53 protein-coding genes (1 of these 53 running past the window's edge) are annotated in these 56,392 nt (G+C 73.9%); 16 read left to right on the forward strand and 37 right to left on the reverse strand.

The features are described from left to right. On the reverse strand, positions 1–997 hold the 5' portion of the coding sequence (locus tag M3673_RS06490; RefSeq protein WP_056864809.1) for a sulfate ABC transporter substrate-binding protein. 53 nt of this gene lie to the left of the window's left edge; 997 of the gene's 1,050 nt are visible here — the first part of the coding sequence; it begins with the start codon at positions 995–997; its stop codon lies beyond the left edge, outside the window. A gap of 266 nt (positions 998–1,263) precedes the next feature. Here M3673_RS06490 and M3673_RS06495 point away from each other — a divergent pair, with 266 nt between their 5' ends. Together M3673_RS06495 and M3673_RS06500 are read left to right on the forward strand one after the other, a co-directional pair. After that, positions 1,264–3,210, forward strand: a complete 1,947-nt coding sequence (locus tag M3673_RS06495; RefSeq protein ID WP_251532618.1) for a 2-oxoacid:acceptor oxidoreductase subunit alpha — start codon at positions 1,264–1,266, stop codon at positions 3,208–3,210. A gap of 3 nt (positions 3,211–3,213) precedes the next feature. Further along, positions 3,214–4,299: a 2-oxoacid:ferredoxin oxidoreductase subunit beta gene (locus tag M3673_RS06500; RefSeq protein ID WP_374108181.1), complete on the forward strand. Its 1,086-nt coding sequence runs from the start codon at positions 3,214–3,216 to the stop codon at positions 4,297–4,299. A 114-nt stretch (positions 4,300–4,413) separates the two neighbouring features. Here the strand turns inward: M3673_RS06500 and M3673_RS06505 are convergent, their stop codons facing one another. Further along, complete coding sequence (locus M3673_RS06505) at positions 4,414–4,827, reverse strand: hypothetical protein (RefSeq protein WP_251532619.1); 414 nt, start codon at positions 4,825–4,827, stop codon at positions 4,414–4,416. 93 nt (positions 4,828–4,920) lie between these two features. On the opposite strand from M3673_RS06505, the gene rarD reads away from it, so the two are divergent. After that, entirely contained in the window at positions 4,921–5,832 is a 912-nt protein-coding gene (gene rarD / locus M3673_RS06510) for an EamA family transporter RarD (protein WP_251532620.1), read from the forward strand. 34 nt (positions 5,833–5,866) lie between these two features. On the opposite strand, the gene M3673_RS06515 is transcribed toward rarD, so the two are convergent. The 16 genes from M3673_RS06515 to M3673_RS06590 form a co-directional block, all read right to left on the reverse strand. Continuing rightward, complete coding sequence (locus M3673_RS06515) at positions 5,867–6,877, reverse strand: polyprenyl synthetase family protein (protein WP_251532621.1); 1,011 nt, start codon at positions 6,875–6,877, stop codon at positions 5,867–5,869. Beyond that, positions 6,874–8,466 carry an NADH-quinone oxidoreductase subunit NuoN gene (gene nuoN / locus M3673_RS06520; protein ID WP_251532622.1) on the reverse strand — a complete coding sequence of 531 codons (1,593 nt, stop codon included), beginning with the start codon at positions 8,464–8,466 and terminating at the stop codon, positions 6,874–6,876. Before nuoN ends, M3673_RS06515 begins: the two co-directional genes overlap by 4 nt. Before the next feature lie 3 nt (positions 8,467–8,469). Beyond that, a complete protein-coding gene (locus M3673_RS06525; protein ID WP_251532623.1) occupies positions 8,470–10,089 on the reverse strand; it encodes an NADH-quinone oxidoreductase subunit M in 1,620 nt (539 codons plus the stop codon). Further along, positions 10,089–12,020 carry an NADH-quinone oxidoreductase subunit L gene (gene nuoL, locus M3673_RS06530; RefSeq protein ID WP_251532624.1) on the reverse strand — a complete coding sequence of 644 codons (1,932 nt, stop codon included), beginning with the start codon at positions 12,018–12,020 and terminating at the stop codon, positions 10,089–10,091. The genes M3673_RS06525 and nuoL overlap by 1 nt, the downstream gene beginning before the upstream one ends. Positions 12,021–12,042: 22 nt before the next feature. Next, the gene (gene nuoK, locus M3673_RS06535) at positions 12,043–12,342 is read right to left on the reverse strand and encodes an NADH-quinone oxidoreductase subunit NuoK (protein ID WP_056864818.1); all 300 of its coding nucleotides are present in this window, start codon (positions 12,340–12,342) and stop codon (positions 12,043–12,045) included. Next, positions 12,342–13,142, reverse strand: coding sequence for an NADH-quinone oxidoreductase subunit J (locus tag M3673_RS06540; protein ID WP_056865230.1), 801 nt, complete (start codon positions 13,140–13,142; stop codon positions 12,342–12,344). Before M3673_RS06540 ends, nuoK begins: the two co-directional genes overlap by 1 nt. A gap of 26 nt (positions 13,143–13,168) precedes the next feature. Next, on the reverse strand, positions 13,169–13,795 hold the full coding sequence (nuoI, locus tag M3673_RS06545) for an NADH-quinone oxidoreductase subunit NuoI (protein ID WP_193661988.1): 627 nt from the start codon (positions 13,793–13,795) through the stop codon (positions 13,169–13,171). Then, the gene (nuoH, locus tag M3673_RS06550) at positions 13,795–15,141 is read right to left on the reverse strand and encodes an NADH-quinone oxidoreductase subunit NuoH (RefSeq protein WP_228943166.1); all 1,347 of its coding nucleotides are present in this window, start codon (positions 15,139–15,141) and stop codon (positions 13,795–13,797) included. The genes nuoI and nuoH overlap by 1 nt, the downstream gene beginning before the upstream one ends. After that, positions 15,138–17,594, reverse strand: a complete 2,457-nt coding sequence (locus M3673_RS06555; RefSeq protein WP_251532625.1) for an NADH-quinone oxidoreductase subunit G — start codon at positions 17,592–17,594, stop codon at positions 15,138–15,140. The genes nuoH and M3673_RS06555 overlap by 4 nt, the downstream gene beginning before the upstream one ends. Continuing rightward, complete coding sequence (gene nuoF, locus M3673_RS06560; protein ID WP_251532626.1) at positions 17,591–18,907, reverse strand: NADH-quinone oxidoreductase subunit NuoF; 1,317 nt, start codon at positions 18,905–18,907, stop codon at positions 17,591–17,593. The genes M3673_RS06555 and nuoF overlap by 4 nt, the downstream gene beginning before the upstream one ends. Next, complete coding sequence (gene nuoE / locus M3673_RS06565) at positions 18,904–19,701, reverse strand: NADH-quinone oxidoreductase subunit NuoE (RefSeq protein ID WP_251532627.1); 798 nt, start codon at positions 19,699–19,701, stop codon at positions 18,904–18,906. Before nuoE ends, nuoF begins: the two co-directional genes overlap by 4 nt. Further along, positions 19,701–21,041, reverse strand: a complete 1,341-nt coding sequence (locus tag M3673_RS06570; RefSeq protein WP_251532628.1) for an NADH-quinone oxidoreductase subunit D — start codon at positions 21,039–21,041, stop codon at positions 19,701–19,703. Before M3673_RS06570 ends, nuoE begins: the two co-directional genes overlap by 1 nt. Before the next feature lie 67 nt (positions 21,042–21,108). After that, the gene (locus M3673_RS06575) at positions 21,109–21,879 is read right to left on the reverse strand and encodes an NADH-quinone oxidoreductase subunit C (protein WP_193661983.1); all 771 of its coding nucleotides are present in this window, start codon (positions 21,877–21,879) and stop codon (positions 21,109–21,111) included. Further along, entirely contained in the window at positions 21,876–22,430 is a 555-nt protein-coding gene (locus M3673_RS06580) for an NADH-quinone oxidoreductase subunit B family protein (RefSeq protein ID WP_056864825.1), read from the reverse strand. Before M3673_RS06580 ends, M3673_RS06575 begins: the two co-directional genes overlap by 4 nt. Positions 22,431–22,458: 28 nt before the next feature. Next, on the reverse strand, positions 22,459–22,818 hold the full coding sequence (locus M3673_RS06585; protein WP_193661982.1) for an NADH-quinone oxidoreductase subunit A: 360 nt from the start codon (positions 22,816–22,818) through the stop codon (positions 22,459–22,461). A 301-nt stretch (positions 22,819–23,119) separates the two neighbouring features. Next, positions 23,120–23,809: a demethylmenaquinone methyltransferase gene (locus M3673_RS06590; protein ID WP_251532629.1), complete on the reverse strand. Its 690-nt coding sequence runs from the start codon at positions 23,807–23,809 to the stop codon at positions 23,120–23,122. Between the two features lie 194 nt (positions 23,810–24,003). On the opposite strand from M3673_RS06590, the gene M3673_RS06595 reads away from it, so the two are divergent. From M3673_RS06595 to M3673_RS06610, 4 genes are all read left to right on the forward strand, one after another. Continuing rightward, positions 24,004–24,924 carry a L,D-transpeptidase family protein gene (locus M3673_RS06595; protein WP_251532630.1) on the forward strand — a complete coding sequence of 307 codons (921 nt, stop codon included), beginning with the start codon at positions 24,004–24,006 and terminating at the stop codon, positions 24,922–24,924. A gap of 191 nt (positions 24,925–25,115) precedes the next feature. Continuing rightward, a complete protein-coding gene (locus M3673_RS06600; RefSeq protein WP_156697935.1) occupies positions 25,116–25,259 on the forward strand; it encodes a hypothetical protein in 144 nt (47 codons plus the stop codon). A gap of 115 nt (positions 25,260–25,374) precedes the next feature. Further along, complete coding sequence (locus M3673_RS06605) at positions 25,375–27,183, forward strand: ABC transporter ATP-binding protein (RefSeq protein WP_251532631.1); 1,809 nt, start codon at positions 25,375–25,377, stop codon at positions 27,181–27,183. Next, a complete protein-coding gene (locus M3673_RS06610) occupies positions 27,180–28,034 on the forward strand; it encodes a serine/threonine-protein kinase (protein ID WP_251532632.1) in 855 nt (284 codons plus the stop codon). Before M3673_RS06605 ends, M3673_RS06610 begins: the two co-directional genes overlap by 4 nt. Positions 28,035–28,053: 19 nt before the next feature. Here M3673_RS06610 and M3673_RS06615 read toward each other — a convergent pair whose 3' ends face one another. Continuing rightward, a complete protein-coding gene (locus M3673_RS06615) occupies positions 28,054–28,701 on the reverse strand; it encodes a hypothetical protein (RefSeq protein WP_228942723.1) in 648 nt (215 codons plus the stop codon). Positions 28,702–28,760: 59 nt separating this feature from the next. Between M3673_RS06615 and M3673_RS06620 the strand changes: the two genes are divergently transcribed. Further along, positions 28,761–30,071: an isochorismate synthase gene (locus tag M3673_RS06620; protein WP_251532633.1), complete on the forward strand. Its 1,311-nt coding sequence runs from the start codon at positions 28,761–28,763 to the stop codon at positions 30,069–30,071. On the opposite strand, the gene M3673_RS06625 is transcribed toward M3673_RS06620, so the two are convergent. After that, positions 30,034–30,540, reverse strand: coding sequence for a GNAT family N-acetyltransferase (locus M3673_RS06625; RefSeq protein WP_251532634.1), 507 nt, complete (start codon positions 30,538–30,540; stop codon positions 30,034–30,036). The two genes, M3673_RS06620 and M3673_RS06625, sit on opposite strands and share 38 nt — an antisense overlap. Positions 30,541–30,551: 11 nt before the next feature. Continuing rightward, complete coding sequence (locus M3673_RS06630; protein WP_251532635.1) at positions 30,552–31,193, reverse strand: MBL fold metallo-hydrolase; 642 nt, start codon at positions 31,191–31,193, stop codon at positions 30,552–30,554. Positions 31,194–31,243: 50 nt separating this feature from the next. Between M3673_RS06630 and M3673_RS06635 the strand changes: the two genes are divergently transcribed. From M3673_RS06635 to M3673_RS06645, 3 genes are read left to right on the forward strand one after another with little or no spacing between them, the layout of a single operon-like run. Then, positions 31,244–31,774 carry a GNAT family N-acetyltransferase gene (locus M3673_RS06635; protein ID WP_251532636.1) on the forward strand — a complete coding sequence of 177 codons (531 nt, stop codon included), beginning with the start codon at positions 31,244–31,246 and terminating at the stop codon, positions 31,772–31,774. Then, the gene (locus tag M3673_RS06640) at positions 31,771–33,000 is read left to right on the forward strand and encodes a cytochrome P450 (protein ID WP_251532637.1); all 1,230 of its coding nucleotides are present in this window, start codon (positions 31,771–31,773) and stop codon (positions 32,998–33,000) included. The genes M3673_RS06635 and M3673_RS06640 overlap by 4 nt, the downstream gene beginning before the upstream one ends. After that, a complete protein-coding gene (locus M3673_RS06645) occupies positions 32,997–33,857 on the forward strand; it encodes an NmrA family NAD(P)-binding protein (RefSeq protein ID WP_251532638.1) in 861 nt (286 codons plus the stop codon). The genes M3673_RS06640 and M3673_RS06645 overlap by 4 nt, the downstream gene beginning before the upstream one ends. 85 nt (positions 33,858–33,942) lie before the next feature. On the opposite strand, the gene M3673_RS06650 is transcribed toward M3673_RS06645, so the two are convergent. The 4 genes from M3673_RS06650 to M3673_RS06665 are packed head-to-tail and all read right to left on the reverse strand — an operon-like array spanning position 33,943 to position 39,595. Beyond that, positions 33,943–35,808, reverse strand: coding sequence for a Na+/H+ antiporter (locus M3673_RS06650; protein ID WP_193661971.1), 1,866 nt, complete (start codon positions 35,806–35,808; stop codon positions 33,943–33,945). 33 nt (positions 35,809–35,841) lie between these two features. Beyond that, the gene (menD, locus tag M3673_RS06655; protein WP_308196106.1) at positions 35,842–37,545 is read right to left on the reverse strand and encodes a 2-succinyl-5-enolpyruvyl-6-hydroxy-3-cyclohexene-1-carboxylic-acid synthase; all 1,704 of its coding nucleotides are present in this window, start codon (positions 37,543–37,545) and stop codon (positions 35,842–35,844) included. Continuing rightward, positions 37,542–38,534, reverse strand: a complete 993-nt coding sequence (locus M3673_RS06660; protein ID WP_251532639.1) for an o-succinylbenzoate synthase — start codon at positions 38,532–38,534, stop codon at positions 37,542–37,544. The genes menD and M3673_RS06660 overlap by 4 nt, the downstream gene beginning before the upstream one ends. Next, on the reverse strand, positions 38,531–39,595 hold the full coding sequence (locus tag M3673_RS06665; protein ID WP_251532640.1) for an AMP-binding protein: 1,065 nt from the start codon (positions 39,593–39,595) through the stop codon (positions 38,531–38,533). Before M3673_RS06665 ends, M3673_RS06660 begins: the two co-directional genes overlap by 4 nt. Before the next feature lie 37 nt (positions 39,596–39,632). On the opposite strand from M3673_RS06665, the gene M3673_RS06670 reads away from it, so the two are divergent. The 3 genes from M3673_RS06670 to M3673_RS19135 are packed head-to-tail and all read left to right on the forward strand — an operon-like array spanning position 39,633 to position 42,081. Further along, positions 39,633–40,970, forward strand: a complete 1,338-nt coding sequence (locus M3673_RS06670) for an MFS transporter (RefSeq protein WP_251532641.1) — start codon at positions 39,633–39,635, stop codon at positions 40,968–40,970. A 35-nt stretch (positions 40,971–41,005) separates the two neighbouring features. Then, positions 41,006–41,893 (forward strand): 1,4-dihydroxy-2-naphthoate polyprenyltransferase, encoded by an 888-nt coding sequence (locus tag M3673_RS06675; protein ID WP_251532642.1) that lies wholly within the window; start codon positions 41,006–41,008, stop codon positions 41,891–41,893. A gap of 53 nt (positions 41,894–41,946) precedes the next feature. Next, positions 41,947–42,081, forward strand: a complete 135-nt coding sequence (locus M3673_RS19135; RefSeq protein ID WP_264674774.1) for a hypothetical protein — start codon at positions 41,947–41,949, stop codon at positions 42,079–42,081. 61 nt (positions 42,082–42,142) lie between these two features. Here M3673_RS19135 and M3673_RS06680 read toward each other — a convergent pair whose 3' ends face one another. Next, positions 42,143–42,454, reverse strand: a complete 312-nt coding sequence (locus M3673_RS06680) for a DUF4229 domain-containing protein (protein WP_251532643.1) — start codon at positions 42,452–42,454, stop codon at positions 42,143–42,145. 90 nt (positions 42,455–42,544) lie between these two features. Between M3673_RS06680 and M3673_RS06685 the strand changes: the two genes are divergently transcribed. After that, on the forward strand, positions 42,545–42,796 hold the full coding sequence (locus M3673_RS06685) for a hypothetical protein (protein ID WP_193661967.1): 252 nt from the start codon (positions 42,545–42,547) through the stop codon (positions 42,794–42,796). A 69-nt stretch (positions 42,797–42,865) separates the two neighbouring features. Here the strand turns inward: M3673_RS06685 and ccsB are convergent, their stop codons facing one another. The 6 genes from ccsB to hemL are packed head-to-tail and all read right to left on the reverse strand — an operon-like array spanning position 42,866 to position 48,903. Further along, entirely contained in the window at positions 42,866–43,909 is a 1,044-nt protein-coding gene (ccsB, locus tag M3673_RS06690; protein WP_056864842.1) for a c-type cytochrome biogenesis protein CcsB, read from the reverse strand. Continuing rightward, positions 43,906–45,549 carry a cytochrome c biogenesis protein ResB gene (locus tag M3673_RS06695; RefSeq protein ID WP_228942714.1) on the reverse strand — a complete coding sequence of 548 codons (1,644 nt, stop codon included), beginning with the start codon at positions 45,547–45,549 and terminating at the stop codon, positions 43,906–43,908. The genes ccsB and M3673_RS06695 overlap by 4 nt, the downstream gene beginning before the upstream one ends. After that, entirely contained in the window at positions 45,546–46,301 is a 756-nt protein-coding gene (locus tag M3673_RS06700) for a cytochrome c biogenesis CcdA family protein (protein ID WP_056864843.1), read from the reverse strand. The genes M3673_RS06695 and M3673_RS06700 overlap by 4 nt, the downstream gene beginning before the upstream one ends. Before the next feature lie 3 nt (positions 46,302–46,304). Further along, positions 46,305–46,886, reverse strand: coding sequence for a TlpA disulfide reductase family protein (locus tag M3673_RS06705; protein WP_193661965.1), 582 nt, complete (start codon positions 46,884–46,886; stop codon positions 46,305–46,307). Further along, complete coding sequence (locus M3673_RS06710; protein ID WP_056864845.1) at positions 46,883–47,563, reverse strand: histidine phosphatase family protein; 681 nt, start codon at positions 47,561–47,563, stop codon at positions 46,883–46,885. The genes M3673_RS06705 and M3673_RS06710 overlap by 4 nt, the downstream gene beginning before the upstream one ends. Further along, positions 47,560–48,903 carry a glutamate-1-semialdehyde 2,1-aminomutase gene (gene hemL / locus M3673_RS06715; protein WP_193661964.1) on the reverse strand — a complete coding sequence of 448 codons (1,344 nt, stop codon included), beginning with the start codon at positions 48,901–48,903 and terminating at the stop codon, positions 47,560–47,562. The genes M3673_RS06710 and hemL overlap by 4 nt, the downstream gene beginning before the upstream one ends. 293 nt (positions 48,904–49,196) lie before the next feature. Here hemL and M3673_RS06720 point away from each other — a divergent pair, with 293 nt between their 5' ends. Further along, the gene (locus tag M3673_RS06720) at positions 49,197–50,417 is read left to right on the forward strand and encodes a lytic murein transglycosylase (RefSeq protein WP_251532644.1); all 1,221 of its coding nucleotides are present in this window, start codon (positions 49,197–49,199) and stop codon (positions 50,415–50,417) included. A gap of 70 nt (positions 50,418–50,487) precedes the next feature. On the opposite strand, the gene hemB is transcribed toward M3673_RS06720, so the two are convergent. The 5 genes from hemB to M3673_RS06745 are packed head-to-tail and all read right to left on the reverse strand — an operon-like array spanning position 50,488 to position 56,189. Next, positions 50,488–51,465 (reverse strand): porphobilinogen synthase, encoded by a 978-nt coding sequence (gene hemB, locus M3673_RS06725; RefSeq protein ID WP_193661962.1) that lies wholly within the window; start codon positions 51,463–51,465, stop codon positions 50,488–50,490. A gap of 47 nt (positions 51,466–51,512) precedes the next feature. Beyond that, on the reverse strand, positions 51,513–53,192 hold the full coding sequence (locus tag M3673_RS06730; RefSeq protein ID WP_251532794.1) for a uroporphyrinogen-III synthase: 1,680 nt from the start codon (positions 53,190–53,192) through the stop codon (positions 51,513–51,515). Positions 53,193–53,194: 2 nt separating this feature from the next. Continuing rightward, positions 53,195–54,157 (reverse strand): hydroxymethylbilane synthase, encoded by a 963-nt coding sequence (gene hemC / locus M3673_RS06735; RefSeq protein WP_056864849.1) that lies wholly within the window; start codon positions 54,155–54,157, stop codon positions 53,195–53,197. After that, positions 54,154–55,467: a glutamyl-tRNA reductase gene (locus M3673_RS06740; RefSeq protein ID WP_193661961.1), complete on the reverse strand. Its 1,314-nt coding sequence runs from the start codon at positions 55,465–55,467 to the stop codon at positions 54,154–54,156. Before M3673_RS06740 ends, hemC begins: the two co-directional genes overlap by 4 nt. Beyond that, on the reverse strand, positions 55,464–56,189 hold the full coding sequence (locus M3673_RS06745; protein WP_193661960.1) for a redox-sensing transcriptional repressor Rex: 726 nt from the start codon (positions 56,187–56,189) through the stop codon (positions 55,464–55,466). The genes M3673_RS06740 and M3673_RS06745 overlap by 4 nt, the downstream gene beginning before the upstream one ends. Positions 56,190–56,392: the final 203 nt, after the last annotated feature.

The following is a 56,392-nucleotide window of genomic DNA, read 5'->3' on the forward strand; positions in this document are numbered from 1 at the left end:
GCGGGTTGCCGTCCTCGCCGTCGCCGAAGTAGAGGTCGGCCGCCTCGCCCCAGCCACCGAAGTCGTCGTCGATGGTGAAGAGCTCCTCGGGGGTCGGGAACGGGTCGGCCGGGTCGTTGGCGCCCTCCACCTCGCCCACGTCGACGCCGTCGACGACGGGGCGGAAGCCCGACTGCGCGTAGTCGGCCTGCGCCTCGGGGCTGGTCATGAAGTCGAGGAAGGCCTGGGCGGTCTCGTCGGCGTCGACGGTGACGGCGGCGGGGTTCTCGATCAGCAGGGTGTCCGGCGGCACGACGTAGTCGATGTCGGCGCCGCTCTGCTTGGCCAGGATGGCCTCGTTCTCGTAGGACAGCAGCACGTCGCCGCTGCCGTCGGTGAAGGCCGTGGTGGCCTCGCGGCCGCTGCCGGGCAGGGCGATGGTGTTGTCGAGCAGCGAGGTCACGAAGTCGCGCGCCTCGTCCTCGGTGCCGCCGTTGCCGGCGATGTGCGCCCAGGCCGCCAGGATGTTCCACCGGGCCGAGCCCGAGGAGCCGGGGTTGGGGGTGATGACCTCGACGCCGGGCTCGACGATGTCGTCCCAGGTCTCGATGCCCTCGGGGTTGCCCGAGCGCACGACGAAGACGACGACCGAGGAGGTCGCGATGCCGTTGGTGGCGTTGTCCTTCCAGTCCTCGGCCACGAGGCCGTCGCCGACCAGGCGGGTCACGTCGGTCTCGAGGGAGTAGTGCACGACGTCGGCGTCGGCACCGGCCTCGACCGCACGGCTCTGGTCGCCGGAGGCGCCGTAGGAGGTGGTGAAGTCGCCGACCGACATCCCCTCGCCGGCGTCGGTGCCGACGAAGTCCTCGAAGACCGGTTCGTTGGCCGCCTCCATGACCGAGAAGGCGTTGACGCTGATGGTCTCGCCCGACTCGCTGCCGCTGGAGGTGGAGCACCCGGTCAGGGCCAGCACCCCCGTCGCACCGAGCGCCAGCGCCGCCTTGAGCTGCTTGTTCATCGTGTGTCCCTTGTCCGCCCCTGCACCCAGAGGCTGCTCACCACTCCCGACGGAACAGGAGTGAACAACCAATCTCGCGTAGATTACTGCACAAATGAGGTTTAAGTGACCACTGGTCTGGACAGAGTCGTCCGGCGCGTCGCGCGGTCTCGCGCCGGGGACGCCCAGAGGGTCGTCCAGAGGGTCGTCCAGCACCTGGAAACCCAGGGCGCCTCACGTGACGCGGGCTACAGTCCGAACACGTCCGAGGCGAGGAGTGTCGCGAGGTGTCGAAGCAGGTCAAGCAGCTCGACCGGGTCATCATCAGGTTCGCCGGGGACTCCGGTGACGGCATGCAGCTGACCGGCGACCGGTTCACCCAGGAGTCGGCGGCCTTCGGCAACGACCTGGTCACCCTGCCCAACTTCCCGGCCGAGATCCGCGCCCCCCAGGGCACGCTGCCGGGCGTGTCGTCCTTCCAGGTGCACTTCGCCGACCACGACATCCTCACCGCCGGCGACGCCCCCGACGTCCTGGTCGCCATGAACCCCGCCGCCCTGCGGGCCAACCTGCCCGACCTGCCCCGCGGGGCCACGATCATCGTCGACACCCACGACTTCGGCGGCCGCAACCTCACCAAGGCCGGTTACGACTCCGACCCGCTGGCCGACCTCGAGTCCCCCGGCTCGCCGCTGGCCGACTTCGCGGTCCACCCCGTGGACCTCACCGGCATGACGGTCGGGGCGGTCAAGGAGTTCGGGCTCTCGCGCAAGGACGCGGCGCGCGCCAAGAACATGTTCGCCCTGGGGCTGCTGTCGTGGATGTACGGCCGGCCGACCGACTCGACCGAGGCGTTCCTGGCCAAGCGCTTCGCCAAGGTGCCGGCCATCCGCGACGCCAACCTCGCCGCCTTCTCCGCGGGCTGGAGCTTCGGGGAGACCACCGAGACCTTCGCGGTGCGCTACGAGGTCAAGCCGGCGCCGATGGCCCCCGGCACCTACCGCAACATCACCGGCAACCTCGCGCTGTCCTACGGCCTCGTCGCCGCGGGCGTGCAGTCGGAGCTGCCGGTCTTCCTGGGGTCCTACCCCATCACCCCGGCCTCCGACATCCTCCACGAGCTGAGCAAGCACAAGGCGTTCGGCGTCACGACCTTCCAGGCCGAGGACGAGATCTCGGGAGTCGGCTCGGCCATCGGCGCCTCCTTCGCGGGCCACCTCGGGGTGACCACGACCTCCGGGCCCGGCGTGGCGCTGAAGTCGGAGGCGATCGGCCTGGCGGTCATGACCGAGCTGCCCCTCGTCGTCATCGACGTGCAGCGCGGCGGACCCTCCACCGGGCTGCCCACCAAGACCGAGCAGGCCGACCTGCTCCAGGCGATGTTCGGGCGCAACGGCGAGGCCCCGGTGCCGGTCGTCGCGCCGCGGTCGCCCGGCGACTGCTTCGACGCCGCGCTCGAGGCCACCCGGATCGCGGTCACCTACCGCACGCCGGTCATCCTGCTCTCCGACGGCTACCTCGCCAACGGCTCGGAGCCGTGGCGCATCCCCGACGTCGAGGACCTCCCGCGCATCGACCCGGGCTTCGCCACCGAGCCCAACCACGTGGTCTCCCCCGACGACCCCGACACCCGCGACTTCTGGCCCTACCTGCGCGACGAGGACACCCTCGCCCGCCCCTGGGCCGTGCCGGGCACCCCCGGACTCGAGCACCGCATCGGTGGGCTCGAGAAGGGCGAGGGCCACGGCAACATCTCCTACGACCCTGCCAACCACGACCGCATGGTCCGCACCCGGCAGGCCAAGGTCGACCGCATCGCCGCCTCGCTGCCGCCGCTGGAGGTCGACGACCCCTCGGGCGCGGCCTCGGTCCTGGTCATCGGCTGGGGCTCCACCTACGGCCCCATCGGCGCGGGCGTGCGTCGCGTGCGCCGTGCCGGCCACCGCGTGGCCCAGGTGCACCTGCGCCACCTCAACCCCTTCCCCGACGACCTCGGGGAGATCCTGCGCGGCTACGACAAGGTCCTCGTGCCGGAGATGAACCTCGGCCAGCTCTCGCTGCTGCTGCGTGCGCGCTACCTCGTCGACGCCGTGGGCTACAACCACGTGCGCGGGCTCCCGCTCAAGGCCGCCGAGCTCGCCGAGGCCATCGGCGCCCTCGTGGCCGAGGCGGAGGGCGTCGAGGTCGACCTGTCCGCACCCGCCGGCGACCCCGCCGACCACCCGGAGGACTGAGCGATGACCACCACCGACCTGCCCGTGCCCACGATGCGCGGCACCGAGGGCGTGCCCACCCTGGCCGAGGGCGAGAGCCAGACCGGCAAGGACTTCACCTCCGACCAGGAGGTGCGCTGGTGCCCCGGCTGCGGCGACTACGCCGTGCTCAAGGCCGTGCAGTCCTTCCTGCCCGACCTCGGCCTGCGCCGCGAGAACATCGTCTTCGTCTCCGGCATCGGCTGCTCCAGCCGCTTCCCCTACTACCTCGACACCTACGGGATGCACTCCATCCACGGCCGGGCCCCGACGATCGCCACCGGGATCGCCACCGCCCGCGAGGACCTCTCCGTGTGGGTCGTCACCGGCGACGGCGACGCGCTGTCGATCGGTGGCAACCACCTGGTCCACGCGCTGCGGCGCAACGTGAACATGACGATCCTGCTCTTCAACAACCGGATCTACGGCCTCACCAAGGGCCAGTACTCCCCCACCTCCGAGGTCGGCAAGATCACCAAGTCGACCCCGATGGGCTCGGTCGACCAGCCCTTCAACCCCGTGTCGCTGGCGCTGGGCGCGGAGGCCACCTTCGTGGCCCGCACCATCGACTCCGACCGCAAGCACCTCACCGGGGTCCTCGCCGCCGCGGCGGCCCACCGCGGCACCTCGCTGGTCGAGATCTACCAGAACTGCCCGATCTTCAACGACCACGCCTTCGACGGCCTCAAGGACCGCGACTCGGCCGAGCGGGCGGTCATCCCCCTCGTGCACGGCGAGCGGATCACCTTCGGTGGCGGGACACTGGGGCTGGCGCGCGACGCCGCCTCCGGCGGGGTCGCGGTGGTCGAGGTGGGCGACGTCGACGAGGCCGACCTGCTCGTGCACGACGCCCACGCCGAGGACCCCTCCACCGCCTTCGCGATCAGCCGGCTCACCGACGCGGGCTACCTCAACCGCTCACCCATCGGCGTCTTCCGCCAGGTGGAGCGCCCCACCTACGACGACCAGACCCGCGCACAGGTGTCGGCGGCCCGCGACGCCGCCCCGGGCGAGCCGGCCGAGCGGCTGGCCGGCCTCATCGGCGGCGGCGACACCTGGACGGTCGTCTGAGGCCGGGCGGGTGGGCGCCGCGGCTGAGCACCGGCGCCCTCGCGACGCAGCAGGGCCCCCGACCGCTGGTGCGGCGGGGGCCCTGCGTGGTCGCGCGCCTCAGGGGCGCCCGGCTCAGAGCTTGTAGATGTAGATCGCGTTCGGCGAGACCGCGGCCTTGTAGCGCTCGGTGGCGCGGACCTTGACGCGGTAGTAGACGCGCTGGGCGCCGCCCTGGGGGCCGTAGACCCGCTTGGTGTAGCGGCCCGCGTCGTTGGTCTTGGCCTTGGCCCAGGTCTTGTAGGAGTTCTTGCAGTTGGTGTCGCGCTGGCAGACCTTGCGCTCGACGATGTACTTGATCGGGCCCGAGCCGGGGGTGATGCGGCCCTTGATGAAGAACTTCTGACCCTTCTGGTCGCCCTTCAGCTCGACGGTGCGAGCCTCCTTGGCCGGGGCCGGCGCAGCGGTCGAGGGGGAGGTGAAGACGAGGGAGATCGAGAGGGCGAGCAGCAGCGACGCGAGGCCGGCGACGAGGCGGGTGATCCGCATGGGGTCTCCTGGGTTCAGGTGTGGGGGACGCCTCGAACCTGCCCCGCGCGGACCGCGGTAAACACCGGTCTCGACCGGACTTATGCTCCCCCGGTGTCCGACTCTCGCCGCGGCGTGGCCCTCGGGGCCGCGGCCTACCTCATGTGGGGCGCCTTCCCCCTGTACTTCCCCCTCCTCGAGCCCGCCGGTGCGCTCGAGATCCTGGCCCACCGCATCGTCTGGTCGGTGCTCACCATGGGCGTGCTCGTGCTGGCGCTGCGGCGAGCCGCCGGTGTCAGGGCCCTGCTCGCCTCCCGACGCACCACCGCCCTGCTGGCCCTGGCCGCGGTGACCATCACCTGCAACTGGGCCACCTACATCTACGGCGTCACCAACGGCCGTGTGGTCGAGACCTCGCTGGGCTACTTCATGAACCCCCTCGTGACGGTGCTCATGGGCGTCCTGCTGCTCGGCGAGCGGCTGCGTCCGCTGCAGTGGGTGGCCGTGGGCATCGCCGCCTCCGCGGTCGCCGTGCTCACGCTCGACTACGGCCGACCGCCGTGGGTGGCCCTCGTGCTCGCCTTCTCCTTCGGGACCTACGGCCTGGCCAAGAAGACCGCCGGTGCACCCGCGGTGGAGAGCCTCGCGGTCGAGACGGCCTTCATCGCGCCCTTCGCCGGGGCCTACCTGGCGTGGCTGGCCACCACCGGGACCGCGCAGTTCGGGCAGCACGGCGTCGGCCACGCGCTGCTCTTCACCACCCTCGGCGTCGTCACGGCGGTGCCGCTGCTGTGCTTCGGCGCGGCCGCCACACGGGTGCCGATGGTGACGCTGGGGCTGCTGCAGTACCTCGCGCCGATCCTGCAGTTCGCGCTCGGCGTGCTCTGGTACGGCGAGGACATGCCGGCCGGCCGCTGGGCCGGCTTCGTCCTGGTCTGGGTCGCGCTGGTGCTCTTCACCGTGGAGGCGGTCGGGCACCACCGACGTCAGCTGCGGCTCACCGTCGCGGCCTCGAGCGCCGCCTGAGCGGCACCGCCCGCCCGGTGCGGGCCCCGGAGCCTCAGGCCGTGCGGAGGGCCACGAGGTCGGCGAAGGCCTCCAGGGCCTCCTTCACGGGGCTGTCGGGCAGCACGTCGAGCAGCGCCTTGGCCTCGTCGGCGCGGGCCACGACGTAGGAACGGGCCTGCTCCATGGCGGGGTGGGCGCGCAGCAGGCCCAGGGCCTCGGCGTGGCGGGCGTCGTCGGTGAGGTCACCCGCGAGGAGCTCGAGCAGGCGCGCGTCGGCGGGGTCCTCGGAGGCCCGGGCCATGAGGACGGGCAGCGTCGGCACGCCCTCGCGCAGGTCGGTGCCGGGCGTCTTGCCCGACTCCTGCGACTCCGAGGCCACGTCGAGGATGTCGTCGGAGAGCTGGAAGGCGCTGCCCACGATCTCCCCGTAGGCCGCGAGCGCCTCCTCGACCTCGCGCGGCGCGCCGGAGAAGCGGGCGCCGTAGCGCGCGGAGGTGGCGATCAGCGAGCCGGTCTTGCCGGCCACCACGTCGAGGTAGTGCTGCAGGGCGTCCTCGCCGGGGCCCGGCTCGACGGTCTCCATGATCTGGCCCTCGACGAGCCGGGTGAAGGTCTCGGCCTGGATGCGCACGGCGTCGGCGCCGAGGGTGGCGGTGAGCTCGGAGGAGCGGGCGAAGAGGAAGTCGCCGGTGAGGATGGCGACCAGGTTGTCCCAGCGGGCGTTGGCGGAGTCGGCGCCTCGACGCAGGTCGGCCTCGTCCATCACGTCGTCGTGGTAGAGCGAGCCGAGGTGGGTGATCTCCACGACGCAGGCCGCCGTCAGCACCTCCGCGGCCTCCGGGTGGGGCCCGGCCTCGGCCGCGAGCAGCACCAGCAGCGGGCGGAACCGCTTCCCGCCGGCCTGCAGCAGGTGCCGCGCGGCCTCGGAGACGTAGCGGGTGCGGCCCTCGACGTGGCCGGCCAGGAGCGCCTCGACCTCCGCCATCCGACCGTGGAGACGGGCGGCCAGGGCCTCGTCGGTGACCGGGAGGGCCAGGGCGGCCGGCGCGGGAGAGGACGTCACCTGATGAATTCTCCCGCATGGCCCGCGAGGTCGAGCACCGGGCCGGGCACGATGCCGAGCACGACCGTGGCGAGCACGCCCACCGCGATGGTCGCCGACGTCAGCAGCGAGGGCGCGACCACCGCGGCCGAGTCGGCGGTGGGTGCGGTGAAGAACATCAGGCGGATGTGGCGGACGTAGAAGTAGATGGCCACGACGCTGGAGAAGATCGCCACCAGCACCACCGGCCAGGCCCCGGCGGAGAAGGCGACGGTGAAGACCGCCCACTTGCCCACGAACCCGCCGGTGAGCGGGATGCCCGCCATCGACAGCAGCAGGAACGCGAAGGCCCCGGCGACCCACGGCGAGCGCCGGCCCAGGCCGGCCCAGCGGTCGAAGGCGGTCGCCTCGCCGCCGGAGTCGCGCACCAGCGTGACGATGGCGAAGGCCGCGACCATCGAGAAGCCGTAGGTGGTGAGGTAGAAGAGGATCGCCTGGAGCGAGGTGACCTGGCCGTCGGCCAGCTCGGCGCTCGTCTGGACGCCGAGGACCCCGGTGAGCAGGAAGCCGGTGTGGGCGATGGAGGAGTAGGCCAGCATCCGCTTCACGTCGGACTGCGAGATCGCCAGCACGGCGCCGACGACCATGGTGAGGATCGCGACCACCCACAGCATCGGCTGCCAGGTCCAGCGGTCGGAGCCGAAGCCGACGTAGAACAGCCGCAGGATCGCGCCGAAGGCGGCGATCTTGGTGCCGGCGGCCATGAACGCCGTCACCGCCGTCGGGGCGCCCTGGTAGACGTCGGGGGTCCAGGACTGGAAGGGCACGGCCCCGACCTTGAACAGCAGCCCGACCGCGAGCAGCCCCATGCCGATGGCCAGCAGGGTGTGGTTGCCGGTGTCGGCGCGCACGGCCTGGTCGATCGCGGCGAGGTCCATCGAGCCCGCGAAGCCGTAGACCAGGGCGACGCCGTAGAGGAAGAAGCCGGAGGAGAAGGCACCGAGCAGGAAGTACTTCATCGCGGCCTCCTGGCTCAGCAGGCGGCGGCGGCGGGCCAGACCGCAGAGCAGGTAGAGCGGCAGCGAGAGGACCTCGAGGGCCACGAACATCGTGAGCAGGTCGCCCGCGGTCGGGAAGATCATCATGCCGGCCACCGCGAACATCATCAGCGGGTAGACCTCGGTGTGGTCCAGGCCCTGGGCCTGGCGCTCGGCCTCGGTGCCCGGCAGCGCGGCCGCCTGGCCGGCGAAGGCCGAGACCCCGCCCTCCAGGCGGCGCTCGGCGAAGAGCAGCACCCCGCCGACCGCGAAGATCAGGACCAGGCCCCACAGGAAGACCGCGGGGCCGTCGATCACCAGGGTGCCGCCCGCGGTGAGCAGGCCGCGCGCGGCGCCGTCGCCGACCTCGGTGAGGTCGAGGCCGACCAGCACGGTGCCGACCAGGGCCGCGACCAGGCCGGCGAGGGCGAGCACGGTCTGGGTCGCGAAGCGGCGCGCGCGGGGCACGAAGGCCTCGACGACGACGCCCAGGGCCGCGACGCCCAGCACGACCAGGATCGGCCAGAGGTGGAAGTAGTCGAGGGTGGGCTTGACGAAGGTCGTGGAGTCCATGGTCTAGCTGCCTTCCTCGGCGGACGCCGGAGTCTCGGACTCCGGGGAGGTGACGGTGGGCGCGTCGTCGGTGACCCCGACCCGCTCCAGCAGCGTCCCGACGTAGGGGTTGCTGGCCTCCAGCAGCGGCCCGGGGTAGAAGCCGAAGAGGACCAGCCCGACCACCAGCGGCACCAGGACGACGCCCTCGCGCACGGTGAGGTCGGTGCGGGTGGACCCGGTCGCGTCGGGGTCGGCGCCGGTCCCGCTGCCGGGCAGGGCGGGCACGGTCGGGCCGGTCATCGTGCGCTGGTACATCCACAGGACGTAGATGGCGGCCAGGACGATGCCGGTGACCGCGATCGCGCCGACCCACCACTGGTACTGGAAGGCGGCGATGATGACGAGGAACTCCGAGACGAAGGTGCTCAGCCCGGGCAGGCCCAGGGTGGCCAGGCCCGCGACCAGGAACAGCCCGGCGAGCACCGGGGTGACCTTCTCGACCCCGCCCATCTGGCTGATCAGCGTGGTGCCGCGGCGGCGGATGACGAAGCCGGCGGCCAGGAAGAGCGCCGCGGTGCCGAGACCGTGGTTGACCATGTAGAGCACGGCGCCGGACCCGCCCTGGGTGTTGAGCACGAAGATGCCCAGCGTGATGAAGCCGAAGTGGCTCAGCGAGGTCAGCCCGATCAGGCGCAGGATGTCGTCCTGGCCGATGGCGATGAGCGCGCCGTAGACGATCGAGACCAGGGCGAGGGCGACCACGACCGGCGTGGCCCACTGCGAGGCCTCGGGGAAGAGCCCGAGGCAGAAGCGCAGCATGCCGAAGGTACCGATCTTGTCGAGCACGCAGACCAGCAGCACGCTCGTGGCCGGGGTCGCCCGCTCCGTGGTGTCGGCCAGCCAGGTGTGCACCGGGAAGAGCGGGGCCTTGACCGCGAAGGCGATGAAGAAGCCCAGGAACAGCCACCGACCGGCCTCGGTGCCGATGTCGAGCTGCTCGAGGTCGGAGAGGAGGTACGACGGGCTGCCCTGCTGGGCGGAGACGACGTAGAGCCCGATCACCGAGGCCAGCAGCACGAGGCCGCCGGCGAGCTGGAACATGAGGAACTTCAGCGCCGCGGCGCTGCGACCCTCGCGGCCGAAGCCCCCGACCAGGAAGTAGGCCGGGATCAGCGTCGCCTCGAAGACGACGTAGAAGAGGAAGACGTCGGTCGCGGCGAAGACCGCCAGCGAGAGCGCCTCCAGGGCGAGGGTCCAGGCGACGAAGGCCCGGCCGGAGCCCTGGCGGGTGGTCTCGTCCTCACCGTCGGGGCCGAGCGGCTGGTCGGTGTCGGACCAGGCGGCGATCAGCACCAGCGGCACCAGCACGGCGGTGAGCAGGATCAGCAGCAGGCCGAGGCCGTCGACGCCGAGGGCGTAGTGGACCCCGAAGGCCGAGATCCAGTCGTGCGTCTCGGTGAGCTGCATGCCGCCGTCGACGTCGAACTGCGCGGCGACGGCCGCGGCCAGGGCGAGGGTGACCACGCTGACGGCCAGACCGGCCTGCTTGGCCTGCGCCGCGGGCAGCGGGAGCAGGGCCACGGCGACGGAGCCGACCAGCGGCACCAGCACGAGCACCGTGAGCCAAGGGAAGTCGGACATCAGGAGTTCACCACCATCAGGGCGATCACGACGATCAGGACGCCGGCGAGCACCGACAGCGCGTAGGAGCGCACGAAGCCGTTCTGCACGCGGCGCAGCAGCCCGCCGACCCCGGCCACGGCCGAGCCGCCGCCGGTGAAGAGCCCGTCGGCGCCGCGGTGGTCGACGCCGAGGAGCAGCGTGACCAGCCGGCGGCCGGGCCGCACCACGACGGCGTCGTTGATCGCGTCGCCGTACAGGTCGGCGCGAGCCGCGCGGACCGCGAACGAGACGTCCTGCGGGGCCGTGCGGGCCACCTCGCGGCGACCGACGAGGAACCACGCGGCGGCGACGCCGACCGCGACGACCGCGACCGTGAGGACCGTGAGCACGATGACCGGCACCGGGGGCTCGTGGTGCGGGGCCTCGCCGACGACCGGGGCCAGCCAGCCGACGATCCAGTCGCCGAGCAGCAGGATGCCGCCGAGCACCGAGAGGGCGGCCAGCACGATGAGCGGCACGGTCATCACCGAGGGCGACTCGTGGGGGTGCACGCCCTCCTTCCACCGCTTGTCGGTGAAGAAGGTCATCAGCATGAGGCGGGTCATGTAGAAGCCGGTCACGCCGGCGCCGACGAGGGCGCACACGCCCGCGACCGGGCTCTCGACCAGCGCGGTCTCGATGATCTTGTCCTTCGACCAGAAGCCGGAGAAGAGCGGGAACCCGATGATCGCGAGGTAGCCCATCGCGAAGGTCAGGAAGGTCACCGGCATCGCCTTGCGCAGCGCGCCGTAGCGGCGCATGTCGACGTCGTCGGCCATGCCGTGCATCACGGAGCCGGCGCCGAGGAACATGTTGGCCTTGAAGAAGCCGTGGGTGATGAGGTGGAAGATCGCGAAGGCGTAGCCGTACACGCCCAGGCCGGCGGCCAGCATCATGTAGCCGATCTGGCTCATCGTCGAGCCGGCCAGGACCTTCTTGATGTCGTCGCGGGCGCACCCGATCGCCGCACCCCACAGCAGCGTGACCGTGGCGACCACGACCACGACGGTCTGGGCGTGCGGAGCGAGCTCGTAGACGAAGTTGGAGCGCACCACGAGGTAGACCCCCGCGGTGACCATGGTGGCGGCGTGGATGAGGGCCGAGACCGGGGTGGGACCCTCCATGGCGTCGAGCAGCCAGGCCTGCAGCGGCACCTGCGCCGACTTGCCGCAGGCCCCCAGCAGGAGCAGCAGGCCGAGCGCGGTCAGCGTGCCCTCGCCCGCGCCGGAGGTCAGCTCGCTGACCTGCGTGAAGCTGGTGGTGCCGAAGGTGACGAACATCAGGGCGATGGCCAGGCTCAGGCCGATGTCGCCGACGCGGTTGATGACGAAGGCCTTCTTCGCCGCGGCGGCCGCCGACGGCTTGTGCTGCCAGAAGCCGATGAGGAGGTAGGAGGCCAGGCCCACTCCCTCCCAGCCGAGGAAGAGCACGACGTAGTTCTCCGCCAGGACCAGCGTGAGCATCGCGGCGACGAAGAGGTTGAGGTAGGCGAAGAAGCGCCGGCGGCGCGGGTCGTGCTCCATGTAGCCGATCGAGTAGACGTGGATCAGCGTGCCGACACCGGTGATGAGCAGCAGGAAGAGCGCCGAGAGCGGGTCGTAGAGGAGGTCCATGCCGACGGAGAAGCCGCCGACCTCCATCCACTCCCAGAGCCGCTGGGCGACCTGGCGCTCGGACTCCTCGCGCCCCAGCAGGTCGACGAAGAGCACGACGCTGAGCACGAACGACGCGAGCGCCGTGGCCGTGCCGAGCAGGTGCCCCCAGCGGTCGGTGCGGCGACCGCCGACGAGCAGCACCGCGGCGCCCAGCAGCGGCAGGGCCACCACCAGCCACAGCAGCGTGAAGGCGCCCTCGGCCTCGAGGGGGGCGACCACGGGGATCGTGTGGCCGCCCTCTGACATGAGGTACATCTGCGGTGTCACCGGTCCTGTCTCAGTACTTCAGCAGGCTCGCGTCGTCGACCGAGGCCGAGCGACGGGTGCGGAAGATGGTCATGATGATGGCCAGGCCCACGACGACCTCGGCGGCGGCGACGACCATCACGAAGAAGGCGGCGATCTGGCCGTCGAGGTTGCCGTGCTGGCGCGCGAAGGCGACCAGCGCGAGGTTGCAGGCGTTGAGCATCAGCTCCACGCACATGAACACGACGATGGCGTTGCGGCGGGTGAGCACGCCGACGGTGCCGATCGTGAACAGGATCGCGGACAGGACGACGTAGGGCGTGGTGTCCATCAGCGGCCCTCCTCCTCGAGCGAGTGCTGCTCGGTGTTGTGGCCGGTGGCGGTCGCCTGCTCGCCGCTGGCACCGCCGGGCACGCCGTCGATGGAGCGACGCACCTGCTCGATGTCGTCGGCCAGGGCCGGCGCGGAGCGCACGGTGCCGCGCGAGGAGAGCACCCGCGAGACCGAGTCGGGGGCGGGCGTGCCGTCGGGCAGCAGCGCCGGGGTGTCCACGGCGTTGTGGCGCGCGTAGACGCCCGGCGAGGGCAGCGGACCGAGGTGGGTGCCCTTCTCGCTGAAGTCGCGGACCCGCTGGGCCGCCCGCTCGGCCTGGCCGGCCTTCGGGGTCAGCCGCTCGCGGTGGGCCAGCACCATCGCGCCGACCGCCGCGGTGATGAGCAGCGCGCTGGTGGTCTCGAAGGCGAAGACGTAGCGGCTGAAGAGGATGTTGGCCAGCGCCTCGATGTTGCCGCCGGCGTTGGCCTCGTCGAGGCCCACGACGGTGCCGAGGGTCAGCTGGCTGAGCCCGAGGACGAGCAGCACCCCGAGCACCAGGCCGCCGGCCACCGCGAGCACGCGCTGGCCGCGGATGGTCTCGACGACCGAGTCGGAGGCGTCGACGCCGACCAGCATGAGCACGAAGAGGAACAGCATGAGGATGGCGCCGGTGTAGACGATGATCTGCACGGCGAAGAGGAACGGCGCGTCGAGCGCGGCGTAGAGCACGGCGAGGCTGATCATCACCACCGCCAGCAGCAGCGCTGCGTGCACGGCCTTGCGGACGAACAGGATGCCGAGCGCCGCCAGCACCATCACCGGGGCGAGGATCCAGAAGGCGGTCACGCGGGGGTCTCCTCGGTGGTGGAGGACGGCGCCGGCGCGGCGTAGGCACCGCGGTAGTAGTCGCCCTCGTCGTCGCCGAGCAGCATCGCGTGGGGCGGCTGCTCCATGCCGGGCAGCAGCGGCGCGAGGAGGTCGGACTTCTCGTAGATGAGGTCGGCGCGGTTGTCGTCGGCCAGCTCGTACTCGTTGGTCATGGTCAGCGCGCGGGTCGGGCAGGCCTCGATGCACAGCCCGCACAGGATGCAGCGCAGGTAGTTGATCTGGTAGACGCGGCCGTAGCGCTCGCCGGGGCTGAAGCGACCGGAGGTCTCGCCGTCGGGGCCGGGACCGTCCACGTTGGAGGCGCCCTCGACGTAGATCGCGTCGGCCGGGCACGCCCAGGCGCAGAGCTCGCAGCCGATGCACTTCTCCAGGCCGTCGGGCCAGCGGTTGAGCTGGTGGCGACCGTGGAAGCGCGGGGCGGTGGGCTGCTTGTCCTCGGGGTACTGCTCCGTGACGACCTTGCGGAACATCGTGCGGAACGTGACGCCGAAGCCGGCCACGGGGTCCCAGAACTGCTCCTTGAGCGTGGGGCCCTTCTCCGGGTCCCGCTTCGCGGGCTGGGCGGGTGTCGAGGCGGACATCAGTGCTCCTCCCCCGCACCGGCGGGGACGGTCGCGGGCGCCGGGTCGGACGACGCGGCTCCCGGTGACGGGCTGGTGGACGCGAAGCGCAGCGGCGCGGCCGCACCGCGGCGGGCGCCGCCGGCGGGCATGGGCGGCACCGGGAAGCCGCCGGGGCGGGCCGCGGCGGTGTCGGGCGCCTCCTCGGGCTCGCCCTCGCGGGCGGAGAAGGCGAACAGGGCACCGAGCAGGACCACCGCGACGCCGACGGCGATCGCGAGGCTGACCGGGTCGCGCAGCTCGGCGAACCAGCCCTCGTTGCGCGCCAGGCGCATGGTGGCCACGGCCACGGTCCACACCAGCGCGACCGGGATGAGCACCTTCCACCCGAAGGCCATGAACTGGTCGTAGCGCAGCCGCGGCAGCGAGCCGCGCAGCCAGATGAAGAAGAAGATGAAGACGAGCATCTTGGCGAAGAACCAGACCACCGGGACGTAGCCCTCGTTGGCGCCCTCCCAGACCCGCTCGATGCCGAAGGGCGCGCGCCAGCCGCCGAGGAACAGCGTCGTCGCCACGGCCGAGACCGTGGCCATGTTGATGTACTCGGCGAGGAAGAACAGCGCGAACTTCAGCGAGGAGTACTCGGTGTGGAAGCCGCCGACCAGCTCGCCCTCGGCCTCGGGGAGGTCGAAGGGCGCGCGGTTGGTCTCGCCGACCATCGCGATGACGTAGATGACGAAGGAGGGCAGCAGGATCAGCCCGAACCACACGTCGCTCTGCGCCTCCACGATCTGCGAGGTCGACATCGACCCGGCGTAGAGGAACACCGCCACCAGCGCGAGGCCCATCGCGACCTCGTAGGAGATCATCTGGGCGCTCGAGCGCAGCCCGCCGAGCAGGGAGTACGTCGAGCCGCTCGACCAGCCGCCCAGCACGATGCCGTAGATGCCGATCGAGGCGATCGCCATCACGAACAGCACCGCGACCGGCATGTCGGTGAGCTGCAGCGGGGTGGTGCGGTCGCTGAACGGCACCCCCACCTCGGGGCCGAAGGGGATCACCGCGAAGGTCACGAAGGCCGGGATGACGGCCAGGACCGGCGCGATCACGAAGACCACCTTGTCGGCGGCCTTGGGGATGATGTCCTCCTTCAGCGCCAGCTTCACGCCGTCGGCCAGCGACTGCAGCAGGCCGAAGGGACCGTTGCGGTTGGGGCCGATGCGGTGCTGCATGCGCGCGACGACGCGCCGCTCCCACCAGATGTTGAACAGCGTCAGCAGGACCAGGACCACGAAGATGGCCACGGCCTTGACCAGCACCAGCCACCACGGGTCCTGCCCGAAGGCGGAGAGGTCGTCGGGGGTCACAGCTCGGCTCCCTTCACGGTGACGCGGGCACCCGGCGAGGCCAGGTCGGCCAGCACGCCCCGCCCGCTGGAGCGGGTGGGCACCCACACCACGCCGTCGGGCAGGTCGGCGGCCTCGGCGGGCAGGGTGACGGACCCGCGGTCGCCGGTGAGGGTGACCACCGGCCCGAGGGCGTCGAGCACGGTGCGCGGCACGCGGGCCACGGCGGGCCGCGCGGTGGCGGCGAGGTGCTTGTCGCCGGCCTGCATCGCGCCGTCGTCGAGCAGCTGCTTCCAGGTCGCGAGCACCGAGCCGGGGGCGCCCCCGGCGGTGGTCAGCGGGTCGTCGGTGCTCGGGGTGTCCAGGGCGCTCACCGGCGCGAAGGCCGCCCGCTCGCCGTCCCAGGGCCCGATCTCGGCCATCTCCGCGCGCACCTCGGCGACCGTGCGGAAGCCGAGGGGGGCGCCGCGGCCGAGCCGGGCGAGCTCCTCGGCGATGCCGGAGAGCACCCGCAGGTCGGGCAGCGCGCCGGCCTCGGCCAGCACGGCCTCGAAGGGGCGGGGCCGCCCCTCCCAGGTGACGAAGGTGCCGGCCTTGCCGACCACCGGCGCGACCGGGAACACGACGTCGGCCGCGCGGGTCACCTCGGTCTCGCGCAGCTCCAGGGCCACGACGAAGCGGGCGGCCTCCACGGCACGGCGGGTCGCGTCGGGGTCGGCGGTGTCGTCGGGGTCGACGCCACCGACGACCAGACCGCCGACCTCGCCGGTCAGCAGCGCCGCGACGATGGCGTCGGCGTCGCGACCGGGCGTCTCGGGCACGCTCTCGACGCCCCAGGACGTGGCGGCGTCGACGCGGGCCGCCGCGTCGGCGACCGGACGGCCGCCGGGCAGCAGGCTCGGCAGGCAGCCGGCCTCGAGCGCGCCGCGGTCGCCGGCGCGGCGCGGCACCCAGGCCAGGCGGGCAGCGGTGCGGGCGGCCAGCTCGGCCGCGGCGGTGTAGGCGCCGGGCACCGTGGCCAGCCGCTCGCCCAGCAGCACGACGGCGCGGGAGTCGATGCCGTGGTCGGCGTGCCCCAGCAGGTCGCGCAGCGCGCCGGGCTCGCGACCCGGCACCGTCTGCACCAGGGTGCCGGACAGCTTGCGCAGGCCGCGGGTGGCGAAGGGGGCGATCGACACCACGCGCAGCCCGCGGCGCGAGGCCTTGCGCAGGCGCAGGAAGAGCGTGCCGGCCTCCTCCTCGGGCTCGAGACCGACGAGCACCACGCTGGAGGCCCGCTCCAGGTCGGCGTACGTGACGCCGCCGTCGCCGGGGCCGGTGAGCACGACGTGGCCGGCCAGGAAGGACTCCTCCTCGGCCGAGAGCGGGCGGGCGCGGAAGTCGACGTCGTTGGTGCCGAGCGAGACGCGGGCCAGCTTGGCGTAGGCGTAGGCGTCCTCGGCGGTGACCCGGCCGCCGGGCAGGACGGCGCAGGCACCGGCCGCGGCGAGCCCGCGGGCGGCGACCGCGAAGGCCTCCGGCCAGGACGCGGGGCGCAGCGAGCCGTCGCCGCCGTCCTCGACGCGGTCGCGCACCCGGGGGTAGGTGATCCGGTCGGGCTGCGTGGCGTAGGTGAAGGCGAAGCGGTCCTTGTCGGTGATCCACTCCTCGTTGACCTCGGGGTCGTTGCCGGCGAGACGGCGCATCACCTTGCCGCGGCGGTGGTCGACGCGGATCGCGGCACCGCAGGCGTCGTGCTCGGCCACCGACGGGCTCGAGACGAGGTCGAAGGGCCGCGAGCGGAAACGGTAGGACTCCGAGGTCAGCGCGCCGACCGGGCAGATCTGGATGGTGTTGCCGGAGAAGTAGGACAGGAACGGCGCGTCCTCGGCGATGCCGATCTGCTGCTGCGCGCCGCGCTCGACCAGCGCGATGAAGGGGTCGCCGGGGATCTCCTCGGCGAAGCGGGTGCAGCGCTGGCACACGATGCAGCGCTCGCGGTCGAGCAGCACCTGCGGGGAGAGGTTGATCGGCTTGGGGAAGGTGCGCTTCACCCCGCCGCTGCCGGAGCCGGCGAAGCGCGACTCGCCGCGCCCGTTGCTCATCGCCTGGTTCTGCAGGGGGCACTCGCCGCCCTTGTCGCACACCGGGCAGTCGAGCGGGTGGTTGACCAGCAGGAACTCCATGACCCCCTGCTGGGCCTTGTCGGCGACCTCGCTGGTGGCCTGGGTCTGCACGACCATGCCCTCGGCCACCGGCAGGGTGCAGGAGGCCTGCGGCTTGGGGAAGCCGCGGCCGTTGCCGGCGTCGGGCACGTCGACCAGGCACTGGCGGCAGGCGCCGACGGGCGCGAGCAGCGGGTGGTCGCAGAAGCGCGGGATCTGCACGCCGACCTGCTCGGCGGCCCGGATGACCAGGGTGTCGCGCGGCACGCTGACCTGGATCCCGTCGATGGTCACCGAGACCAGGTCGGTGCGCTGCTCGACGTCGCTCATGCGAGCGCCTCCTGTCCGGCCCAGGCGGTGGAGCGGGCCGCGTCGAAGGGGCAGCCGCCGTGGGTGAGGTGGGCGAGGTACTCCTCGCGGAAGAACCTGATGGAGCTGGTGATGGGGCTGGTGGCGCCGTCGCCCAGGGCGCAGAAGGAGCGGCCCAGGATGTTGTCGCACTGGTCGAGCAGCAGGTCGAGGTCGGCCTCGCTGCCCTGCCCGCGCTCGAGCGCGGCGAGGGTCTGCACGAGCCACCACGTGCCCTCGCGGCACGGGGTGCACTTGCCGCAGGACTCGTGCTTGTAGAACTCCGTCCAGCGCAGCACCGCGCGCACCACGCAGGTGGTCTCGTCGAAGAGCTGGATGGCGCGGGTGCCGAGCATCGTGCCGGCCGCGGCCATGCCCTCGAAGTCGAGCGGCAGGTCGAGGTGCTCGGCGGTGAGCAGCGGCGTCGAGGACCCGCCGGGGGTCCAGAACTTCAGCTCGTGGCCCTCGCGGATGCCGCCGGCCAGCCCGATCAGCTCGCGCAGCGTGATGCCGAGCGGTGCCTCGTACTGCCCGGGGCGGGTGACGTGGCCCGAGAGGGAGAAGATGCCGAAGCCCTTGGACTTCTCGGTGCCCATCGAGGCGAACCACCCCGCGCCGTGGCGCACGATGCTGGGCACCGAGGCGATCGACTCCACGTTGTTGATGACCGTGGGGCTGGCGTAGAGGCCGGCGACCGCCGGGAAGGGCGGGCGCAGGCGCGGTTGGCCGCGGCGGCCCTCGAGCCCCTCGAGCAGCGCGGTCTCCTCACCGCAGATGTAGGCACCGGCGCCGGCGTGGACCACGACGTCGAGGTCGAAGCCGGAGCCGTGGATGTCGCGACCGAGGTGGCCGGCGGCGTAGGCCTCGGCCACCGCGGCCTGCACCCGGCGGACCACGTGCAGCACCTCGCCGCGGATGTAGATGAAGGCGGTGTGGGCCCGGATGGCGAAGCAGCTGATGATCACGCCCTCGACCAGGGTGTGCGGCGAGGCCATCATCAGCGGGACGTCCTTGCAGGTGCCCGGCTCGGACTCGTCGGCGTTGACGACGAGGTACTTCGGCTTCGGGTTGTCCTGGGGGATGAAGCCCCACTTCATGCCCGTGGGGAAGCCCGCTCCTCCCCGCCCGCGCAGGCCCGAGTCCTTGACCTCGGCGATGACGTCGTCGGGGCTCATGGTGAGCGCGCGGCGCAGGCCCTCGTAGCCGCCGCTGGCGGTGTACGAGTCCAGGGTCCAGCTGCGCTCGTCGGCCCACGTGGCGGTGAGCACGGGGGTCAGGGTGTCCGGTGCGGTCATGACGCCTCTCCCTTCTCGGCGGCGGTCTCGGACGAGCCGCTCTCCGCCTCCACGACGGCCTGCTCGGCCTGGTTGTCGTCGGACTCGCGCGCGGCCGCGAGCTCCTCGCCCGGCTCCTCCGGGACGGCGTCGGCGTCACGGTCGGCCGGGGGCGCCGACCAGCCGCGCTCGCGGGCGATGCCGAGCCCGACCAGCGAGGCCGGTCCGGCCGACGGGCCCTCGTCGGCGCGGCCGTCGGGGAAGCCGGCCAGCACCCGCTCGGCCTCGCGCCAGGTGCAGATGCGCGGGCCGCGGGTCGAGGTGACCTCCCGCCCGGCGCGCAGGTCGTCGACCAGGTCGACCGCCGAGGTGGGCGTCATGGTGTCCATGAACTCCCAGTTGACCATCATCACCGGGGCGTAGTCGCAGGCCGCGTTGCACTCCAGGTGCTCCAGCGTCACGGTGGCCCGGTCGCCGTCGCGCAGCCGCGTGGTCTCGTCGTTGCCGACGTCGAGGTGCTCCTTGAGCCGGGCGAAGATCTCGTCGCCGCCCATCACCGCGCACAGCGTGTTGGTGCAGACCCCGACGTGGTAGTCGCCGACCGGCTTGCGCTTGTACATCGTGTAGAACGTCGCGACCCCGCTGACCTCGGCCGCGGAGATCCCGAGGATGTCGGCGCAGGTCTCGATGCCCTCGGGGGTCACCCGTCCCTCGACCGACTGCACGAGGTGGAGCATGGGCAGCAGGCCCGAGCGGGCCTCGGGGTAGCGCGCGGCGATCGCCGTGAGCTCGTCGTAGGTCTCCTGGCTGATCATCAGCGGTCCACGCCTCCCATGACGGGGTCGATGCTCGCGATCGCGACGATGACGTCGGCGACCATGCCGCCCTCGCTCATCACGCTCGTGGCCTGCAGGTTGGTGAAGGACGGGTCGCGGAAGTGGGCGCGGAAGGGGCGGGTGCCGCCGTCGGAGACGACGTGGGCTCCGAGCTCCCCGCGAGGCGACTCCACCGGCACGTAGGCCTGGCCCTCCGGCACCCGGAAGCCCTCGGTGACCAGCTTGAAGTGGTGGATGAGGGCCTCCATCGACTCGCCCATGATGTGGCGGATGTGGTCGAGGCTGTTGCCCATGCCGTCGGAGCCGATGGCCAGCTGGCTGGGCCAGGCGATCTTGCGGTCGGCGACCATGACGGGCGCGCCCTCGAGGCCGGCGAGCCGGGCCGCGGCCTGCTCGACGATCCTCAGCGACTCCCACATCTCCGCCAGGCGCACCCGGAAGCGGCCGTAGGCGTCGGCGGTGTCCCAGGTCTGGACGTCGAAGTCGTAGTCCTCGTAGCCGGAGTAGGGCTGGGTCTTGCGCAGGTCCCACGGGTAGCCGCTGGCGCGCAGCGGGGGCCCGGTGAGACCCAGGGCCAGGCAGCCCTCCAGGTCGAGGTGGCCGACGCCCTCCAGGCGGGCCTTGAAGATCGGGTTGGCGTTGCACAGCGCGGCGTACTCCGGCAGGCGCTTCTTCATCAGCGCCACGAAGGAGGCGATCTCGTCCAGGGCTCCGGCGGGGAGGTCCTGCGCCACGCCGCCGGGACGGATGAAGGCGTGGTTCATGCGCAGCCCGGTGATGAGCTCGAAGAGGTCGAGCACCAGCTCGCGCTCGCGGAAGCCGATCGTCATCACGGTCAGCGCGCCGATCTCCATGCCGCCCGTGGCGATGGCCACGAGGTGGGAGGAGATGCGGTTGAGCTCCATGAGCAGCACCCGCATGACCTGGGCCTTCTCGGGCACGTCGGCCTCGATGTCGAGCAGCCGCTCGACGCCGAGGACGTAGGTGGCCTCGTTGAAGAACGGGCTGAGGTAGTCCATGCGGGTGCAGAAGGTCACGCCCTGCACCCAGGAGCGGTACTCCATGTTCTTCTCGATGCCGGTGTGGAGGTAGCCGATGCCGCAGCGGGCCTCGGTGACCGTCTCGCCCTCGAGCTCGAGGATCAGCCGCAGCACGCCGTGGGTCGAGGGGTGCTGGGGGCCCATGTTGACGACGACGCGCTCCTCGGCGTCCTCGGCCAGACCCTCGGCGATCTGGTCCCAGTCCTGCCCGGTGACCGTGAAGACACGGCCCTCGGCGGTCTCGCTGGTGCCGGCGTACAGGTCTTCCTGGGTCGTCATGCTGACCTCCGGGGACGGTGGGCGAGGGGGTGGCTGGGGGGCCGGACGGCCCGGTGCGGCGCGAGCATCAGCTGTAGGAGCGGCGCTGGTCGGGCGGGGGGACGGTGCCGCCCTTGTACTCGACCGGGATGCCGCCGAGGGGGTAGTCCTTGCGCTGCGGGTGGCCGGGCCAGTCGTCGGGCATGAGGATCCGGGTCAGCGAGGGGTGGCCCTCGAAGAGCACGCCGAACATGTCCCACGTCTCCCGCTCGTGCCAGTCGGCCGTGGGGTAGACCGGCACCAGCGACGGCAGCCGCGGGTCGGTGTCGGGCACCGCGACCTCGAGGCGGATGCGGCGGTTGTGGGTCATCGACAGCAGGTGGTGCACGACGTGGAGCTCGTGGCCGGTGTCGGCGGGGTAGTGCACGCCGCTCACGCTCGAGAGCAGCTCGAAGCGCAGCCGGGGCTCGTCGCGCAGCAGCCGCGCCAGCACCAGGAGGTCGTCGGCGCGCACGTGGAAGGTGATCTCGCCGCGGTGCACCACGACGCTCTCGACGGCCCGCTCGACGCCGGCGTCGCGCGCCGCGACCTCGAGGGCGTCGGCGACCTCGTCGAACCAGCCGCCGTAGGGCCGCGCGGTGGCGGCGGGGTGGCGGACGGCGGCGCGCAGGCCGCCGTAGCCGCTGGTGTCGCCGGAGCCCTTGACGCCGAACATGCCGCGCCGCTCGCCGACCTGGCGCACCGTCTGCGAGCCCGGCTGGCCCTCGGGCGGTGCTGGGAGGTTCTCCGGGGACTGGTCGGTGGCGGCCTGGTCGACCGTGCCGCGGGCGCCGCCCTGCGTGGGCTCGTCGGGGCTCATCGCAGCAGGCCCGTGCGGTCGGAGGTCGGCAGCGCGGTCAGCGCCTCGGCCTCGAGCTCGGCGATCTGCGCGGCGCGGTTGGCGCCGAGCTTGGTGGCCTGGACCTGGTCGTGGAGCTTGAGGATGGCGTCGATGAGCATCTCGGGGCGCGGCGGGCAGCCCGGGAGGTACATGTCGACGGGCACGACGTGGTCGACGCCCTGCACGATCGCGTAGTTGTTGAACATGCCGCCGGAGCTGGCGCACACGCCCATGGCGAGCACCCACTTGGGCTCGGCCATCTGGTCGTAGATCTGGCGCAGGACGGGCGCCATCTTCTGGCTGACCCGGCCGGCCACGATCATGAGGTCGGCCTGGCGGGGGCTGGCCCGGAAGACCTCCATGCCGAAGCGGGCCAGGTCGTACTTCGGGCCGCCGCTGGTCATCATCTCGATGGCGCAGCAGGCCAGGCCGAAGGTGGCGGGCCAGAAGGAGGCCTTGCGCATGTAGCCCGCGACGCCCTCGACGGTCGTCAGCAGGACGCCGCTGGGGAGCTTCTCCTCGATACCCATCAGTGCTGTCCTCTCGGTCCCACGCGGATCAGTCCCACTCGAGGCCGCCGCGACGCCAGACGTAGGCGTAGGCGACGAAGACGGTGGCGATGAAGATGACCATCTCGACCAGACCGAAGAGGCCCATCGCGTCGAAGCGCACGGCCCACGGGTAGAGGAAGATGATCTCGATGTCGAAGACGATGAAGAGCATCGCGGTGATGTAGTACTTCACCGGGAAGCGGCCACCGCCGACGGGCTGCGGAGTGGGCTCGATGCCGCACTCGTAGGAGTCGAGCTTGGCGCGGTTGTAGCGCTTGGGCCCGGTCAGCGTGCTGACGGCCACCGAGAAGACGGCGAAGCCGGCGGCCAGGGCCGCCAGCACCAGCACCGGTGTGTAGAGCTCCATCGTCCGACCTCCCGTGGCACACGTCCGTGTCGACGCGCCCCGAGCGATGCCCGACGAAAGCCCCTTGTGGCCTTGTGAAGAGAATCACTAAGTGGCGCAGGACACATACTGCCACTCGCTCGCGGGTGTGGCGACCCGGGGGTGGTCCCGGTCACATTCCGCGTCGGCGAGGAGTCGTGCGCGGCGCTGACCTGCGGATTTAACGCACCCCGGACTTGCGTTAATGGCCGTCGACGACGGCATGGCCGGCCCGGTCGGTCGCTGCCGGTCCCGGGTCGGGCCCGGCTGGGCCCGGGTGGGCTCAGGCGGTGGCGCGGTGGAGGGCGACGACGCCCCCGGTGAGGTTGCGCCACTCGACGCCGGTCCAGCCCGCCTCGGCGACGAGGTCGGAGAGGCCCTGCTGGTCGGGCCAGGCCCGGATCGACTCGGCGAGGTAGACGTAGGCGTCGGGGGCCGAGGAGACGGCCCGGGCGATCGGCGGCAGGGCCTTCATCAGGTACTCGAGGTAGACGGTGCGGAAGGGCGCCCAGGTCGGGTGGCTGAACTCGCAGACCACCAGCCGGCCACCGGGCCGGGTCACGCGGCGCATCTCGCGCAGGCCCGCCAGCGGGTCGACGATGTTGCGCAGCCCGAAGGAGATGGTCACGGCGTCGAAGGTGGCGTCGGCGAAGGGCAGCCGCGTGCCGTCGCCCGCGGTGAAGGGCAGGTGGGGCCGGGCCTGCTTGCCCACCCGGAGCATCCCGAGGGAGAAGTCGCACGGCACGACGGTGGCACCACGGTCGTGGAAGGGCTCGCTCGAGGTGCCGGTGCCGGCGGCGAGGTCGAGGACGCGCTCGCCCGCGACCGGCGCGACGGCCTCGGTGACGTCGTGGCGCCAGCGGCGGTCCTGGCCCAGCGAGAGCACGTCGTTGGTGACGTCGTAGCGACGCGCCACGGTGTCGAACATGCGACGGACGTCGATGGGTTGCTTGTCGAGCTGCGCGCGGGCCACGCCCCCGAGGTTAGCCCGCGTCCAGGCGCCGCACCCCACCGCACACCACCACCCGCACCGCACCACCGCACCGCACCATCGGGAGGGCGCCGGGCGATCACCGCCGGGACCCGGGCAACCGGAGGCCCTCCTCGTGCGTCTCCCTGGTGACCGGCTCGACCCGGTCGGCCACCCACACACCACGAGGACCTCCCATGCCCCTGCTGCGCCGCCTCTCTCTCGCCCTCGGCCTGGCCGTGGCCCTCGTCCTGGTCGCCGTGCTCGGCGCGACCGCCCTCGGCGGATCCGGTGGGCACGAGCGCTCCGACCGCGCGGGGGCCGCCGACCCGCGACCCGGCGCTGCGGCCGAGCGCCGGCCCGCCCGTCCCGCGGCCGAGCCCGCCCCCCGGTCGACGCCGACGGCCACGACCGCGCCCACGCCGCCGCCGCCGCCGACAGCCACAGCCACAGCCACGCCGTCCCCCACACCCGAGCTGGTGCCCGGTCCGGCACTCCTCTCTCCCGGCGACGACGGCGCGGAGGTGCGCGAGCTCCAGGCCCGGCTGGCCCAGATCGACTGGTTCGACGCCGGGCTCACGGACCACTACGGCGAGATCACGGAGGCGGCGGTGCGCGGCTTCCAGGACAAGCGCGCGATCCCGGTCACCGGCGAGGTCGACCAGCGCACCATGGACCGGCTGCTGGCCATGACCACCGAGCCCACCGACGCCGAGCTCGAGGGCCGCACGCAGCAGGCCGGTGCGCTCGACCCGCGCTGCCTCCAGGGCCGGGTGATCTGCGTCGACAAGAGCACCAGCACGCTGCGCTGGGTCGTCGACGGCGAGGTGCTGCGCACCCTCGACGCCCGCTTCGGCGCCGCCGGGACCCCCACCCGCGAGGGGGTCTTCGAGGTCTACCGGATGAGCCGCGACCACGTCTCGAGCCTCTACGACACCGCGATGCCCTACGCGATGTTCTTCTCCGGCGGCCAGGCCGTGCACTACTCCCCCGACTTCGCCGCCACCGGCTACGCCGGCGCCTCGCACGGCTGCGTCAACACACGCGACCTCGCCGGGGTCGCCGCACTCTTCGACGAGGTCCGGCTGGGCGACGACGTGGTCGTGTACTGGTCCTGAGACCGTGCCGGCGGCGGTCGGGGCCGGCCGCGTGACCGACCGTGAGGCGTCGATGAGACGGGTGAGAGCCCTCTCATCGGCGCCTCACGCGTGCCTCACCGCACCGCCGCAGAGTTCTTCTCGTCACCCCCACCGGGGTGGCCGACCCGGCCTCAGGGCCGGGCGGACCGCACGAGAGAGAAGAGACCGTCATGGCACGCTCCAGCATCTTCACCGCCGTCAAGCCGGCCACCATGGCCCGCCGCGCCGACACCGACAGCCGCGACGGCGGCCGTCGCCGGCGCCGCCGTCGCAACCGTCGCAACCGCAGCCGCTCGCGCTCGCGCACCAACTGAGGCCTCGGCTCACCCGTCCGCCGACCCCCCTTCGGCGGACCCGGACGACGGGGGTGGCTCCCACGCAGCGAGCCACCCCCGTCGCGGCCGTTCCCACCACCGGAGGAGACCCCCGATGCGCCGAGCCTGGCGGAGGCTGATCGCCTCGTTGCGCCCCGCGGCCGACGCCGCGCCCGTCGTCGACGCGGCCCGGCAGCTGACCGTGCTCGCCGTCGTACGCCGCTTCTGGCCACGACTGCGTCCGCTGCGCGGCTGGCTGGCCCTCGGGCTGGTGCTCCTGGCGGCCGCCCCGGCCATCGAGGTCGTCGAGATCGTGCTCTTCCAGCGCCTCGTCGACGACGTGCTGGTGCCGGCCGACTTCTCCCCGCTCCTCACCCTCGCCGTGGCCTACCTCGCGCTCAACCTCGCCAGCGGCCTGGTCTCCAGCGCCGACGACTACCTGTCCACCTGGGTCTCCCAGCGCTTCCTCGTCGACCTGCGGCGCGACGCCTTCGAGCACGTCCTGCACCAGCCCGCCACGGTGCAGGACCGGCGCCGCCTCGGCGACACCATGGCCCGCCTGACCTCCGACGTGAGCGCGGTGGAGAGCTTCATGGTCGGCCAGCTCGCCACCGGCCTGGGCGCCCTGCTGCGGCTGGTGCTCTTCGTGGGCGCGCTGCTGTGGCTGCAGTGGGAGCTCGCGCTCGCCTCGCTCGTGGTCGTGCCCGTCTTCTGGTGGGTCTCCAGCCACTTCGCCCGCTTCACCCGCGACGTCTCGCGCGAGCGCCGCCGCCGCGGCGGCTCGCTGTCGAGCATCACCGAGGAGAGCCTGGCCAACGCCACGCTCGTGCAGACCTACGGCCGCGAGCGCGAGGCCGTCGCCGACTACGACCGGCAGAACCGCGCGATCGCCGCGGCCGAGCTGGCCGGCAGCCGCGTGCGGGGCCTCTTCCTGCCGCTCGTCGACCTGGCCGAGCTGGTCGGGGTGCTGCTCGTGGTGACCCTCGGGGTCTGGGCGCTCTCCACCGACCGCCTCACCCTCGGCGGGCTGCTGGCCTTCCTCACCCTGCTCATGCAGTGCTACCGCCCGGTGCGCGACCTCAGCGACCTGGTGCCGTCGCTCTTCTCGGCCACCGCCGGCGTCGAGCGCCTCGTGGAGCTGCTCGACGAGCCCCGCGCGGGAGACCGGGCGGGGGCCACCGCGCTGCCCGGCGGCCGGGGCGCCGTGGACCTGAGCGCCGTGACCGTGCGCTACCCCGGCGCAGCACGCGACGCCGTCAGCGGGCTCGACCTGCACGTCGCGCCGGGCGAGCGGGTCGCGGTCGTGGGGGCCAGCGGCTCGGGCAAGTCGACCCTCGCGCGGCTGCTGACCCGTCAGGTCACCGCCGACGCCGGTGTGGTCGCCGTCGACGGCCACGACGTCGCCGACCACACCGCCACCTCCGTGCGCGCCGCGGTCACCCTGCTGCTGCAGGAGCAGCTGCTGCTCGACGCCAGCGTCCACGACAACATCGCCTACGCCCGGCCCGGTGCCACCCGCGCCGAGGTGCGCGCCGCCGCCCGGGCCGCCGACGCCCACGCCTTCGTGGAGCGGCTCCCCCAGGGCTACGACACCCGGATCGGACAGCGCGGACGCACGCTCTCGGGCGGCCAGCGCCAGCGCCTCTCGCTGGCCCGCGCGCTGCTGCGCGAGAGCCGGGTGCTGGTGCTCGACGAACCCACCACCGGGCTCGACCCCGACGCCACCCGCCGGCTGCTGGAGGCCGTCACCGACCCTGCGCTGGGGCGCACGGTGCTGCTGCTCACCCACGACCCGCTCGCCCTGGAGTACGTCGACCGCGTCGTGCGGCTCGAGGACCTCGCCGACCACCCACCGGCCGACGCCGGCCACCCATCGGCCGACCCGGCCGACCCCGTGCCCGTCGCCGCGGCGGCGTCCCGGTGAGCGGGCCGCGCCCGGCCAGGCTCCTCGCGGGCGGTCGCGACGCCGTGCCGGGACCCGTGCCGGAGGTCGCCCCCGGCGAGCCGCTGCTGCCCGGCTACCGCGCGGTGCAGCGCCTGGCCCACGGACGCCGCCTCGACACCTGGGACGCCTACGACGAGGAGCGCGGCTGCCGCTGCGTGGTCAAGGTCGTGCGCACCGACCGCCGCCACGAGCGCGAGGTCGTCGACGGGGTCCTGCGCGAGGGCCGCATCGTGACGACGCTGACCCACCCGCACCTGGTGCGCGGCTACGCCGTGCTCACCGACCCGCGTGCGGCGGTCGTGCTCGAGACCCTGCGCGGCGCCACCCTGGCCGCGGTCGTCGAGGAGGGCGCCCTGGGGGTCGAGGACACCGCCCTGCTCGGTCTGCAGCTGGTCTCGGTGCTGGGCTACCTGCACCGCCACGACTGGCTGCACCTGGACCTCAAGCCGGGCAACGTCGTGGTCGAGCACGGCAAGGCGGTGCTGCTCGACCTGAGCCTGGCCGCGCGACCCGGTGCGGGCCGCCCGGGCGCCGGCACCCCCGGCTACCTCGCCCCGGAGCAGGTCACCGGCGAGGGCCTCGCGCCCGCGACCGACGTGTGGGGGCTCGGCGTGCTGCTGCGCGAGGCGCTCAGCGGCGAGGAGCCGACACCCCCCGCGCGGTGGCGGGCGCGGCGCCCGGCCCCGGTGCGGGTGGCGTCCCACGCGCCGGCGGAGCTGGCGAGGCTGCTGGCGGCCTGCGGCGACCCCGACCCCGCGGGCCGCCCGCGGCTCGTCGACGTGCGCGCCGTGCTGGCGGCGTACGCCGACGACGGCACGCGCCTGCCCTGAGCGGGCCGGTCGGGCCGGGTCAGTCCTCGGAGCCGGCGAGGTCGTCGAGCACGGCCACGGCCTCCTCGGCGGTGATCCCGCCGCCCTGGATCCAGTACGTCGTGCCCTCGGCCCCCAGCTGGCAGGTCACGCCGGCGGGGTCGTCCTCGGGCACGGGCTGGCCGGCCGGCACGTTCTGCCCGTAGGTGAGCTGGCACACCGCGTCGCCGACCCGCTCGAGCTCGGTGGAGCTGCGGGCGAGGTCGAGCAGCGCCGGGTCGACCGGCAGGGCGCCGGGGATGAACAGCCCGGCGGGCACGCCGACCACGGCCACGGCCGCCTGGCGCTGCAGCGCCTCGTCGGCGTAGATGCGGACCTCGGCGGGGGCGTCGAAGACCTCGCCCAGCCGCTCGCCGGCCGACTCCTGGAGCTCGGTCTGGCGCTGCGTCAACTCCTCGGCCTGGGCCGGGTCCTGGCCCTCGGGGGCCTCGACGCCGAGGTCGAGGGCCCGCAGGCCGCCCGGCAGCTCGTCGGGCAGGGCCGCGACGCCGTCGGCGCCGGAGAGCTCCTCGGCGCCGCTGTCGATCCTCGGCAGGACGACGGCGAAGACGACCATGAGGGCCAGCAGGACGGCGCCGAGGACGACGCCGGCGACGCGGGTACGAGCGATGGTGGGAGTGGTGGTCACGGCGGTGACGTTACCCACGCCTCGGTCGGGATCGCCCATCGGCTGAGTACCCTCGAGACGTGAGCACCAGCGAGACCTCCGGCGCGACCGCGGGCCGTCTGGCCGCCGGTCCCCTGGTCGCTCGCACCGTCGTGGTCGAGCCGGGCCACGTCGACTCGCTGCTGTCCCTGCTGCCCGCGGACCGTCCGGTGACGTGGCTGCGTCGAGGCGAGGGCCTGGTCGGCTGGGGTGTCGCCGCCGAGCTGCGCACCGACGGGCCGACCCGCTTCGCCGACGCCGCGAAGTGGTGGTCGGAGCTGGTCGCGCGGTCGGTGGAGCACGACGCGGTCGACGAGCCGGGCACGGGCCTGGTGTGCTTCGGGTCCTTCGCCTTCGCCCACGAGCCGGGCGACTCCGTGCTGGTCGTGCCGTCGGTGGTCGTGGGTCGCCGCGGCGACCTGACCTGGGTGACGACCATCGGCCCGGCCGAGCAGGAGGGCGGGTCGCCCGACCTGGCCCCCGCCGACGACCCGGCGGTGCCGGTCGGGATCAGCTTCGTCGACGGCGCCCTCGACGGCGAGCGTTGGATGAGCGTGGTGGCCGACGCGGTGGCCCGCATCGAGGCCGGCGACCTGGAGAAGGTCGTGCTGGCCCGCGACCTGCTCGCCACCGCCCACGCGCCGGTCGACGTGCGCTGGCCGCTGCGCCGCCTGGCCGAGAGCTACCCCATGTGCTGGACCTTCCACGTCGACGGCATGTTCGGCGCGACCCCCGAGATGCTGGTGCGCCGCGAGCGCGGGCTGGTGACCTCGCGGGTGCTGGCCGGCACCATCCGTCGCAGCGGCGACGACCAGCGCGACCTGGCGCTGGCCGCCGCGCTGGCCCGCTCCTCCAAGGACCTCGAGGAGCACGAGTACGCCGTGCGCTCGGTCGCCGACGCCCTCGAGCCGCACTGCTCGTCGATGAACGTGCCCGAGGCGCCCTTCGTGCTGCACCTGCCCAACGTCATGCACCTGGCCAGCGACGTCGCCGGCGTGGTGCACGACGCGGCGACGGTCTCGTCGCTGCAGCTGGCCGAGGCGCTGCACCCCTCGGCGGCGGTCGGCGGCACGCCCACGGCGGCGGCCACCGCGCTGATCCACGAGATCGAGGGCATGGACCGCGGTCGCTACGCCGCGCCCGTCGGCTGGATGGACGCCTCCGGCGACGGCGAGTGGGGCATCGCGCTGCGCTCGGCGTCGGTGGACGGCTCGACCGTGCGCCTCTTCGCCGGCTGCGGGATCGTCGGCGACTCCGACCCCGAGTCGGAGCTGGCCGAGGCCCAGGCGAAGTTCGTGCCCGTGCGCGACGCCATCACGGCGACGGAGCCGTCGCCCCCAGCCGCAGGTTGAGCCCGATCGCCGCGGCGTTGTCGGGGTGGTGGAAGGTGCGCAGCCGGGTGTGGCCGCGCGAGCGCGCCCAGCGCACCGCCTCCAGCTTCATCGCCACCGCGAGCCCGCGGCCCCGACGCTCGGGCACCACGCCGGTCATCTCGCCGAAGGCGTAGCCCTCGAGCGGGCGCAGCGAGGTGAGGCTGAGCCCCACCCAGTGCTCGCCCTCGACCGCGACGACCGCGCCGTGGGGGTCGTAGGAGGCCGCCGCGCACCGCTCGGGCACCCCCGCGGACAGGTCGGCGCCGGGGTCGTCGGCGGCGCAGCGGGCCCAGAGCGCCTCCAGGCGGCGACGCTGCCGTGCGCCGTCGCCGAGGCGGGCCATCGTGGTGAGGGCGACGCCGGCGGCGGTCGCGGCGTCGAGGCAGGGCAGGAACGGCGTCTCGTCGAAGGCCGCGAGGTCGAGCTCGAGTCGCACCCAGGCCGTCACGGCCGCCCCGCTCAGAGGTCGGCGCCGTCGGGCAGCCGGGTGTAGGCGCTCCCGGCCGGCTCGAGGAAGCGGCGCAGGTGGCCGTCGACGATGTCGAGGCCGGCCTCGGAGTAGACGCGGTCGTGGATCGCCAGCACCCGGGGGGCGCCGACCGCGCGGGCGAAGTCGATGGCCTCGGCGGCCTTGAGCCACGGCGCGCTGACCGGGCAGAGCAGCACGTCGACGGGCTCGCCGGGCGGCGTGAGGGCGTCGCCGGGGTGGTAGACGCGCTGGTCGCCGCAGGTCACGACGTAGCCGCTGTTGTCGATGCGGGGCAGCTCGGGGTGGATGACCGCGTGGCGCTCGCCGACGGCGCGCACCGGGAGGCCCGCGGCGGTGAAGCGCTCGCCCGGGGCGACCACGACGAGCCGCTCGGCGACGTCGGGGGCGTCCTCGCGGATGCGGGCCGCCACCGCCTCGATCGTGACGACGGGCGCGTCGCTGAGACGCAGGTGCTCGGCGAGGTAGTGGTCGGGGTGCTCGTGGGTCAGCAGCACCGCGCCGGCCCCGTCGAGGGCCGCGGCCGCGTCGGTGAAGACCCCGGGGTCGACCACCAGCACCCCGCCCTCGTGCTCGACCCTCACGCAGGCGTGGCCCAGCTTGGTGATGCGCATGGCCCCCACCGTAGCCATCCCGCGACCCGGGTGGTCCCTACGATGCAGGGGTGAGCACGAGCAGCCCCCGACCCGCTCCCGCCGTGCGGCTGCGCGAGGCGACGCCCGAGGACGCCGAGGCCCTGACCCACCTGCACCTCGACGTCTGGGACGACGCCTACACCGGCCTGGTGGAGCAGCACGTGCTCGACGAGCGCCGTGCCGACGTGCCGGCCCGCGTGGAGCGCTGGCGCGGCATCCTCGCCGGCCCGCGCGAGGAGCCGCTGTGGCTGGCGGTCGAGGCCGGTCCCGGCGGCGGGGAGGAGCTGGTGGGCTTCGCCAGCGCGGGCCCGGCCCGCGACGGCGACGTCGACACCGCGACCGAGCTGTGGTCGCTCTACGTGCGGGCCCGGCTGTGGGGCACCGGGGTCGGCTACGCGCTGCTGCACGCGGCGATCGGCGACCGCGCGGCGTACCTGTGGGTGCTGGCGGGCAACGACCGGGCCATCGGCTTCTACGAGCGGCAGGGCTTCCGCCTCGACGGCACCGTCGACGAGCTCGACGACGGGCGCCACCTGCGCATGCTGCGGGCCGGCACGTGAGCGTGCTCGACCTGGGCGACCCGTCCTTCGACGTCACCTCCGCCGCGGTGCTCGAGGCCCGCGAGCGCGACTGGTACGTCGAGACCACGTGGGGCTGGGCCGTGCTGCGCCACGCCGAGGGCACCGCGGTGCTGCGCGACCGCCGCTTCGCGCAGGGCAACGCCCGCTGGCCGGCGCAGAACGGCATCCACTCCGGGCTCTTCTCCGACTGGTGGGCCGAGACGCTGCTGAGCCTCGAGGGCGACGACCACGCCCGCGTGCGCCGGCTGCTCGCCCCGGCCTTCCGCGGCCGCATGATCGCGGCGATGCGCCCGCGCTTCGAGGCGCTGGCCCACGAGCTCGTCGACGCCTTCGCCGCCACCGGCCGCGTCGAGCTCGTCCACGACTTCGCCGAGCCCTACGCCGCCCGCATCATCTGCGTGCTGCTCGGCCTCGACGAGGCGCACTGGCCGCAGGTGGCCCGCTGGGCCGACGACCTGGGGGCGTCGTTCTCGGTCGACGTGGCCGCCCGGCTGCCGCGCATCGAGGCCGCGCTGGAGGGGCTGACCGGCTACGTCGACGAGGTCGTCGCCGACCGGCGGGCCCGGATCGCCTCCGGCCCGGCCCCCGGTCCGGACGACCCACCGGAGGACCTCGTGACCACGCTCGTGCGCGCCGCCGACGACGGCGAGCGGCTCACCGGGCGCGAGCTCAGCGTGGCGCTGGTCTTCCTGGCCTTCGCGGGCATGGAGACCACCCGCAACCAGATCGGCCTGGCCGTGCAGACGCTGCTGGCCCACCCCGACCAGTGGCGGCTGCTGGGCGAGCGCCCCGACCTCGGCGCCGCCGCCGTCGAGGAGGTGATGCGGGTCAACCCCACCGTCACCTGGGTGACCCGCGAGGCCCTCGAGGACGTCGACCTCGGCGGCCTGCGCGTGCCGGCCGGCGGCATCGTGCAGGTGCTCTCCCACGCCGCCGGCACCGACCCGGCCGCGATGGCCGACCCGTCCTTCGACATCGAGGCCCAGGCGCGGCGCGAGCGGCCGCCGCACGCCGGCTTCGGGGCCGGGGTGCACCACTGCCTGGGCCACCTCGTCGCGCGCACCGACATGGCCGTCGCCCTGCCCCTGCTCGCCCGCCGGCTGCCCGGGGCCCGCCCCGACGGCCCCGGCACCTGGCTGCCCGTGTCGGGCAACACCGGCGCGCTCCGCTTCCCGATCCGCTTCGACGTCCAGGAGGACGCATGACCGACCTGACCCGCACCGTGGGCGTCACCGGCTCGACGGGGGCGCTCGGCGGCCTCGTCACCGCGCAGCTCGCCGGCGCCGACTTCCGCCTCGACCTGCGCCTGCTCGTGCGCGACGCCTCGCGCGCCCCCGACGTCGACTGCGACGTGCGCGAGTGCACCTACGCCGACCACGCCGCGTCGCTGGAGGCCCTGCGCGGGGTCGAGACCCTCCTCATGGTCTCCGCGGCCGAGGCCGTCGACCGGCGCGAGCAGCACCGCACCTTCGTGCGCGCCGCCGCCGACGCCGGCGTGCGCCACCTCGTCTACACCTCCTTCGCCGGCGCCGACCCCGAGGCCACCTTCACCCTCGGGCGCGACCACCACGACGCCGAGACCGCGATCCGCGAGGCGGCCGCGGAGACCGGCATGGGCTTCACGTTCCTGCGCGACAACTTCTACGTCGACGTGCTGCCGCTCTTCGCCGACGAGGCCGGCGTCATCCGCGGCCCCGCGGGCGAGGGCCGGGTCGCCGCCGTGGCCCGCGCCGACGTGGCCGACGTCGCCGCCACGGTGCTGCGCGACCCGGCCGCCCACGCGGGGGCGACGTACGTGCTGACCGGGCCGGAGGCGCTCACCATGACCGAGGTGGCCGCCCGCGCCGGCGCCGTGCTGGGCCGCGAGCTGCGCTTCGAGGACGAGGGCGTGGAGCAGGCCTACGCCTCGCGGCGCGCTGCCTACGACGCCGAGGACTGGCAGCTCGACGCCTGGGTCAGCACCTACACCGCCATCGCCGACGGCTCGTGCGCCCGGGTCACCGACGACGTGCGGCGCGTCACCGGCCACGACGCCCGCACCCTGGAGCAGGCGCTGGCCTGAGCCGCCGCCGGCCCGGCTGTCACGGCCCGGCTGTCGCGGCCCGGCCGTCCCGGGTCCGGCTCTCGCAGGCCCGGGCACCGCACGCTCAGCCGGTGAGGTGGTGCACGTAGCACCAGCGCCAGCTCTCGTCCTCCTCCGCCGACTGCATCACCGCGTGGGTGGTCTCGTGGAAGTGCACGGTGGCGTGCTGCTGCGGTGAGGAGTCGCAGCAGCCGACGTGGCCGCACTCCAGGCACTGGCGCAGCGCCACCCAGGTCGTGCCGTCCTCCAGGCAGCGCGCGCACACCGGGTCCTGGGCCGTGAGGACCGCCGGGAAGCGCTCCAGGTCGGCGCACACCTCGCCCAGGCGGCGGCCGACGGCGGTGGCGCGCAGCTCCTCGCGCTCCTCGCTGGCCACGTCGAGCATCGACTCCTCGACGTCGAGCATGGCCAGCACGTCGGCCACGACCTCCGCGGGCACCGTGCCGCCGCTGCGGATCTCCAGCACCCGGCGGCGCTCCGCACCGATCATGGCCCGGCGCGCGCGGGAGTAGAGGTCGCTGGGCGACTCCTGGTCGCCGACGGTGGCCAGGCGCTCCCAGGCGGCGAAGTTGCGCTGGTCGAGGCGCTGGCGGATGAGGTCGACGGCGCCGTGCCGGTCGTCGTACTCCAGCCGGTCGAGCTCCTCCAGCGCCGCCTTGGAGGCCTGCTGGAGCAGGGTCGCGCGGGCGAGCGCGTCCTCGGCGGGGTCGGGCGAGGGCACCCGCAGCCGGCGGGCCACCATCGGCAGCGTCAGCCCCTGCACGAAGAGGGTGCCGGCCACCACGGTGAAGGCGATGAGCAGGAGCACCTCGCGGTAGGGCGTGCCCTCCGGGACGACGAAGGCGGCCGCGAGCGTCACGACCCCGCGCATGCCGGCCCAGCCGAGCACGAAGGTGTAGGTCCACGGCGCGTCCTGGCCGAGGTCGGGGTCGGGCCCGGGGCGCACCAGCAGGTAGCGCGCCGGGAAGACCCACAGCAGCCGCAGCACGATCACCGCGGCCAGCGTCGCCCCGCAGACCGCCGCGATGCGCCCCAGCCCGATGTCGGAGTCGACCGCACCCTCGACGATCCACCACGCCTGGAGCCCGATGAGCAGGAAGACGGCGTTCTCCAGGACGAAGGCGATGGTGCGCCAGTTGAGCCGCTCCGCGATGCGCGACTGCGCGGTCTGCAGCACCGGCGCCTTGTGGCCCAGCAGCAGGCCGGCCACCACGACGGAGATCACGCCCGAGGCGTGGATCTCCTCGGCCAGCACGTACGCCGCGAAGGGCACGACCAGCGACATCGCCGAGTCGATGACCGGGTCGGTGATGCGCCGGCGCACCTTGCCGACCACGACGAAGAAGGCCAGGCCGACCAGGGCCCCGCCGCCCGCGGCGAGCACGAAGTCGAGCGCGACCCCGCCGGCGTCGAGGCCGCTGCCCGCCGCGACGGCCAGGGCCGTGCGCAGGAAGACCAGCGCGGTGGCGTCGTTGAAGAGCGACTCGCCCTCGAGGATCGTGACCACCCGCCGGGGCAGACCGATCCGGCGCCCGATGGCGGTGGCGGCGACCGCGTCGGGCGGGGCCACGACCGCTCCGATGGCCAGGGCCAGGGCCCACGGCAGGTCGGGCAGGAAGAGCCGTACGACGCAGGCCACGCCGGCGGCGGTGAAGACGACGAGCCCGACCGAGAGCAGCAGGATCGGTCGGCGGTTGGCGTTGAAGTCGACCAGCGAGGTCTGCTGGGCCGCGGCGTAGAGCAGCGGCGGGAGCAGGCCGAGGAGCACGACGTCGTGGTCGAGGTAGACCTGGGGCACCTGCGGCACGTAGGAGGCCGCCACCCCCACCGCGATCAGCAGGAAGGGCGCCGGCACCTCGAGCCGGTCGGCCAGCGCCGTGCACACCAGCACGCCGACGGCGAGTCCACACAGCAGCAGGGCGATCTCCACCGCCCCATCATCCCCCGGTGGCGGCCGGTGGCGTCAGTCCGCGGCCAGGCCGCGGATCCGGGCGTCGACCTCGCGGCGGTCCTGGCGGGGCACGCGCACCTCGACGACCTCGATCCCGCCGGCGGGCGAGGCGAGCGCCTGCTCGAGCTCGGGCAGGCTCTCCACCCGCCAGTGGGGGGTGCGGGTCGCCGCGCAGAGGGCGGCGAGGTCGACGCCGTGCGGGGTGCCGAAGAGCCGCTCGAAGCGGTCGGCGTGCTCGGGGGCGCCCTGCTCGAGCGTGGCGAAGATCGACCCGCCGTCGTCGTTGACCACCACCAGGGTCAGGTCGGGCCGGGGCTCGTCGGGTCCCAGCACCAGGCCGTTGCTGTCGTGGAGGAAGGTGACGTCGCCCAGCAGGGCGATCGCCCGGGTGCTGTGCGGACGGCCCAGCGCGGCGCCGATCGCGGTCGAGACCATGCCGTCGATGCCGGCCAGGCCGCGGTTGGCGGCCACCAAGCGGCGGGCGCCGACCCCGAAGCCGGTCTGCATGAGGTCGAGGTCGCGCACCGGGTTGGAGGGCCCGACGACGAGCAGCCCGCCGGGCGGCGTGGCCCGCACGACGGCCCCCGCCACGGCGTACGCCGTGAGCCCCGGCTCCGCGGCCACGAGCGCGTCGAGGCGCCGGGCGACCGCGCGGTCGGCCTCGAGCCACGCCTCGAGCCACGCCGTGCGCACCGGCCCCGCCGCGGCCTCGGCGGCCGGGTCAGCGGCGCCGGGCCCCACCGGGGCGGCGGGGTCGACCAGCTCGAAGCGGCCGCCGCCCAGCGGGCGGTCGACGCGGTAGGGCCGCGCGGGCCAGGCGCCGCGGCCCGGGGTGGCCCACACCTCGACGTCGTCGCGGCCGAGCAGGCGCATCACCGGACGCGACAGCGTGGGGTGACCGACCACGACGACGCGCTCGACGCTGCGGGCGAGGTCGGTGTCGAGCAGCAGCCGGTAGCAGCGCAGCGCGTGGGTGCCGGTGCGCGAGCCGCTGGAGGGCTCGGCCAGCAGCGGCCAGCCGGCGCGCTCGGCGAGCTGGCGGGCGGGCGGGCCGGCGTCGTCGCCGGCGACGACCACGGTGCGCGGGCCGAGCGGGATGCGGTCGACCCCGGCGGGGCGCACCCGCGCGGGGCGCTCCCCCGGCACGACGCCCGGCCGCCACGGCGCGGCCGGAAGCAGCGGGTCGTCGAGCTGGACGTCGAGGTGCACCGGGCCCCACGGGTCGTCGAGCACGGGGACGTCGTCGGGACCGGCCAGGTCGTGGGTCGCGACCAGGGCGCCGAAGATGCCCACCTGGTCGGTGGTCTGGTTGGCGTCGGTGCCGCGCAGCCGGGCCGGGCGGTCGGCGGTGACGACGACGAGGGGCTGGCCGGAGTGGGCGGCCTCCAGCACCGCAGGGTGCAGGTTGGCCACGGCCGTGCCCGACGTGCACACCACCGCCGCCCGGGCCCCGGCCCGGGTCAGCCCCAGTGCGAGGAAGGCCGCCGACCGCTCGTCGACGCGGGTGTGGAGACGCAGCAGCCCCGCGGTCGCCGCGTCGTGGACGGCGAAGGACAGCGGGGCGTTGCGCGACCCGGGGGCGACCACCACGTCGCGCACGCCGTGCGCCAGGAGGGCCGTCACCACCGCGCGCGCCAGCAGGGCCGAGGGCGGCTCGGTGGTCTCGGTGGGCCCGGTGGGCCCGGTGGGCCCGGTGGGCTCGGCGTGGGTGCTCACGGACGTCGATCCTGCCGCAGGGCCCTGACCTCGGCCAGGCGCGCCTCCCAGTGCGCCACCCGCTCCGGCGGCGCCGCCCACCGCGCGAGCGCGTCCTCGTCGACCACGGTGCCGGGCACCCCGGGCGTGCCCGGCACCCGCAGCACCCCGTCGACGGGCACCAGGGGGTCGGCGACGAGGTCGCCGGTGAGCAGCTGCACGGTGGACAGGCCGCAGGCGTGCGGCAGCTCCGGCAGCGCCGCGGCCAGCGCGAGACCGGCGGCGATGCCCACCGAGGTCTCCAGCGCCGAGGACACCACGACGGGCAGGCCGATGTCCTCGGCGATGCGCAGGCACGCCCGCACCCCGCCGAGGGGCTGCACCTTGAGCACCGCCACGTCGGCGGCCTCTAGGTCGCGCACGCGGTAGGGGTCGGCCGCCCGGCGGATCGACTCGTCGGCCGCGACCGGCACGTCGACCCCGCGGCGCACGCGGGCCAGGTCCTCGACCGAGGCGCAGGGCTGCTCGACGTACTCCAGGCCGCCGGCGGCGCGGTCGAGCACCGGGATCGCGGCGAGGGCCTCCTCGAGGCTCCACAGGCCGTTGACGTCGATGCGCACGTGACCGCTCGGCCCCAGGGCGTCGCGCACGGCCTCGAGCCGGGCCTGGTCCTCGGCCAGGCTCGAGCCGGGGTCGGCGACCTTGACCTTGGCGGTGCGGCAGCCGCCGCGCAGCACCAGCGCGTGGGCCCGCTCGGGGTCGACCACGGGCACCGTCACGTTGACCGGCACCTCGGTGCGCACCGGCTCCGGCCAGTCGCCGGCGGCCGCCTCCTCGGCGCAGCGCAGCCAGGGCTCGGCGACGGCCGCGTCGTACTCCAGGAACGGGCTCCACTCCCCCCAGCCGGCCCGCCCCGGGTCGCCGTCGCCGGCCCCGCGCAGCAGCACGCCCTCGCGCACGGTGATGCCGCGGAAGCGGGTGGTCATCGGCACCGACCAGACGTGCCTCACGCCGACCCGCCCGCCTCGACCAGCGCGCGCAGCCGCAGCCGGTCGGGCTTGCCGTTGGCCAGCATCGGCAGGTCGTCGAGGCCCACGAGCTGGCGCGGCGCCCATGCGCGCGGGTGCGCGCCCGCCACCCACGCGCGGGCGGCGTCGAGGTCGAGCGGTCCGACGACGAAGGCGACGAGCCGGTGGCCCCACTCCTCGTCGGGCACGCCGAGCACCTCGGCCGCCACCACGTCGGGGTGCTCGCGCAGCCGGGCCGCCACCGCGGGCGCCGGCACGTTGACCCCGCCGCTCACGACCACGTCGTCGAGGCGCCCGAGCACCTCGAGCCGGCCGTCGTCGTCGAGGCGGCCGGCGTCGGAGGTGAGGAACCACCCGTCGACCAGCACCTCGCGGGTCAGGTCGGGGTCGCCGTCGTAGCCCTCGAAGAGCGTCGGCCCGCCGAGCCGGACCCGCCCGTCGCGCCCCAGCGCCAGCGCGACGCCGTCGAGGGGCACCCCGTCGTAGACGCAGCCGCCCGCGGTCTCCGCCGAGCCGTACGTCGCCACCACGCGCACCCCGGCGGTCTCGGCGCGGTCGCGCAGGGCCGGGTCGAGCGGGCCGCCCCCGAGCAGCACGGTGTGGTAGCTGCGCAGGGCCCAGACGTCGTCGGGGTCGCCGAGCAGGCGGTGCAGCTGGGTGGGCACCAGGGAGACGAAGCGGTCGCCGCGCTCGGCGGCGCCGAGGGCGAAGGGTCCGCGGCGCACGAGCTCGGCGGTGGCCGCGGCGAAGCCGTCGTGCTCCTCGAGCAGCACGGGGTCGTGGCCCGCGACCAGCGAGCGGCACACGACCTGCACGCCCGCGACGTAGGAGGCGGGCAGCGCCAGCAGCCAGGCGCCCGAGGAGCCGAGTCGTCGCTCGGTGGCCTGCACGGAGGCGAGCACCGCGCGGCGCGAGAGGGCCACGCGCTTGGGCCGCCCCGTCGACCCCGACGTCGTGACGACCAGCGGCTCGGGCTCGGGCGCGCCGGCCAGCCAGCCGCGCAGGGAGTCGACCACCTCGCGGGTCGTGCCGCCGATATCCACGCGACCGACCCTAGCCAGGCGTGATCCACTGCGGGGCGTGAGCACCCTGGTCGACGTCGCCCGGGCGGGAGCCCGGAAGGCCGCCCCGCCCACCCCGCTGGCCGGACGGCTCTCGGTGCAGTCGGTGCTCTACGCCATCGGCGACGGCACCTTCCTCACCGCGAGCGCCGTCTTCTTCACCCAGGTCGTGGGGCTCTCCGCCGCCCAGGTGGGCCTGGGCATCACCGTGGCCGGGGTGGTCTCGATGCTCGTCGCCGTGCCGGCCGGGCGCCTCGCCGACCGGCTGGGCCCCCAGCGCACCTGGGCGCTGGGCGCCCTCGGCACCGCCCTCATGTACGCCGTGTGGCCCTTCATCGACGGCTTCACCGCCTTCCTGGCGATGAGCGTCGTGCTGGAGGTCGTCAACGGGGCCGGCAACGCCGGGCGCGGCGCCTACGTGCTCGACCTGCTGCCGCGCGCGGAGCGGGTGCAATCACAGGCCTACATGTACTCCGCGCTCAACCTGGGCTTCACCCTCGGCGCCGCGCTGGGCGGGATCGCCCTGGCCTTCGAGGACGACTCGGTCATCCGCGCCCTGCCCTGGCTGACCGCGGTGCTCGTGGCGGCCAACGCCTGGTGGATCACTCGGCTGCCGGCCACCTCGCACCAGCACCACCCCGACCCGCTCGTCGAGGCGGTCGAGGCCGCCCTCGAGGACCCGGAGCCGGTGGCACCCGCCCCCTCCGACGCCCGGGCGACCGGGCCCGGCGGGACGGTGCCCGGCGCGCTGCGCAACCGCGGCTTCCTGGCCACGTCGTTCTTCGGCGGGGTGCTCGACACCAACCAGGTGCTGCTGCACCTGGTCATCCCCCTCTGGCTGGTGGAGGAGACCGACGCGCCGCGCGTGCTGCTGGCGCTGCTCTTCGCCACGAACACGGTGATGTGCATCTTCCTGCCCATGCGGGCCGCGCGGGGGGTGCGCGACGTGAGCACCGCCCTGCGGGCGGCCCGCTTCAGCAGCCTCTTCTTCGTCGTGTCGTGCGTGATCACCCTGGTCACCCACGAGACCGTCGGCTGGGTCACCATCACGCTGATCTGGCTGGGCCACGTCACCGTGACCGGCGCCGAGCTCTACCTCTCGGCCGCGAGCTGGTCCTTCGACTCCGAGCTCTCCGACCCCGACCGGCGCGGGGAGTACCAGGGCGCCCGCAACCTGGGCCGCCAGCTGGGCTACATCGGCGCCCCCGCCCTCTACACCTTCCTCGCCCTGGAGGTCGGCACCCTGGGCTGGCTGGCCATCGCCGCCATCGCCGTGGCCGCAGCCGCCGCCCTGCACCCCTCGGCCCGGGCCGCGCAGCGCTTCCTGGTGCGCCACGACCTCGACCCCGCCCGCTGAGCGGTCGCGCGGGCCGCGGCTGGTTGAATCCTCCGGTGGCCACCCCCTCCGACTGGATCGCCGGCGCGCGCCCGCGCACCCTGCCCGCCGCCGTCTCCCCGGTGCTCGCCGGCACGGGCGTCGCCGCCTTCGTCGACGAGGCGGTGTGGTGGAAGGCCGTGCTCGCCCTCGTGGTGAGCCTGGCGCTGCAGGTCGCGGTCAACTACGCCAACGACTACTCCGACGGCATCCGCGGCACCGACGACGACCGGGTCGGGCCGATGCGGCTGGTCGGGTCGGGCGCGGCGCCCGCCGCCGCGGTCAAGCGGGCCGCCTTCCTCGCCTTCGGCGTGGCCGGGGTCGCCGGGCTGGTGCTCGCGGCCACCACCGCCTGGTGGCTCGTCGCGGTCGGATTGGTCAGCATCGTGGCCGCCTGGTACTACACCGGCGGCTCGAACCCCTACGGCTACCTCGGCCTGGGCGAGGTCATGGTCTTCGTCTTCTTCGGCCTCGTCGCCGTCGTCGGCACGACCTACGTGCAGACCGCGTCGCTGGCGGCCGGCGACCTCGCCGCGGCGCTCGCCGCCGCCGTCGGCATCGGTGCCCTGGCCTGCGCCATCCTCGTCGTCAACAACCTGCGCGACATCCCCTCCGACACCCTCGCCGGCAAGCGCACCCTCGCGGTCAAGCTCGGCGAGCGCCGCACCCGCCAGCTCTACGTCGGGCTCGTGGGGCTCGCGGCCCTGGCCGTCGTGGCGCTCGCCGCGCTCACCACCTGGTGGGCGCTGCTCGGTCTCGGCTTCCTCGTCGTGGCCGCCCGCGGGGTGCGCACCGTGCTCGGCGGGGCCGTCGGCCCGGGCCTGATCCCCGTGCTGGCCTCGACCGGGGCCGGCGAGCTGGCCTGGGCCGTGCTCACCGCCGTGCCGCTGCTCGTCCTCGCCTGACCCGGCGCCACCGGGCAGACCGGGCCTGACCTGGCCCGACCTACGCTGGCGGCATGGGTTTCCTGATCTTCGTCCTCGTCGTGGTCGCCGCCGTCGCCGCCTGGAAGTTCCGGGTGCCGCTGATGGCGAAGGTGCTCGGGCAGTCCGAGAGCCGCGTGCAGCGCTCGATCGACCGCCGCAAGCGCTGAGCCCCGGCCTCGCGGGCGCCGGCCGGGTCGGCCGCGCGCGAGGTGGGACGTGGGCGCCGGATCAGGCGCGGGGCGCCTCGCCGGCGTCGCTGCGCCGCTGCTCGTCCTCGGCGTCCTCGGCGTCCTCGCGCGCCTTGAGCTCCTCGAAGCGGCTGGCCGCGCGGCGGGCCCGCTCGTCGACGCGCCGGGCGAAGGCCTCGCGCGGGCCGTTGAGCAGGAAGTAGGAGCCGATGCCGCTGATGACGAAGGCGAGCACGAAGGACCACAGCAGGTTGGCCTGACCGGCGACGCTGAGCCACACGCCCATGACGACGGCCAGCGACGCCGCGAAGAGCACCAGGCGCAGGGCGGTGTAGACGACGAACTCCTTCACGCCCCCAGGGTAGCCCGCGCCCGGCACCGGCCCCGAGGCGACCGCTCGCGGTCGCGGGCCCGGTGACCACCGGGCACCTACGCTGGAGGGGTGCTCAAGTTCCTGCTGGTGATCGCCGTCTTCGCCCTCGCGACGTACCTCACGATCCGCGTCATCCAGCGCCGCGGCCTGCTCGAGCAGGGCCCGCAGCGCCCCTCGGCGCGGCCGTCGCGGCCCGCACCCAAGGGCCCCAAGCCCAAGCCCCGCATCGTCGCTCCCGACGACGACGAGGACTTCCTGCGCGACCTCGACCGCAAGCGGCTGCACCCCGACGACCCGGACAACCCGCCCGCGACCACCTGAGCCGCGACCTCCTGAGCCGCCCCACGGGCGCTCGCGCGGGTGCCGCCCGTCAGGGCGGACCGCAGGGGGTCAGGCCCCGCCGGCCAGGACCGGCGCCTCGGCGACCACGGGGGCCGGCTCCGGGGCGGCGTAGCTGTGCTGGGAGGTCGTGGAGAAGAAGTTGATCCCGATGAAGTTGAACCACAGGGTGGCGGTGCCGAGCAGCGCGAGGTAGGCGGCGTTGCGGCCCTTCCAGCCGGCCGTGGAGCGGGCGTGGAGGTAGGCGGCGTAGACGACCCAGGTGATGAACGCCCACACCTCCTTGGGGTCCCAGTTCCAGTAGTTCGACCAGGCCTGGTGGGCCCAGATCGGGCCGGTGATGAGCACCGCGAAGGTCCACACCGGGAACGCGAAGGCGTGCAGGCGGTAGGACACCCGGTCGAGCACGGCCAGCGACGGCACCCGCGAGAGGTAGCCGGTGGACGACTCGCGGCCCTTGGTGATCGAGCGCTCCTTGAGCAGGTAGAGCACCGAGCAGATGCCGCCCAGGCTGAAGGCGCCGGTCGCGATCACGGCCGAGACCACGTGGATGACCAGCCAGGGCGAGTTCAGCGCCTCGGTGAGCGGGGAGACCGGGGCGTAGAGCCAGATGACGTCGACCATGAGCAGCACGAGCACGAAGCCGACGACCAGCGGGGCCATCCAGCTCAGCCCGAGGCGCCGGCGCATCACGACGTAGAGCAGGGTCACCACGAAGGTGCCCGAGAGCGTGAACTCGTACATGTTGCCCCACGGCACCCGGTTGGGGTCGGCGGCCATCCCGCGCGCGAGCAGCGAGACGGCGTGCACCAGGCCCGCGACCACGGTCAGCGAGAAGCCGATGCGCCCGAAGAGGTCGATGCGGTGCTCGTGGTCGGGGCCCTCGGACCCCGCGGCCGGCTCGGCGCTCGCGCCGTACGCCGGGGCGGCCGGGCCGCCCGCGCCGACCGTCGCGGTCTCCCGCGCGCCGGCCTCCACGGGCACCTTGCGCAGCGCGCTCCACTCGACCAGGTGGGCCAGCAGGGCCAGGAAGTAGACCAGACCTGCGGCGGCCACGGCCTGGTTGCTCAGGGCCTCCCATGCACTGTCGCTCACGACGTCTTCTCCTCGGTGGTTGCGGGTCCGGCGCCGTCGGCACCGGGGGTGTGGCCGGGGGTGGCCCCGGGACGGAGGTCGGCGACCAGCTGCTGGAGCACGACGCCCACGTCGCCGCCGCCGGAGCGGTCGAGCGCGGCCACCTCGACCAGTGTGCTCCCCCCCTCGCGACGCGCCCGCAGCCAGACGCGACGCGGGCGGATGAAGAGGGAGCCGAGCAGGCCGAGCAGGGCCAGGCAGACGCCGATGAGGGCGACCTCCTTGCCGGGGGTCTGGCTGATCTGGATGCGGTTCCACCGCTCGAGGCCCTCGAAGGTCACCGTGCCCAGCCCGTCGGGCAGGGTCTCGGTCTGGCCCTCCTGCAGGTCGAGGCGGAAGGGCGAGCCGTCGGCCTTGGTGACCAGCTCGGCGTCGGCCTTGTCGAGCACGTAGACCGACTGCGACTGGCCCTGGTCGAGGCCGAGGTCGCCGGTGTAGACCTGCATCGACAGCGTGGGGTTGTTGGCCTCGCCCATGACGTTGACCGGGTCGCCCTCCACGTTGATGAAGGTGGGGTAGAACAACCCCTCCAGGCCGATCTGCCCCGGCTGGGCGTCGGCGGCCTTGACCACGCCGAAGGACAGGAAGTCGGGGCTCTGCGGCAGGAAGATCGTCGGCCCGCTGTAGACCTCGTTGCCCTCGCCGTCGCGCACCGTGATGACGGGGGCGTAGCCGTGGCCGATGAGGAAGATCTCGGTGTCGTCGATCTGCAGCGGGTGGTTGACGCGCAGGTCGTACTCGGTGGGGGCGTCGTCGAGGCCCTCGACGTAGGAGACGTGGCTGACGAAGCCGCGGGCCTGGCCCTGGGCCGGGCCGCTGTCGAGCCAGTCCACGTCGAAGGAGTCGACGTCGAAGGCGAAGTCGTCGAGCTGGTCGGCCCCGAAGAGGGTGCCGGGCACGAAGTCGTCGTACTGCGTGAGCCGGTTGGTGAAGCCGGCGTCGTCGCCGACGAGCAGGATCACGCCGCCCTTGTAGCCCAGCAGGCTGCCCACGGCGAAGCCGACCAGCACCACCACCACCGAGAGGTGGAAGACCAGGTTGCCGGCCTCGCGCAGGTAGCCGCGCTCGGCGCTCACGGCGTCCTCGCCGTCGCGGGCCGGGCGCACGCGGTAGCCCCGCTTGGCCAGCAGGCGCCGGGCGCGCTCCTCGACCTCGGCGACGTCCTCGTCGGTGGTGTAGCTGGTGCTGTCGGGCAGCCGGGTCAGGTTGCGCGGGGCCGCCGGCGGCACGGCGCGCAGGCCGCGCCAGTAGTGGAACGTGCGCGGGATGATGCAGCCGATGAGCGAGATCATCAGCAGGATGTAGATCGCCGCGAACCACGGCGAGCCGTAGACGTCGAAGAGGCTCAGCCGCTCGTAGATCGGCGTGAGCGTGGGGTGGGCGTCCTTCCAGTTCGACGTCTTGAGCGCGTCGACGCCCTCCTGCGGCACGATCGAGCCCGGTACGGCGGCCAGGGCCAGCACCAGCAGGAGGATGAGCGCGGTGCGCATCGAGGTGAGCTGGCGCCAGCCGAAGCGCAGCAGCTCGCCCAGGGTCAGCTCGCCGGCCCGCCGCGGCGGGGGCGTGGCGCCGGAGGCGCGCTCCTTCGTCGCGGTGCTCACACGCTCACCTGGTAGCCCGAGACGAGGTGGATCTGGAGCCAGGCGACCATCTCGCCCCAGGCACCGGTGAGCAGGAGCACGCCCACCAGCAGCAGCATGCCGCCGCCGATGCGGGTGACGACCTGCTGGTGGCGGCGCACGAAGGCCAGCGCGCCGAGCGCCCGGCGCCACACGAGCGCGGCGACGATGAAGGGCAGGCCCAGGCCGAGGGAGTAGAGCCCCATCAGCAGGCCCCCGCGGGCGGCCGTGCCCTCGTTGAAGGCGAGGGTGAAGATGACGCCCAGGGTCGGGCCCATGCAGGGCGCCCAGCCGACGCCGAAGAGGAAGCCCAGCACCGGTGCGGCGGCCAGGCCGACCGCGGGCACCTTGTGCACCCGCAGGTCGCGGGCCAGGAAGGGCACCAGCCCGAGGAAGGCCAGGCCCAGCACGATGGTGACCACGCCCAGCACGACCTCGAGCAGCCGCTGGTTGACGATCAGCCAGCCCCCGACCGAGCCGCTGGCCATGCCGATGAGCACGAACACCACCGAGAAGCCGAGCACGAAGAGCACCGCGCCCGCGAGCATGCGCCCGCGGCGCACGTCGCCGCTGGCGATGTCGGCGCCCGAGAGCCCCGTGGCGTAGGAGAGGTAGCCGGGAAGCAGCGGCAGCACGCAGGGCGAGAAGAACGAGACCAGCCCCGCGATGACCGCCACCGGGACGGCGAGCAGCAGCGAGCCGGAGAAGGCCGTCTGGCCGAACCAGTCACCCACGCCTCAGCCCTCCTCGACGACCGTCTCGACCACGTCGAGGAGGGTCTGCTTGCTCGGGATCTCGCCGCTGATCACCGCGGCCACCCGGCCCTCGGTGTCGAGCACCGCGGTGGAGGGCATCGTCTGGGGCGCGACCGAGCCCGAGAAGGCCAGCAGCGCCCGCCCGTCGGGGGCGTAGATCGAGGGGTAGTCGACGCCGCGCGCCCGCTCGAAGGTCGCCGCCTGCGTGGCGCTGGTGTCGCGGATGTTGATGCCGACGAAGTCGACGCTGTCGCCGAGCTCGCGGTCGGCCTCGGTCAGCAGCGGCATCTCGGTGCGGCAGGGCCCGCAGCCGCTCCACCACACGTTGACCACCGTCACGGTGCCCGGCTCGATGCTGACCGTGCCGCCCGTGGTCGTGGGCTGGTCGCGCAGCACCACGGGGTCCTCGCGCTCGTCGGGGGCGTACTCGGAGACCGCGCCCCCGCCCTGGATGTAGGTGACCCCGTCGTCGGTGCCGCGCAGCGACGAGCAGCCCGCGGTGCCGAGCACCACCGAGCAGGCCAGGGCCAGGCCGGCCGTGAGCCGGCGCGCGCGAGGGGTCATGACGGCTTCGACTCCTCCGTGGTGCCGCCGGCGGAGAAGGGCGCCGACCGGTCGCCGACCGGGATCAGGTCGCCGGCGGGCTCGGAGTAGGAGACCTGGGTCAGCCGGTCGCCGACGAAGTGCAGCGAGGTCAGCGAGCACAGCGTGCAGGTGCGGCTCTTGGGGTGGTGGAGGAAGGAGCGCTTCTCCGCGGCCAGCCGGGTGGTCCAGATGGGCAGCTGGTGGGAGACCACGACCGCCTCGTGACCGGCCGCGGCGATCCGCGCGTCGTGGACCGCCGACATCATCCGCGCGACGATGTCGGTGTAGGGCTCGCCCCAGGACGGCTTCCAGGGGTTCCACAGGTGGCGCCACGTCGCGGGGTTGCGCAGGGCGTTCCTGCCCGCCCCGAACTGCTCGCCCTCGAACTTGTTGGTCGACTCGATGACCCGCGGGTCGGTGACGACGTCGAGGCCGCGGGCCTGCGCCAGCGGCTGCGCCGTCTCCTGGGCCCGCTCCAGCGGCGAGACCCGCAGGTGGACGATGTCGCGGTCCTTGATCGTGTCGGCGACCTTCTCGGCCATCCGCACCCCGAGCGCGGAGAGGTGGAAGCCGTCGCGGCGTCCGTAGAGCACGCCCTCGGGGTTGTGCACCTCGCCGTGGCGCATCAGGTGGACGATCGTGTCGGGGCTGCTCATGCGACGCTCCTCGCGGCGGCGGCCGCACGGGCGGCGTGGGGCAGGGCGTCGAGCACGGTCTGCACGGCGCGGTCGTCGTGGGCGGCGGAGAGGAACCACGCCTCGTAGGCCGACGGCGGGAGGTAGACGCCGCGCTCGAGCATCGCGTGGAAGAAGGCGGCGTAGGCGGGGGCGTCGGTGCGCGAGGCGTCCTCGAAGTCGCGGACCGGGCCCTCGGTGAGGAACACCGAGAACATCGTGCCGGTGGCCTGCACGACGTGCGGCAGGCCGACCGTCGTCAGCGCCTCGGCGGCCGCGACCTTGATCGTCTCGGCGGCGGCGCCGATGTGGGCGTAGACCTCGTCGGTGGCCAGGCGCAGCGTGGCCAGACCGGCCGTGGTCGCGACCGGGTTGCCCGACAGGGTGCCGGCCTGGTAGACCGGCCCCTCGGGCGAGAGCTGCGACATCACGTCGGCTCGACCCCCGAAGGCCGCCGCCGGGAAGCCCCCGCCCATCACCTTGCCGAAGGTGATCAGGTCAGGGCGCCAGCCCTCGGCCTTGCCGTCGAGGCCCCACTGGCCCTCGCGGGTCACGCGGAAGCCGGTCATCACCTCGTCGCTCACGAAGAGCGCGCCGTGGCGGGTGCAGGTCTCGGCCAGGAAGCGGTTGAAGCCCGGCTCGGGGGGCACCACGCCCATGTTGCCCGGCGAGGCCTCGGTGACCAGGCAGGCGATGCGGTCGCCGTGCTCGGCGAAGACCTTCTCCACCGCCGCCCGGTCGTTGTAGGGCAGCACCAGCGTCAGCTCGGTCGAGGAGGCCGGCACGCCGGGGGTGCCCGGCACGGCGAAGGTGGCGAGACCCGAGCCGGCCGAGGCCAGCAGGGCGTCGACGTGGCCGTGGTAGCACCCGGCGAACTTCACGACGACGTCGCGACCGGTGAAGCCGCGGGCCAGCCGGATGGCCGACATGGTGGCCTCGGTGCCGGAGGAGACGAAGCGGACCTTGTCGACCGGCGTGCGCGCGACGATCTCCTCGGCCAGCAGGACCTCGGGCTCGGTCGGGGTGCCGTACGACGTGCCGCGCGCCACCGCGGCCTGCACCTGCGCCATCACCTCGGGGTGGGCGTGGCCCAGCAGCATCGGGCCCCAGGAGCAGATGAGGTCGACGTAGTCGTTGCCGTCGACGTCGGTGAGCCAGGCCCCGCTGGCCGAGCGGATGAAGCGGGGGGTGCCTCCGACGGCGTTGAAGGCGCGCACCGGGGAGTTCACACCACCGGGGGTCACCGCGTGGGCCCGGGCGAAGAGCTCTCCGGAGGCCGTGGGCGGTGCGGGCGGGTGGGCGTCGGTGGGTGCGGGACTCACGTCCTCATCATCCCTCGCGGCGCCAACGACACGAAGTCGCGGCGGGCCCCGGGGCGACCAAGCCGTGACCGGGAGCACACCGAACCACCTGCCGGACACCTCCGCGGCACGCCGAAGGGGGCGTTTGCGGGCCGACCGGGCCGGGGAGGCTGCCCGGGCGGACGGAGAATGTGACCCACGCGACGGATCCTGGGATTCCTACCGGTCCGTAACCTGGACGTGACATCCTCCGTTAGGTCCGTCACAGGTGCTTGAGGGAGCACGACGAGCGACACCACCGGGAGACGAGAAGCATGGCAGCGAAGAAGACCGCACGCGTCAAGAGCATGACCGCCCTGGTCCCGCTCGCGCTCGTGTCGGCGGCCTGGACCGCCTCTCTGGTCGGCCCCGCGGCCACCACCGTCCCCGTGTCGGCCGAGCTCGCCGACCCCACCTCCCTGCCCGACGGCTCGACCGTGCCGGCGCAGGCCATCGAGGCGCCGGCCTCGGTCTCCGGCGGCGGCTCCCTCGCCGGGCTCGCCGACGGCCTCGACGGCCGCCGCGCCCAGCAGGCCGTCTCCACCGCCTCCAGCTCCGGCATCCCGTCGGCCGCGCTCGCCGCCTACCAGCGCGCCGAGACCGTCATCAACGCCGCCGACAAGTCCTGCAACCTGCCCTGGCAGCTGGTCGCGGCCATCGGTCGCGTCGAGTCCAACCACGGCCAGTACGCCGGCAACACCCTCGACGCCGACGGCGTCGCCCAGCCCGGGATCTACGGCATCGCCCTCAACGGGCGCAACAACACCGAGGCCATCTCCGACACCGACGCCGGCGAGCTGGACAACGACACGCAGTGGGACCGCGCCGTCGGCCCGATGCAGTTCATCCCGTCCACCTGGCGCTCGGTCGGCGTCGACGCCGACGGCGACGGTCGGCGCGACCCGCAGGACGTCGACGACGCCGCGCTCGGCACGGCGGTCTACCTCTGCTCCGGCAGCGACGACCTGTCGACCACCGCGGGCCAGGAGGCCTCGGTCTTCCGCTACAACCGCTCCGACGACTACGTGCAGCTCGTGCTGTCGATCATGGACGCCTACACCGACGGCGACTACACCTCGGTGCCGAGCTCGACCACCGCGGCCGGCGTGATCATGCCCGACCCCGACTACACCCCGCCGAAGCCGCCGCCGGCCCGCGGCCCCAGCCAGGGCGGCGGCCAGCCGCAGGCGCAGCCGCAGCAGCCCCAGGTCGACTCGACCCCGCAGGCCGAGGACCCGGCTCCCACCACCCCGCCGAAGGGCGACGGCGGGCCCACCGGCCCGACCAACCCCACCAACCCCGGTGGGGGCGGCAACGGCCCGCAGCTGCCGGTGCCCGACCTCCCCGACCTGCCCGAGACCGGCGTCGAGCCCGTCGACGACGTCCTCACCGTGGCCCAGGCGATCGTGCAGTGCACCCTCGAGGGCCTGCTCGACAACCCGCTGAGCAGCACCGACAAGTTCGACCAGTGCGTCGAGGACTACACGACGCCCTGACCGTGCCCGGGGCCCGCTCGGCCCCCGGTCCGACCCCTGCCCCACCGGCGGGGCCGGCCCGGGCACGAGGTCAGCGGCGCAGCAGCCGGGCCGCCTCGGCGGCCCAGTAGGTGAGCACCACGTCGGCGCCGGCGCGCCGGATCGAGGTCAGCGTCTCCAGGATCGCGGGCTCGCGGTCGATCCAGCCGCGCGCGGCGGCCGCCTCGACCATGGAGTACTCCCCCGAGATGTTGTAGGCCGCCACCGGCACCCGCACGGCGTCGCGCACCTGGCGCAGCACGTCGAGGTAGGCCAGCGCCGGCTTCACCATCACCATGTCGGCGCCCTCCTCGACGTCGAGGAGCGCCTCCCGCACGCCCTCGCGGGCGTTGGCGCCGTCCTGCTGGTAGGTGCGCCGGTCACCCTGCAGCGAGGAGTCCACGGCCTCGCGGAAGGGGCCGTAGAAGGCGGAGGCGTACTTCGTGGAGTAGGCCAGGATCGACACGTCGGTGTGCTCGGCGGCGTCGAGCGCCTCGCGGATGACCCGCACCTGGCCGTCCATCATGCCGCTGGGGCCGACCATGTCGACGCCGGCGTGGGCCTGGGCGCGCGCCATCTCGGCGTAGATCGCCAGCGTGCGGTCGTTGTCGACGCGCCCGTCGGGGGTGAGCACCCCGCAGTGGCCGTGGTCGGTGAACTCGTCGAGGCACAGGTCGCTCATGACGGTCAGGGCGTCGCCCACCTCGCCCACCACGTCGGTGATGGCCAGGTTGAGGATCCCCGCGGGGTCGAGCGCACCCGATCCGGTGGCGTCCTTGTGCTCGGGCACGCCGAAGAGCATCACCCCGCCCAGGCCGAGCTCGGCGGCCTCGGCGACCGCGCCGAGCAGGCTCGAGCGCGAGTGCTGCACGACGCCGGGCATCGAGGAGATCGGCACGGGCTCGGAGAGCCCCTCGCGCACGAAGAGCGGCAGCACGAGCTGGCGCGGCTCCAGGGAGGTCTCCGCGACCATGCGGCGCAGGGCCGGCGTCGTGCGCAGCCGCCGGGGCCGGATGGTCGGTCCGGCCACCGGCGGGTGGACGACGGGGTCCGTCGGGCCCCCGGGCGCAGCCGGGCTCACTCCGCGCGGACCTTGCGCGAGCGCGCCGACGGCTTGCGGTCGGAGGGCCGCGTGACGGCCTGGCCCTGCTCCACCATGGCGGCCCGGCGCGCGGCGCCGAAGTCGGCCAGCGCGTCGACCAGCTCCTCGACGTCGGGCTTGGGCGACATCACGTCGACGCGCAGCCCGTGCTCCTCGGCGGTCTTGGCCGTGGCGGGGCCGATGACGCCGATCACCGTGGAGGGGTGCGGCTTGCCGGCGATGCCGACCAGGTTGCGCACCGTGGAGGAGGAGGTGAAGACCACGGCGTCGAACTTGCCGGTCTTGATGGCGTCGCGGGTCGGCGCCGGCGGCGGTGTCGCGCGCACCGTGCGGTAGGCCGTGACGTCGTCGCACTCCCAGCCCAGGTCGATCAGGCCGGCCACGAGGTTCTCGGTGGCGATGTCGGCGCGGGGCAGGAAGACCCGGTTGATCGGGTCGAGGACGTCGTCGTACTCGGGCCAGTCGGCCAGCAGGCCGGCGGCCGACTGCTCACCGGAGGGCACCAGGTCGGCCCTCAGGCCCCAGGCCGCGATCGCGGCCGCGGTCTTGTCGCCGACCGCGGCGATCTTCAGCCCGGAGAAGGCGCGGGCGTCGAGGCCGTACTCCTCGAACTTCTCGCGCACGGCCTTGACGGCGTTGACCGAGGTGAAGGCGATCCACTCGTAGCGGCCCTCGACCAGGCCGCGCACGGCCTTGTCCATCTGCAGCGGGTTGCGCGGCGGCTCCACCGAGATCGTCGGGACCTCCTCGGGCACCGCGCCGTAGCCGCGCAGCCGGGTGGAGAGGACGCCGGCCTGGTCCTTGGTGCGCGGCACGAGCACGCGCCAGCCGAAGAGCGGCTTGGTCTCGAACCACGACAGCGTCTCGCGCAGGTCGACGACCTTGCCGATGACCGTGACGGCCGGCGGGCTCATCCGGGCGGCGCGTGCGTCGGCGGCGATGTGCTCCAGCGTCGAGCAGACCGTCGACTGGGTCGTGGTCGTGCCGACGCGGGTCATGGCGACCGGCGTCGAGGCCGGGCGACCGGCGGCCATCAGGGCCTTGCTGATCTCGCCGATCATGCCGACGCCGGAGAGCAGCACGAGGGTGCGGTCGTCGGCGTACTGGCTCCAGTCGACGCTGGCGTCGCACGTGACCACGGCGACCTCGCGGTGGTCCTTGGTGGTCAGCGGGATGCCGGCGTAGGCGGGCACGGCGCTGACCGAGGAGACGCCCGGCACGATCTCGAAGCCGAGGCCGGCCTTGGCGCAGGCCTGCGCCTCCTCGGGGCCGGAGGCGTAGAGGAAGGGGTCCCCGGTCATGAGGCGCACCACGCGGCGACCGCGCTTGGCCTGCTTGACGACGACCTTGGCGCGCGCGGCGTGGGTCAGCGGCTGGCCGTCCTCGCCGAAGCCGCCGTCGACCATCTCGGGCCCGACCGGCTCGGGGGCGGGCTCGCCGTCGACCGGCTCCACGGGCTCGGGCAGGCCGAGCAGCGTGCGCACGAGCGCGACGTGCTCGGGGGACTCGGTGACGACCACGTCGGCCTGGCGCACGAGGTCGACGGCGCGCACGGTCAGCAGGTCGGGGTCACCCGGGCCGCTGCCGACGAACGACACCCAGCCCCGGCTCGGGCTGGTCGTGGCGCTGGTCTGGCTGGACTTGGCTCGCGTCATGCTCATGAGTCCCTGTCTGGATCGGTATCGATGGCTGGGCCTGGCTGGTCCAGCTGTCCTGCCCCGTCGGCGAGCATCTCCTGCGCCAACCGGGTGCCGACGCCGACGGCGTCGGAGGTGCTCCCGGATGCGGACTTCCGCACCGAGAGGGTTCCGTCGAGCGAGAGCGCCACGGCCCTCACCCAGAGCTCGTCGCCGTCCTCGCCCTCGACGACGTCCGCGAGGGCGCCGATGGGGGCCGAGCAGCCGCCCTCGAGGGTGGCCAGGACGGCGCGCTCCGCCTCGACCGCGGCCCGGGTGGGGGCGTGGTCGAGCGCGGCCAGGTCGGTGGCGAGGGGGTCCTCGGCGCGGCACTCCACGGCCAGCGCGCCCTGCCCGGGGGCGGGCAGCACCTGCAGCGGGTCGAGCACCTCGCTGACCTCCTCGAGCCGGTGGATCCGGGCCAGCCCGGCCCGCGCCAGGACGACGGCGTCGACGTCGCCCGCGCGCACCTTGGCGATGCGCGAGTCGACGTTGCCACGGACGCCGACGACGTCCAAACCGAGGCCGAGCGCGTGCAGCTGGGCGGCGCGCCGCGGCGAGCCCGTGCCGACCCGGCTGCCGACCGGCAGCTCGCCGAGGGTCAGCCCGTCGCGGCCCACGACGACGTCGCGCGGGTCCTCGCGCTCGGGTACGGCGACCAGCGCGATGCCGGCGGCGGGGTAGGTGGGGAGGTCCTTGAGCGAGTGGACGGCCACGTCGACGTCGCCGCGCAGCAGGGCGTCGCGCAGGGCGCCGACGAAGACCCCGGTGGAGCTCGACTGCACCAGCGGGGTGCCGGCGGCCTGGCTGCGGTCGCCCTCGGTGGTGACCTCGACGAGCACCACCTCGCGGCCCAGCAGGTCACGGACCAGGTCGGCCACGGTGCCGGCCTGGGTGGTGGCCAGCAGCGAGCGGCGCGTGCCCACGCGCACGGGGGCGCTCACGCCGAGCCCCGGCGGGCGTCGTCGGGCACGGCGGGGCGGGTCACGGCCGAGACCGCCTCGGGGTCGAGGGCGAAGAGCTCGGCGAGCGCCGCGGCGTAGGAGACCGCGCCGGCCTCGTTGGCCAGCTCGCGCACGCGCACGGTCGGCTCGTGGAGCAGCTTGTCGGCCACCCGGCGCACCGTGTGGAGGATCTCGGCGCGCGCCGCCTCGTCGAGGTCGGGCAGGCGGTTGCCCAGCCGGGTCATCTCCGCGTCGACGACCGAGGTGGCCATCGAGCGCAGCGCGACCACGGTCGGGGTGACGCTGGCCTGGCGACGCGCGGTGAGGAAGGCCGCGACCTCCTGCGTCACGATGCTGCGCACGGCGGCGACCTCCAGGCCCGCGTCGGAGTCCTGCACCTCGGAGGCCAGCTCGGCGAGGTTGACCAGGGTGACGCCCGGCAGGTCGGCCACCGCGGGGTCGACGTCGTGGGGCAGCGCGAGGTCGAGCAGCACCAGCGGGCGGCCGTCGGGCCGCGCCGCCTCGACCATGTCGCGGGTGACGAGCACCCCGGTGGCGCCGGTGCACGTGACGACCACGTCGGCGTGGGCGAGCTCGGCGCCGAGCTCCGAGAGCGAGGCGGGGCGCGCGTCGTACTCGCGGGCCAGGCGGCGGGCGCGCTCGGGGGTGCGGTTGAGCACGACGACCTCGCCGGCCTCCAGTCGGCTCACCGTGGCCACCGACAGCCCGGCCATGGCCCCGGCGCCGAGCACCAGCACGCGGCGGCCGGCGACCTCGCCGATCTCGTCGCGGGCGCGCGCGAGCGCGGCGGTCACCAGCGAGGGGGCGGCCTGGTCGATGTCGGTCTCGGCGCGCGAGCGCTTGCCGACGCGCAGGGCCTGCTGGAAGAGCACGTTGAGGGAGGTGCCGACCGTGCCGAGCTCCTGGCCCAGGCGCAGCGCCTCGCGGGTCTGGCCGAGGATCTGGCCCTCGCCGACCGCCATCGAGTCGAGGCCGGCCGCGACCTGGAAGAGGTGGGAGACCGCGCCGTCGTCGTAGTGCACGTAGAGGTGCGGCAGCATCGTCTCGGTCGCCTCGCCCGCGCGGTCGACCAGCAGCGTCGACAGCTCCTCGACCGAGCCGTGGAAGCGGTCGACGTCGGCGTAGACCTCGAGCCGGTTGCAGGTGGAGATGACGGTGGCCTCGGTGACGTGGTCGCACGAGGCGACGTCGTGGACGAGCTTGGCCACCCCGTCGCGGTCGAGCGCCACCTGCTCCAGCAGCGAGACCGGGGCGGAGTTGTGGGAGATCCCCACGACCAGGACGCTCATGCCGTCTCCTCTCGGACCAGCTCGTGGTGAGCCGGGTCGCCGGGGCCCGTCGTCGCGGGCGTCGCCTCGCCCTGGGCCTTGCGCTGCTCGTGGTAGGCGAGGATCTGCAGCTCGATGGACAGGTCGACCTTGCGCACGTCGACCCCCGTGGGCACCGACAGCACGGTCGGTGCGAAGTTCAGGATGCTGGTGATGCCGCAGCCGACCATGCGGTCGGCGACGTCCTGGGCGGCCACGGCCGGGGTCGCGATGACGCCGATCGCCACGCCGTGCTCGCGCACGATCGCCTCCAGGTCGGCGAAGGGGCGCACGTCGATGCCGGCGACGACCTCGTCGTGGCGGCTCGGGTCGGCGTCGAGCAGGGCCACCACCCGGAAGCCACGGCTGCGGAAGCCGGAGAAGTTCGCCAGCGCGTGGCCCAGGTTGCCGATGCCGACGATGACGACGGGCCAGTCCTGCTCCACGCCGATCTCGCGGGCGATCTGGTAGCGCAGGTAGTCGACGTCGTAGCCGACGCCGCGCGTGCCGTAGGAGCCGAGGTAGGACAGGTCCTTGCGCAGCTTGGCGCTGTTGACGCCGGCCGCGCCGGCCAGCTCCTCGCTGGAGCAGGTGCGGGTGCCGGCCTCGACGAGGCTCGTGAGCGCGCGCAGGTACACGGGGAGTCGCGCCACGGTGGCCTCGGGGATGTCCCGGGACGCCTCGGGGGAAGTCCGTGCGGTCACTGCTCTGTCTCCATGCCCAGCCGCGGACGGCGGGGGCCTGACAGCCCGGATTCGCTTCGCGGCGAATTCACTGTAGGAGTTTGTGAACGGGAGAACAAACCGGCCGTACGCCGCTCCCGCGGCCCGCCCGCTGCCTCTCCCGCGCCGTGCCGCGGGGCCTCGCGCCGCACGGGCGCGACCCGGGCTAGCACATGTGAGATGAC

It is taken from the genome of Nocardioides sp. P86 (assembly GCF_023712465.1).
Taxonomy (GTDB): Bacteria; Actinomycetota; Actinomycetes; order Propionibacteriales; family Nocardioidaceae; genus Nocardioides; species Nocardioides kribbensis.

Bases quoted from the DNA above. Each gene is read 5' to 3' on its own strand.
- M3673_RS06500 (WP_374108181.1), top strand. From the start codon at position 3,214: ATGACCACCACCGACCTGCCCGTGCCCACGATGCGCGGCACCGAGGGC.
- M3673_RS06505 (WP_251532619.1), bottom strand. From the start codon at position 4,827: ATGCGGATCACCCGCCTCGTCGCCGGCCTCGCGTCGCTGCTGCTCGCC.
- nuoN (WP_251532622.1), bottom strand. From the start codon at position 8,466: ATGGACTCCACGACCTTCGTCAAGCCCACCCTCGACTACTTCCACCTC.
- M3673_RS06525 (WP_251532623.1), bottom strand. From the start codon at position 10,089: ATGTCCGACTTCCCTTGGCTCACGGTGCTCGTGCTGGTGCCGCTGGTC.
- nuoL (WP_251532624.1), bottom strand. From the start codon at position 12,020: ATGTACCTCATGTCAGAGGGCGGCCACACGATCCCCGTGGTCGCCCCC.
- nuoK (WP_056864818.1), bottom strand. From the start codon at position 12,342: ATGGACACCACGCCCTACGTCGTCCTGTCCGCGATCCTGTTCACGATC.
- M3673_RS06540 (WP_056865230.1), bottom strand. From the start codon at position 13,142: ATGGTGCTGGCGGCGCTCGGCATCCTGTTCGTCCGCAAGGCCGTGCAC.
- nuoI (WP_193661988.1), bottom strand. From the start codon at position 13,795: ATGTCCGCCTCGACACCCGCCCAGCCCGCGAAGCGGGACCCGGAGAAG.
- M3673_RS06555 (WP_251532625.1), bottom strand. From the start codon at position 17,594: ATGAGCGACGTCGAGCAGCGCACCGACCTGGTCTCGGTGACCATCGAC.
- nuoF (WP_251532626.1), bottom strand. From the start codon at position 18,907: ATGACCGCACCGGACACCCTGACCCCCGTGCTCACCGCCACGTGGGCC.
- nuoE (WP_251532627.1), bottom strand. From the start codon at position 19,701: ATGATCAGCCAGGAGACCTACGACGAGCTCACGGCGATCGCCGCGCGC.
- M3673_RS06570 (WP_251532628.1), bottom strand. From the start codon at position 21,041: ATGACGACCCAGGAAGACCTGTACGCCGGCACCAGCGAGACCGCCGAG.
- M3673_RS06575 (WP_193661983.1), bottom strand. From the start codon at position 21,879: ATGAGCCCCGACGAGCCCACGCAGGGCGGCGCCCGCGGCACGGTCGAC.
- M3673_RS06580 (WP_056864825.1), bottom strand. From the start codon at position 22,430: ATGGGTATCGAGGAGAAGCTCCCCAGCGGCGTCCTGCTGACGACCGTC.
- M3673_RS06585 (WP_193661982.1), bottom strand. From the start codon at position 22,818: ATGGAGCTCTACACACCGGTGCTGGTGCTGGCGGCCCTGGCCGCCGGC.
- M3673_RS06595 (WP_251532630.1), top strand. From the start codon at position 24,004: ATGCCCCTGCTGCGCCGCCTCTCTCTCGCCCTCGGCCTGGCCGTGGCC.
- M3673_RS06600 (WP_156697935.1), top strand. From the start codon at position 25,116: ATGGCACGCTCCAGCATCTTCACCGCCGTCAAGCCGGCCACCATGGCC.
- M3673_RS06605 (WP_251532631.1), top strand. From the start codon at position 25,375: ATGCGCCGAGCCTGGCGGAGGCTGATCGCCTCGTTGCGCCCCGCGGCC.
- M3673_RS06630 (WP_251532635.1), bottom strand. From the start codon at position 31,193: ATGCGCATCACCAAGCTGGGCCACGCCTGCGTGAGGGTCGAGCACGAG.
- M3673_RS06645 (WP_251532638.1), top strand. From the start codon at position 32,997: ATGACCGACCTGACCCGCACCGTGGGCGTCACCGGCTCGACGGGGGCG.
- M3673_RS19135 (WP_264674774.1), top strand. From the start codon at position 41,947: ATGGGTTTCCTGATCTTCGTCCTCGTCGTGGTCGCCGCCGTCGCCGCC.
- M3673_RS06705 (WP_193661965.1), bottom strand. From the start codon at position 46,886: ATGACCCCTCGCGCGCGCCGGCTCACGGCCGGCCTGGCCCTGGCCTGC.
- M3673_RS06710 (WP_056864845.1), bottom strand. From the start codon at position 47,563: ATGAGCAGCCCCGACACGATCGTCCACCTGATGCGCCACGGCGAGGTG.
- M3673_RS06720 (WP_251532644.1), top strand. From the start codon at position 49,197: ATGGCAGCGAAGAAGACCGCACGCGTCAAGAGCATGACCGCCCTGGTC.
- M3673_RS06730 (WP_251532794.1), bottom strand. From the start codon at position 53,192: ATGACGCGAGCCAAGTCCAGCCAGACCAGCGCCACGACCAGCCCGAGC.
- M3673_RS06740 (WP_193661961.1), bottom strand. From the start codon at position 55,467: ATGAGCGTCCTGGTCGTGGGGATCTCCCACAACTCCGCCCCGGTCTCG.